The following is a 57,261-nucleotide window of genomic DNA, read 5'->3' as shown; positions in this document are numbered from 1 at the left end:
TCACTCGGCTGCGGGTGGCTTTCCCGGGTTCTCGGAAGGTGCGGTGTGACCAGGAAACTGGCGAGAGCGATCCCGCCGGTGGCGAGGATCGCCGCCTTCAGGCCGTCCAACTGCGCGGAGGCGTAGGCGTCCGCGACGGCATCGACCTCGGACGGCGGCAACCCGGCACGCTCGGCCGCGGAGCGCACCTGATCGGTGGGGACGAAGGTGACCCCCGCCTGGAGAGCGACACCTACCTGCTCACGGGTCTCTGCGGACAGCCGCGCGTTGTCCGCCACCTGCGTCGTGAAGGCGTGCGCCAGCGCACCGATGAGGATCGACCCGATGAGCGCGGTGCCCAGCGCTGAGCCCAGATTCTGTGCCGTGAACTGGAGTCCTCCGGCCTCGCTGCGTTCCTCCTCGCCGACGCCGGACTGGACGACGTTGCCCAACTGCGAGGCGAGCAGGCCCACGCCCACGCCCAGCAGGGCCATGGCTCCGGCGAATTGCGCGTCGTCGATGACCGGGTCGATGGTGGCCAGCAGCCACGCGATCGCCGCCGCCAGGGTCACCAGAGCCAGCCGGACCACCCGGCGCGGCCCCAGCACCCGCCCCAGCGAGGCGGCGGACAAGGAGGTCACGAACATGGTGACGGACACCGGAAGCAGGCGCAGCCCCGTCTGGAAGGCGTCGAAACCCTGAACCACCTGCAAGTACAGCGGGATGGCGAAGAACAGCCCCAGCAGGATGAGGTTCTGGCTCAGCAGCGTCATCAGGCCGGACCGAAGCACGGGCCTGCGCAGCAGGGACAAGTGCACGAGGGGGTCCGCGCCCTGCTGCTCCCGCCGCCGCTCCCAGTACCGGAAGAGGGCCAGGACGGCCGCCCCGGCACCGACGACGAACAGTGTCGGGGCGAAGCCGAGGACGGTGAAGGGAGGGTTGCGGGGCTGCACCCATCCCCAGGTGCTGCTCTGCAGCACCCCGAGCACGCCCAGCGCGAGTCCGGCCGCGGAGAGCACCGCACCGACCACATCCAGCCGGGGGCGAGGGCCGGTCGGGGCGGAGGCCGCGATCACTCGGTGGCACAGCAGGACGGCCACGACGACGACGACCTCACCTGCGAAGACCAGCCGCCAGGTCAGGTACGTCGTCACCCAGCCGCCCAGCAGCGGGCCGACCGCGATCCCGGCGCCGGCGAGCCCGCCGATGACGGCGTAGGCGACGGCCCGGTCCCGCCCGCGATACGACTCCGCGACGAGGGCGGCCATGGCCGGCAGCACCATGGCGGCGCCGATCCCCTCGATGACGGACCAACCCAGCAGGAGGACCCACAGCGTGGGTGCCGCGGCGGTCAGCGCCGATCCCACGCCGTACACGACCAGCCCCAGAAGGAACATGCGGCGACGCCCTACGATGTCACCGAACCTCCCACCAATGATCATGAACGCCGCCATGACAAGCGCGTACAGAGTGATGACGGCCTGGATCGCGGTGACATCCGTGTCGAAGTCCTCGACCAGCTTACTGATGGACACGTTCATGACGGACGTGTCCAGGACCATCAGAAACTGGGCCGTGCCGAGCACGATCAGAGCCCGCCAGTGCTTCACTGTCCACCTCGCCGAGTCGGCCGGAACGCCGACGTAGTCACCGGGTAGCGGCCGACTCATGTGCTGCCGCTCCTCCCATCGCATCCGAAAAACCCGCCCCACGCCTCACCCGTGACGGGGGAAGGGCGGAGTCCTGGAGAGCCCGTGCCGGTCGCACAACGGCGCGGTCATGGGCCTGCTGGTCGAGGGAGATAGCAGCCGGAACGCCGACAGCCAGCGCGGATCATTCGGCGCGATGAAGCCGCCGGTGGGCATGAGCAGCAGGGACGCGTCGAGAGTGGTGTCGTCGTGTGCTGGACGAAGGACCGGCGTCCGGTGCTCCAGCCGCGCTCCGTCACCTGGTCAGCTTGCGGCGGAACGTGCCCACTCCTCGGATCCTGGCACGGACCGACATGCGGTTCCTGCGAACGGGTGACGAGCCGATCGGCAAGCTCGACTGCCATCGCATCGCATCGCGTACCAGGACGCGGTCGACGGGCACGCAGAACCGGTAGAGCCATCACAACAGCCGTTGGTCGCGTGCGCGGCGCACTGCGTCGCCGCGCCTGTTCACCGCCAGCTTTCGGTACACGCTCTTGAGATGGGTCTTCACCGTGTTCGCCGACACGTACATGTCGGCGGCGATCTCCTCCGTCGACATCATCCGGGCCAGCCGCTCCAGGACATCGCGCTCGCGTCCGCTCAGCTCCACCGCGACGAGCGGCGGGGGCGGCGAAGCCTGCTGCGGCTGCTCACCCCGTCGAGGCGAGCCGGGTATGAGCCAGTCGGCAGCCAGTTCGTCCAGCGGAGGCGTGGCCAGGAGCGGCCGTATCCATGCTCCGGCGTCGAGGAACGGACGTCGCAGCCGCTCCCGCCGGGCGTCGAGAAGCGCCTGCCCGACGAGCCTGCGGGCAGTGGCGGCGTCCCCCGCCCTCTCAGCTGCCTGAGCCCTCACCAGCGCTGCCCACACGGTCACGGCCGGCCCGGACCGGCCCCCGGACCGGATGCCGTCGAGCAAATCGATGGCCGCCCCGGTGCAGCCTGCGCCAAGCTGGATCGCCGCGGCCTCCGCGACACACACCGGCTGGTCGCCGGACACGCCTTGGAGCTCCTCGGCCGCTTGGTCGGGCCGTCCTTCGGCCAGGTGGGCGGCGGAGACGATGAGCGCTGCGCGGCTTGCCGCCCAGGGTGAGGCCACAGCGGTGGTGACGGCCGGGTCCGTCGCCTCGGCAGCGGCTCCCGCCTTGCCCCTGACCAACAGGAGGCGAGCCGTGACGAGGGCTCGTCCCGCAGCCGACACCGGGTCACGTGTTCCTGGTGGGAGCGGCGCCTCATCGAGGAGGGCCCGTGCCCGACCCAGCTCATGGCGGTCGACGGCCACGGCTGCGAGGACCAACTGGCCGATGCCTGAGCCGGACGGCTGGGGAACGCCGTCCCGCTCCGCCTGGGACACCGCCGCCAAGGCCTTGCGCTCCGCCCGGCCGAGCCAGCCGTTCAGATAGTCGAGCAGGGCCAAGTGCTCCATCGAGTCCTGACGGGGAAGGACGGTAGAGGCTCCGCCGGGAGCGCCGACCGCCGTGGTCAGGGCAGCCCTCGCGTTCTCGAAGTGCCCGGCCCACAGGCGGGCCGAGCCCAGATGGGTCAGCAGCAGAGCGGTGAGTTCAGGATGCTTGTCCAGGAGGTGTGCCGGGACCTCATGGACCAGTCCGTCGGCCGCTTCAGCGGCCTTCTCGGCCAGTGAGGGACATCCGGTCAGCCGACCGGCCAGTGCCTCGAGCAGCGCACAGCTCAGCTGGGCGGCCGCCAAGTCGGGCGTGTCGTCGGCCAGGCGCTTCTCGGCGTGGCGCAGGCGGGTCATGCCGCGTTCCAAGTCGTGCCCGGACAGGTTGCGGGCCGCGCGCACGAGGTCGGAAGCCGGACTCCCGGCCTCGGGCCCCATGTGAGAGAACAACTGGGTCAGGTCACCCGAGCGCAGGCTGGTGAAGAGCTGCCCGATCGCCAGGTCGTCCACGAGCGCACCGGCGGCGAAATCCCAGTCGCCCGCAGCGGCACCGTGGGCGAGTGTCTCCGGCAAGAATCCGGAACGACGCAGCCACCGCGCGGCCCTCAGGTGGAGTTCCGGTTCCAGGCCGGGCAGGCGCTGGCGCAGATGTGCCCGGAGTATCTCCCCGAACAGGGGATGGAGCTGATACCACGAGTGCCCCAAGGGCTCGACGAACGCATTGTCGCGGTGCAGCGCGGCAAGAATGGGCTCGGCATCGGTCCGGAGTGTCAGCGCGTTGGCCAGATCGGGACAGAAACGCTCCAGGACGCTGACACGCAGCAAGAGATCCTGTGTTTCCTCCGTCTGCCCCTTCAGGACCTCGGCCAGGAGGAAGTCCGCGACTGTGCTGCGGTCCGCCTCGAATTCCTTCAGGTAGAGCTCCGGATCAGCGCTGTCCAGAGCGGCCAGGGCGGACAGGCGCAAGCCGGCCGCCCAGCCCCGGGTCCGGTCCACCAGGGCGCGCGCGGCGCGGAGTGGAAGGCTCAGACCGTGCAGCTCCAGCAGTGCGACGGTCTCCTCCGGTGTGAAGGCAAGCTCAGCGGCGCGGATCTCCGTCAGCTCACCGGCCGCCCGGTATCGATGCAACGGAAGCAACGGCTCCGTGCGGGTGATGAGGACGAGGTGCAGCCCCCGACCGGCATGGTGCAGGACGAACTCGAGCTGCTCAGCGACATCCGGAGCGGTCACACGGTCGTACTCGTCGAGTACGAGGACCAGGGGCCGATCGCGATCGTTGAGCTCGGCAGCGAGGGTTGCCAGCAGCCTACGGTCCACACGGTCGGCGTCCGCGGGAGCTACCACCGCATCGGACAGCGGCGCGTCGCAAGCGCGCATGGCCTGAAGAACGTACGCCCAGAACACCCCGGGCCGCAGCGCCCCGGCCTCAGCCGTGAGCCAGGCCACCGGCTGCCGCAGTCCGGCGGCCCAGTTCGCTGCCAGCACGGTCTTGCCGGCCCCTGCCGCGCCGTTGACCACTGTCAACGGTGTCCGGAGAGCCTGATCGAGATGGTCGATGAGCCGCTGCCGCCCCAGAAACGTGACCGGCCTCGCGGGAAGGGCGAACCGGGCCCGCAGGAACGGGTCTCCGACAGGGTCGGCGCACGGCACGGCCGGAATGGTCGGGCCCCTGGCACGGTCGGAGAACTCAGCCACAGCGCTCACCACCTGCCGGCAGCATCACTTTCATAGCGCCTCCCGTCCCAGCATCCCAGTGCTCGTGTCCCTGCGCACGGGACAACGGCCCCTGGCCCCCTCACCAGCAAGTACGTCGCCACGGCCCCCCGAATCACAGCCCTTGAGACGCTCCGCGCCGACGCGGTTCGGAAGCTGTGAGTGAAGCGGCACGGAATGCCGCCGCCAAGGGGCTGGGCGTCCTGATCATCGGCAATTCGATCCTGAAAGCCTCGGAATGGCCCTCCTCGTCCGCGCACCCCTGCAACCTCCCGCCGCGGACACGACCTCGCCCCTGATCCACGCCCGCTCGACACCGTCGGAGCAGCCCTCTCAGCCGTCGGGCCGGGCTTGGCCGGCGGAGCGGAAGGACCACAACAGCGTGAGGGCACCGGGGAACAGGCCGAGCGTCAGCCTCATTGAGGTCGGCGCGCTCAGGCCGGATGCGGACCGCCGGGGAGTTCGGGCCGGAAAGCGTGGCCCGCCGACTCGCCCGGCACGGCCCGCCGCAGCAACGGGTCCAGCAGCCCGCGCGACTCCAGCAGCTCGGCGGTACGGGGCTGTATCCCGCCGCCTTTCACTTGCTCCACGCGCTGATGCAGCTTCTCCAGCACCAGGGTCCTGACCCCGGCCAGAGCCAGTTCCTACGCCAGCATCAGTCCGGTCGGGCCGGCAGCCGCGACGACGACCTCGGTCTCGGTCTCGGTCAACACCTTCACTCCGTCCCGTTCTCTCACCCTGGATTAGCTCGCGGGCGGCGACGGCTCGGCCCGAGCCGGCGCTGACCGGCGTAAGGATCGCCTGGCCAAGGCGAACCGTCGATGACCATCGCCTGCTACGGTCACCTGCTCCTGCGTGGCCGAGGCAGGGCGAAGCCGTGTCCGAGAGGGCAGCGGCGGTACATCATGCCCAGCGCGTCGTCCTGGGAGGTCACTGGGATCATTCGTCAGGGTCGATGCCGCTGGCACGGGCGATGCCGTCCAGCTCGCTGTTGATCGCTCGCTGTTCGGTGGTCCACTGGTGGATCTGCTGGCGGATCTCTGCGAGTGCCACAGGATCATCGGCGACTTCCGGGGTGACGACCGCGTAGCCGGGACTGCCGTCCGGGCCGGGCATGTCGATGACATGGTGGTCCATCCGCCCGGTCGTCGCGATCGCCATCACGGCCAGAAATTCGCGCTGGACCTCGCCTGCGAAGTTCTCGCGGTCGCCGGCCTCCAGGACGCCTTCGTGTCCCTCGGAGATCAGACGGCTCATCTCGTCCACCGCTTGGTGCAGCGTCTCGAAGTCCTCCGGAGCCATCCGGGCCTTGACCGACTCCATGTAGAGCTCGACCTTCGCCATGCGCTCCTGCGGTGTCTCATCTGCATCGTCGTTCATCACCACACCCTGCTGCCCACAGACCCGTCCGTCCAGTCCAGCCCCGCGTCCCTCGAAGAGCGGACGCTTCGTGTCCGGGCGTGCGGCGCGCGATGCGGCCCCGATGAACCCCGTTCCTTGCGCCTCGGTGGCCGGGTTCCTCCTCGGCTCGAGCCGAGGCTCAGGGCGCCTACGCCGGCGTCCCGCCGCACGACAGCACACACAGTCCGCGTGGCCCTGCGCGGCCGTCCGGTCCTTTGTGCGCCAACGCTGTTCGGCGGGCGGGCGAGGGCCGCTCGGTTTCACCCAGCCGCTCAGACGGGGCGCGCATGTGACGAGGGCGGCGTGGGCGATCACGCCGAGGCCGAGCGAGAAGCCCGAGGTCACGCGGTGACCATCGCGGCGCCGGAGAGGGTGAACCCGACGACGGCGAGGCAGAGGCCCGTCCATCCGGCGCTACGGCCGGCGGCCCAGGCGGTGAGCATGCCGGGCGAAAGCCGCGGAGTCCGTCGAGGGCCGGAGCACCGTCTGCTGCCCAGGTGCCGTGAACGGGCCGTCCACGTCATGGCCTACTCGCCGGTCGAGCAGGGCCGTCTCCTAGCGCTTGTCACGTGCGTGCTTGCCGGGCTCGATGATCTCGTCGAGCACCACGCGCACCGCGTGGTACGTCCGACTCTGAAACGTGAATTCAAGCTGCTCGCTGAGCTCAACCTCTTTGGCTCGCTCATCGAGGGCCTGCTCTTCCTTCAGTGCCCAGTCCCGGGCCGCCCGGATACGTCGCAGGAGTTCATCCGCGTCCACTGCATCAGTCATGAGTGCACTCATACCCACCGTCGCCGCATGGCAGCCGCGAACCCGGAACGGGAAACCACCATCATCCTTTCAAGCACCCGCTCGCCACACACAGCGAACCCTGTCCAACCTCCGCTTGAGACGTTGAGGTGGAGGATGAGGACCGCCTGCACGAGGTGGGTGAGGTCGCAGTCGCAAATCTGCTGTCGGCAGACCGGCTGAACGGCACATCGCGGCCTGTCAGGATGGCCGCATGGGGAACAAGAACACGGCGGTGCGTCGACTCGACCTGGGATACTTCATCCGGCCGGCTTCAGAAACAGGCGGCCCCCAACCGCGAGTTGAACCCGTGCTCGCCTATTTGGTGCAACACGACCAGGGACTGATCCTCTTCGACACCGGCATCGGCAGCGCCGACCCCGGGACCGAAGCGCACTACCGACCCCGACGCCGTGCACTGCAAGAGGCATTGGCGGCGGCCGGAGTCACCCTCGGCGACATCTCTCTGGTCGTGAACTGCCACCTTCACTTCGACCACTGCGGCGGGAATCCTCTCCTGGGCGGCAAGCCGATCCTGGTCCAGGAAGTCGAGCTGGCCACCGCCCGCCGGGGCAACTACACCATCGACGAGCTCGTCGACTTCCCCGGCGCAGCCTATGAGGAACTCGCTGGTGAGACCGAGATCCGGCCGGGCGTCTGGATCGTCCCGACACCCGGGCACACCCCAGGGCATCAATCGCTGGTCCTTCGGCAAGGCGACGGCACCGTGATCCTCGCCGGCCAGGCACACGACTTCGCATCCCGGTTCGCGTCGGACCAGCTGGCCCGCCAGGCCGCACTTCACGGCGTCGAACAGCCTCTTCCTGCCTATGCACACTGGCTGGAACGGCTTGCCGACTTCGACCCACGACGTGTGCTCTTTGCCCACGACTGCTCGGTCTGGGAACCGTCACACGGCAGCTTCTGGAGCTGACCCGGCGATGCCCGTCCGCGTCGTCCGGACAAGCATGGGCACGGTCCGCTCCCTGGCCCTGAGCGCCAAGCGCGTTGGGCCCCACGTCCGCCGCGCTGTAGTTGACCGACTCATCGCACAGCACGGTGTCGTTGTCGATCCAGCTCACCGCTGCCCGTGACGAGGCATGTGCACCAACTGCCGATCGGGACGGCGTTGGCGCTCGCCGGGGGCGCGAACTTCGTGCAGGCCGTCGTCCCGCTGACGGAGGGCGGCCACCTACCTGCCGCACCAGGCGGTCGCCTGATCCGGCGCCCCGGACTCCTCAGAGCCGGCCCTCGTCCGCCGGGTGGAACCGGTCCTCGTTCACCGGCTCGGTGTCGCCCGCTCGGGCCGCCTCCAGCTGCGCGGCGAAGGCGAGGCCGAGGAACAGCGCGACACCGGTCAGGTTCGCCCACAGCAGCAGTGCCACGAACGCCGTGAGCGGCCCGTAGACGGCACCGAACGAGCCGCTGTATTCCACGTACAGAGCCAGGAGCCACGTAGCGGCGATCCACAGCGCCAGGTGCACGGCCGAGCCGAAGGCGAGCCAGGTGTATCCGGGCTGCACGCGGCGTGGTGACCAGCGGAAGAGGGTGGCCGACGCCACCCACGCCAGCGTGATGCCGAGCGGGACCTGGACCCAGTGCCACCACCCGGGCAGCGTCGCGCCGCCGCCGGTGGAGTCCATCACGGCACCGGCGATCGTGTCCCCGGCGACCAGGACGAGGAAGCCGACCGTCATGGGAACCCCGGCCGCGACCGTGAGCAGCAGACTCCTGCCGTACTTGGCGGCGAACGGCCGGTCCCGTTCGACGCCGTAGATACGGTTGGTGCCGCGTTCGATCTGGGCAATGGCCGACACCAGGCTGACCACGGCGAACCCGAGCCCCAGCCACATCGCGACCGCCCCGGCGGTGTCCGTGCCCGCGCTGCGGCGCCCCTCGGCCAGCGCGTCCCCGATCAGCCGGGCGCTGGCGCCCGGTGCGATCCGGGTGAGGGCCAGCTCCACCGCGCGGCCGACGCTCTCGGTGTGCAGCGTCGTCGCCAGGCCCACCAGGGCGATGGCGAACGGCACCACCGCGAGTGCCACCTGGAACGCCAGGGCGCGGGAGTGGCTGAAGCCGTCCGCGTAACGGAAGCGGAGGAACGCGTCGACGAACAGCTGTCGCCGGCCGTACCTGCGCAGCGCCGCCCACGCCTCGTCGCCGGAGAGCTCGTCCCCTGCCATGTCGCGCGTCTGGGGAACATGTTTGGCGCTGCCCATGCGTCTCCCTCCGTCCTCGTCTCCGCCGGTCGCCGGCCGGCTCCGGTCGGAGCCCGCCGTTCATCCTGCCCGGAACTTCGGCGGGCAGCTGCGGCGACGTCCGGCGACAGCCGCGGGAGGGTCCGGCAGGCATGCCGACCGCTCGAAAGCACAACCGTGTGCGAGGTGAACCGGCCCCGGCACACCCGATCCGACGGGGCCCTGCCATGTCTTCCGGACCGACCACGATCGTCCGTCGGCTGGGGTGGCGCGGGATCGTGTCGCGCCGTCGCCCCGACCCGCCGTCCCGGATCGGGAGCGGGCCGCACGGCGTCTCGACGGCGGCCGTCGTCCGCCGTCTCGTCGACGTCCTGCGCACCCGGGCGGGTTCCCGCCGGCGCTGACCTGCCGAGCGCCGACCGCCCGGGGGAGCGGACCGGTCCAGCGCACCACTCGGCACCACGTGCCTGGCAGTCACTGGTGGGTTCCGCGCCGTCCGCGACGGATGCAGGGCGGCGCGCCGTGGAACAGCGTGTTGCGGGCCGCTCTCGCGAACGTCGGCAATCCTTGTGCGGCCATGTGGATGCTGCTCTTGGCCGTCGTGGTGCTCGCCGCCGCGAACGCGCTCAACGACTTGCTCGCGCCCGGTTGGTACGTGCCGGTCTGTGTAGTTACGGCCGTGCTGCTTGTGCTGATCGCCCGCCGGTCCGGCCTCACTTGGGACGACCTGGGGCTCGGCAGGGCCGCGGCCCGCCGCGGTCTGCGTTGGGGCATGGTCCTGGTCGGAGCCGTTCTCGTGGTCTTGTCGGTGGGCCTGGCACTGCCGATCACCCAGGAGGCATTCCAGGACGAGCGGGCCGCCGGCCTGTCACCGGAAGAACTGGTGTACCGCGTACTGATCCGCGTACCGCTCGGCACGGTGCTGCTTGAGGAGATCGCATTCCGGGGCGTGCTGTGGGCCATGGTTCGGCGGCGGTGGGGGCCTGTTCGGGCCACCGTCGTGTCCTCGGTGCTCTTCGGGCTCTGGCACGTACAGCCGTCACGCGGGCTCACGCGCGCGAACGCGGCGGCGCAAGAGGTGTTCGGAGCCGGCCAGGTCGGCGTCGCCCTGTCCGTTACGGCGGCGGTCGTCGGCACCGCCCTCGCCGGTGTGCTTCTCTGCGAGCTCCGCCGCCGCTCCGGCAGCCTCGTCGCACCCATGGCGCTGCACTGCGCCCTCAACAGCGCGGGTTACGCACTCGCCTGGGCGGCCAGTCGCTGGTGGGGCTGATCGACGCCCGGCCTTGCTGTTCGTCGCTCCGATCGACGCCCTCGCTGTAAGTGTCGAACGTGGAGTCACGGACGCTGCTGGGCGGATTGTCCGGGCCGGCACGACCAACGACCCGGAGGTAGTTTCGAGCCTCGCGAAAGGGTTGGAGAAGCGCAACCGGCACCCCCGCTCACGCGTCGCACCACACATGGAACGTGAATGGCTCTTCTCGCTCATCCCGCTGACGATCGGCGTGGTCTTCCTCGGCTTCGGTGTGTACGGGCTCCGCCGCGCCGGCGCGCTCCGTCGCACCGGTGTCACCGCTGAAGGGCGGATCGTCCGCCACGACGTCAGGCGAGACCACGAAGGAGCCACCCTCCACTACCCGGTCGCAGCCTGGACGACCCGGGACGGCCGCGAGTGCGAGTACGCATCCAGGTTCGGACGCGGGTCCATCGTGGGTGGCTTCGGAGTGGGTACCTCTGCCATGGTCCGATACGACCCGGAAGACCCCCGCCGATTCGCGATCCAGGGCTGGGACGTAACGACTGTCGACCTGGTGTTCACCATCGTTGGATCGCTGTTCACGGCGGGCACGCTGACGGTGTTGCTCGTCCGACTGCTCACTCTCTGACCGCCGGGCGGCGGCAGCACCTCTGCGGCGACGACCCGCGGGCCCCACCACGTAGGCGGCGGAGCCGTTCAGCCACCCGTGCCGGTTCCGGTGCCGGTGTCCACTCCGCTCGGGCCGGTGGCTGCCCCGCGCGGCACGGTCCCTGGCGCCGGGTAGGCGAGGTGCATGAGCCGGGACTGTTCGCGGCGCATGTGCATGACTGAAGTGAGCACGTAGCCCAGGAGGAGGACGAGCGCCGCAATGGTCATGATCGTGGCCGCGAGGAGTGCCGTGGGGAGGCGTGGCACCGTGCCTGTGCGGGCGAACTCGACGACGACCGGGGTGCCAAGAATGATCGCGACGAGGGCGAGCAGGCCCGCGATGGTCGTGTGGACGAGCGAGGGCCGTTCGCGACGCGCGAGGTTGAGGATGAGGCCGAGGATTCGCCAACCGTCCCGGTAGGTGCGGAGTTTGCTCTCGCTTCCTGTCGGCCGGCCCCTGTAGTCGACCGGGATCTCCGCCGTGGGGAGCCGGAGGCTCAGCGCGTGAACCGTCATCTCGGTCTCGATCTCGAACTCACGGGAGAGGGCGGGGAAGGACTTGATGAAGCGCCGCGAAAAGACCCGGTAACCGCTCAGCATGTCGGTCACATCGCGCCCGAACAACATCCGCACCGCCGAAGTGAACAGCTTGTTCCCGGCCGAGTGCCCGGTACGGTAGGCGCCGTCGGCGGCCACGTTGCGGGTGCCGACGACTTGATCGTAGGGCCCCTCGAACAACAGGTCGACCATGTCGCGTGCCCGTGTGGCGTCGTACGTGTCGTCTCCGTCGATGATGAGCAGGGCGTCGGCTTCGATATCGGCGAAGGCTCGCCGCACGACATTGCCCTTGCCCTTGTGCGGCTCTCCTCGGATGATCGCACCCGCCTCGCGGGCGATCGCGACTGTGCGGTCGGTCGAATTGTTGTCGTAGACGTAGATGTCGGCCTCGGGGAGCGTTGATCTCAGATCCCGTACCACTTTGCCGACGGCAGCTTCCTCGTTGTGGCACGGCACGACGCAGGCGATCGTCGGGCGCACTTGGCTCTCCTCGGTCGGGCAGATGGGCTGCTTCGCTCATGGTGCGACACGGGGATTCCGGGCGGCCGCAGGCACACCGTGACCGTTATGATCCCTTTCGTGTCGGTTCTCGCGTCTCTGGCCCTTCGCGCGCGCGACGTCATCAGGGGCATCTGGCGTGAGGCTGCCAAGTTCGGGACCATCGGAGCCTTGGCCTTCGTACTGGACAACGGCGGCTACACCTTGCTGGTCTTCGGCCTTCCAGGGGCAGGCGGCGGTCCGATGCGTGCCGGGCCCGTGCAGGCATCGGTGATCGCCACGGGCGTCGCGACGGCCTTCAGTTGGCTCGGGAACCGCTACTGGACCTATCGGCTGCGGCACCGGGAGAACGCGGTCCGCGAGCTGGCCTTGTTCACCTTCGTGAACATCATTGGCATGGCCGTCACGGCGGGCACGGTCTTTCTGTCCCGGCAACTCCTTGGGCTCGACTCGGCTCTCAGTGACAACGTCGCCCGCACGTGCGGCTGGATTCTCGCCACCCTGTTCCGCTTCTTCACATACCGACGCTATGTCTTCATTGCGGCGTGACAAGGGTTTCGCCTCGCACGAGAGGGTGCGTCCGGCTCCATCGGCGCTGTTAGCATCACACCGTATGGGGCGAATTAGGCATATCGGTCACCGGTGGCGTGATACCTGGGGCCTGGCGGTCGCCGCTGCTGTCTGCTGCTTGGCGACCACTCTCACATTCGCCCCCGGGTACCTGAGCAACGACTCCATCTACCAACTCAAGCAGGCCATGGGCATGGAGCGCTTGAGCGACTGGCATCCGCCCGTGATGAGCCTGGTCTGGCGTGCCGTCATCTCTGTGACCGGCACGCCCGCATCCATGGCTGTCCTGCAGGCCGTCGCCTTTTGGTTGGCATTGTGGGCGATCGCCTGTTGCGTCCAAGAGGCCACGGGAAGCCGTCCGGGCGCCCTGGCAGTCCTCGGAGTCGGGCTGCTTCCCCACGTCGTCACCTTCGTCGGAGTGGTGTGGAAGGACGTCCACATGGCGTTCGCTCTTCTCCTCACCAGCGCGATCGCGCTCACCGGCCTGCGCCTGCGAGCCGACCGCCGGACCCTGCGTCGGGTCCTCTTTGTCCTCGGCGTGCTCCTCCTGGTCTACGCCGTTCTGGTCCGCAAGAACGCTGTCTTCGCCGCGATTCCGGTCTTCGTGATGCTTGTGCTCGCGCTGTGGCGCAAGCCCTCGCGCCGGGTCTGGGTCATCTCCACGGCGGCTCTCGTCCTCGGGCTGGTCACGTCCTCTGTCGCCATTTCAGCCTTCGCGCGGCCGGTGAAGACGAGCCAGGTCTCGCAGATCATGCTGGACGACTTGCTTCACGTCTTGAGCGTGCATGAACTGCGGTCGGCCGCCGTCTCACCGAACCTGCGGCAACAGCTGGTGGCCGCGGCTGAAGAGTGCGACCGCATCAACTCCTTGTCGGACAGCTACTGGACCTGTTACGGACGAGGGGAGCACGGACCGTTCACAGCCGTCGCTCACACGGACCAGATCACCTCCTTGTGGGTCAACGAGATGACCGGCCACGTACCGGGCTATCTCCAGTATCGACTGGAACTCTTCTCTAAATTCCTCTTCGAGCCGCGCTACCAGTACCACCCCGGGATCGCCGCCAACGACCTGCAACTCGAGCTCTCCCACCCCCGACTGGGGCGAGCGCTCCAGACGTATGTCGATGGTGCAGCCAGGGACCTGCCGATTCTCTTCGCGGGATGGTCATGGCTCACCGTCGCCGTCGTCCTGGCTGTCCGTCCGGGCAGTGGGACGTTCGCCATGCCGGTACGAGCTCTAGGGATCAGCGCAGCGGCCTATGTGCTCGGTTACTTACCCATTCTGCCGGTGGCGAATTACCGCTACATGTACTGGTCGGCGATTGCCGGCACGATCGGTCTGCTTCTCTGGTGGCTCGACCGCAGAGCTTCTCGTCGCGGGCGATGAGCTTGCCGGCGAGTCATTCGGGAACGCCTCCCGGCTGCTGGATGTGTCGATCCGCGACAGCGAGCAGCTCATTGGACGCCAGTACCGCACTAGTCGGAATTACGTCGATCTTTGCCGTCGTGGCGCAAGTTCTCTATGATTCCGCCGGAAATCCATAGCGCAATTACCAGAATGGCCAGCAAGGAGAAGGAAGGCCATCTCGCATCACTTCCCATCCGGACTGCCATGGAGTAAAGCGTCCACCTGGTTGGTGCGTCGAGCGCCCTTCTTTCAAGCTACCCTCCGCAGAACAGGCCGGCAGCGCGGTGTCCAGGTGTGAATTTCCGGCCGCTCATGGACCTGCTGCGCCGACGACGGAATCGCTGCTCTGGTCGGCGGCAGAATCCATCCCGTCGCCTACCCGCTGTCCGACCGCCTCGTCACCCGAGCGGCCGACGAGCCGTCGCCGGTGGCTGCCGGATGCAGAGCCTGGTGCAATGGTCGTCAGGGGCGGGGCGAATCGAGTGGAATGAGGAGCGCCTGTGCCGGATGTCACCGTCGTCGTCATCGTCTACAACGACGCCGATCGCCTGAGCCGCGCTGTGCTGTCGGTACTCCATCAGTCGCTGCGGAATCTCGAAGTGATCATTGCCGACGACTGTTCGACCGACAGCACGCCGGCCGTGGCCCGGTCTCTCCAGGATGCGGACCCGAGAGTCCGCTACCTCCGGTTGGACAGCAACAGTGGTGGATGCAGTGCGCCACGCAACGCGGGCATGGCGGCCGGGCGGGCGCCTTACGTCATGTTCCTCGACAGCGACGACGAACTGCCCAAGCACGCCTGCAAATCGATGCTGCTTGTCGCGGAGCGGACCGGGGTGGATTTCGTCACCGGCGAAGTCACCCGAATCTTCGAGGAGACCCGTGCCACCGGGCTGTGGTATCCGGCCCTCTTCGACGAGGTCCGGATCGTCGAAGGGGTCCGCGAGGCGCCGGAATACTTCCACGACCATCTCGCGACGAACAAGCTCTACCGAGCCGACTTCATCGCCGGCAACGACCTGCGCTTTCCGGAGGGCATTCACTACGAGGACCAGCTGTTCACCGCAATGGCCTACACCATGGCCCGTAGCTTCGCCGTCGTTCCGTGGCCCGTCTACACATGGCGGCTCTCGGCCGACCCGGCCAACCTGTCCATCTCCTCCAGCCGCCACAAGCTGAGGAACGTGGCCGACCGGATCGCCGTGGCCCGGCGCATCGACGAGTTCCTCGTCCAGAGCGGCAACGCCGACCTGCGTCCGTTCAAGGATGAGAAGTTCCTCCGCCACGACCTGCGCCTCTACCTCGGTGATCTCCCCTTCCGGGACAGGGAGTGGACCGAACGGTTCGCCGAGCTGGTGACGCCCTACCTCGACGAGCTCACCACCGAGGCGATGGGCTCGGTGGGCCGGGAACAGCGCATCTGTCACTACCTGCTCCGCTCCGGCCGCCTCGACGAGGCGAAGGAGGCTGCCCGAACTCTGGGCAGTCCGCGGATCGCCCCACGACGCGTGAGCAGAGAATCCGGGCGGACGTACTGGGGACGTCACACCCCGGAGCACGACTCCGACGGCAGCCGCGAGCTGGACATCAGCGAGTGGCACCTGGACGAGCAGCCCTTCTCGTCCGCCCCCCTGCGGCACGAGGTGCACGCTCTCACTCCGGCGGGTCGCATGCTGCGCCTCCAACTGCGCACATACGATCCGGCGCGGCTGATCTCCGACCCCGACCAGGTGACCGCGCAGCTGTGGCTCGGCGCGGGGGGCGCGCCGTTGAAAGTCCCGTTCCAGTATCTGCTGGGCGGAGGAGGCCCGGATGTGTACAGCGCCTGCATCGAGCTCGATCTCCGGCGCGTCCCGCTGAGCGCCAAAGGTTTCAAGGGCCGCCGTCACCCCGTGGTGGTCCTCGAACGGCTGGGGATGAAGCGCACCGATGTCGTGCTCGCGCCCACTGACCTGCTTCCGCTACGCGCTCACCTGACGCTGCACGGCACGCTCGCCGGCCAGGACGTTCGCGTGGCGTGTGAAGGCAAGGGAGCCGGGCGGCTGGAATTCACCTGGACACGATCCGGCGCACTCGCCCACGCGGAGACGCTGGTGCCGAAGGTACGGCCCCTGCGCCGGAAGGTCCGGCAGGTGCAGCGCAAGTTCACCGGGGCGCACGCCAAGGCCCTCGCCTATCGCGAGTTGCTGAAGCTCCCGGTGGACAACGCACTGGTGGTGTTCGAGGCACTGGAGGGCCGTGGCTACACCGACAGCCCGCGCTACATCTACGAGGAACTGGTCCGACGTGGACTGCCGCTACGCGCCGTCTGGTCCTATTCGGGTGATCCTGCCGCTTTCCCGAAGGGCTTGAACCTGGTCAGGCGCGGCAGCTGGGAGTACGTCCTGGCCCTCGCCCGCGCCCGCTACTGGGTGGACTCGCACGGCTTCCCCTCGGTCTACCCGAAACGCCCGGGCACCCGCTATCTCCAGACCTGGCACGGACAGGCCGTCAAGCACATGGGGTTCGACCTCGCCGCGCTGCGCTTCGGTAGTCCTGAGCGGCAGCAGAAGCATCGCGACATGATCTCGCGCTGGGACGTCCTCATCTCACCCAGCGAAGAGTTCGAACGCACCTTCGTCCGGGCGAACGAGTTCGCAGGTCGGCTGCTGACGTGCGGGCTCCCGCGAAACGACGTGCTGGTCCGCTGCGACGAGCCCGAACAGCTCGAACGGGCCCGGGCCGCCCGAGCCCGGCTGCAGATCCCGGACGGACGCAAAGTGCTGCTCTACGCACCGACTTTCCGGGACGGGAACAGCTCAGGCGGTTCGATCCGGGTGGACCTGGCCGAACTGGCGGAGAAGACCGCCCACGAATGGATCATCGTGGTGCGTCCCCATTACTACGACCGCTTCACCGTGCCACGCGAACTGGGACACGCCGTGCGCGACGGCCGCGCGTTCCCCGACATCAACGACCTGCTGCTCGCCTCGGACGCGCTGCTCACGGACTACTCATCGGTGATGTTCGACTACGCGAACCTCCGGCGTCCCATCCTGCTCTTCACCGACGACTACGACGAGTACAGCACCCGTGCTCGTGGCACCTACTACAACCTCCCGGACATCGCCCCCGGCCCCATGCTGACCACCACCGGGGAGCTCGTGGAGGCGATGCGGGACCTGGACCAGGTACGGATGAAGTGGGCCGACGCATATGCCGGCTTCAACGCCAGGTTCAACGCCCGGGAGAACGGACGGGCCAGTGAGACCGTCGTCGAAATGTTCTTCGGAGGTGGCACCGGATGAGCACTGGAACGCAGACCACCGGGCAACGCCGGAACCTCTTCCTGGTGGGCATCGATGTCGACTCGATGGGCGGATCACAACGGGTACTGCACACCCTCGCCCAGGGTTTCGGGCAACGCGGGCACCACGTCGAGCTGATCGGTATCAGACCGAGCGCAGAGCCGTACGAGTATTTTCGCGAACCGGCCTACCGGCACATCACTCTCTACAGCAGGCCGTCGGCCCCGCTCCGGCAGGCCCAGCGCCTCAGCGAGCGGCTCAGCCCCGTCCGAATGCGCGCGGCACGCGCTGCCCGGGCCGAGCGGGGGCGGGCCAAGAAGAAACTGGCGCAGCGGTTCGCCTCCGTGGACGACGGCTACGTCATCATCGGCTCCCCCTGGGCGGTCGACTGGCTCGCATCCGTGGAGTGGTCGCATCTCAAGGGCATCGGGCAGTACCACGAGTCGTTCGACCAGGCTCAGGGCACACACCACCTCCGCCTGATCCGGCGTCACTACCCGCTGCTGGAGAAGTCGGTCTTCCTCAGTGAGGGGGACGTCGCCGCATTCCAGCGCGACCGGCTGCCGAACACGACCGCCATGCCCAACCCGCTGCCTTTCGCCTCCGCGGCCCCGGCCCCGCTGGACACCCGGCGCGTCGGCGCGGTCGGCCGGCTGGACGCCGTCAAACGGCTGGACCGTCTCATCGACGCCTTCGCGCTCGCCTTTGCCGATCTCCCGGACTGGGAACTGCACCTCTTCGGCGACGGCCCTCAGGAACCGTACCTGCGTGAGCAGGCGGCACGCCTCGGGATCGATGACCGGGTGCGATTCCGTGGCAGCGTCTCGGACATGGCGGCGGCGTACCAGGAACTGGCCGTGGTTGCCCTCACGAGCGAATGCGAGGGACGTCCGATGGCACTGGCGGAAGCGGCCGGCTGCGGCGTCCCGTGCGTGAGCTTCGACCTGTCGGCAGGGGTGAGAGAACTCATCGACGACGGACGTACGGGCACTCTCGTGCGGCCGGGAGACATCGCTGCTCTGGCCGGCGCCCTGCGGCAGCTCGCCGACGACACGGAGCTGCGCCGCCGCTACGGCCTCGCTGCCCGGTCCCACGTCGCCCCGCTCGAGCTGTCCGTCGTACTGGACAGATGGGAGCGCCTGTTCGACGAGATAGACCGCTGACACGAGACAGTCGGAACGGGACCGTCCCCGGTCGGGCCGTCCCACCGCCGAGGCGGGCCGAGAGAAGAGAGCAGCGGCAAGAAGAGAGCAGCGTCGCTCACCGAAACGGATCTTGCGCACATGGCAGCAGAAACAGACCCCAATCGGCCCACGGGCAACGTCAGCATCATCGTGATCGGTTACAACGATGCGCGGCACATCAAACATGCCGTGCTGTCCGCGCTGCGCCAAGGCCCGGCCGTTGCCGAGGTCCTTGTGGTCGACGACGCCTCGACCGACGACACTGCCGTGGTGGTCGCGGATCTCGCCCGCAGGCATGCCCCTGTCCGAGTCGTGCGCCGGACGGTCAACAGTGGCGGTTGCGGTACCCCCCGCAACAACGGGCTACGCGAGGCCACGGCCCCCTATGTGATGTTCCTGGACAGCGACGACGAGCTCGCGCCCGGCGCGGTCGACGCCCTGCTCGCGGCCGCGGTACGTCATGGCGCACCCGTCGTCGCGGGTGCGTGCCTGCGCCGTGAGCTGCCCGAGATGCGCGACACCCCCTGGCAGGACGCGCTCTTCCAACGGGCAGGCGTCCACAATTCTCCCGCTGAGTTTCCCGCTCTGGTGCGCGATACGTTGTGTGTCAACAAGCTCTACTCTCGCGCCTTCCTGTCGGAGCACGGTGTCACGTTCCCTGAAGGAGCCTTCCGCTACGAGGACTTCGTCTTCACCGCGCGGCTGCTGGCCGCGTCACCCCGTATCGCCCTGATCCCCGACATCGTCTACCTCTGGCATGTTCGCCGCTCGGCCGTACAGCCGTCGATCTCACTGGCCCGCAACGGCGTCGACAACTGGCTCAGCAGACTGCGGGCACACCGCGGTGCGGTCGAGGTCTTCGAGCGGGCCGGCCAGAAACAGTTGGCCCATGCCGCCCGGGTGAAGTTCCTCGACCACGACCTGCGGATGTACGTCCACGAGCTCGGCACCCACGACAGCAGTCACCACGCCGAGTGGTGGCGGCTCACCCGCGAACACCTCGCCTCCTTCGACGAGTCGGACCTGCGCGCCGCCGATGCCCCCGCCCGTTGGCTCGCCAGGGTCGTCACCGGGGCCGACCGCCCACGCGACCTGGCGAGGCTCATCGAACTGGGCAGCAGCCCGGCCCGGCTGCTCCCGCCGTACGCGTGCGTGAACGGGCGTGCCGTCTGGGCGGCGAACCTGCCCGAGGTCGTGCTGGACAGTATCGAGAGCGAGCCGCTCAGCCGACTGCCGGTCAGCATCGACGCCGAGCTGCACATTTGGGGGTGGCCCAGGGCCCTGCAGATCACGGTGCACGAGCTCTACGGACGGCTTGCCGCAGCGGTCCCGAAGACCTTGGACATCGAGCTGCGACGCCGAAAGGACGGACGTGTGGGCCTGAGCCGCAGCAGCGTCCTGAAGCGGCACCAGGGACCGGACGGCCTGACGTGGAACGGCACGGTCCTCCTGAACGGTCTCGACAGTATGGCGGGCCAACACGCCAACCGGCTCGAGGCATGGGATGTATGGGCCCGGATGCACTGCGACGACGGCTCCTCGGTCTACACCTGCGTCCGCGCCACCGGGTCCGGACTGCGGCGAACGGTCATCCCGGGCCGACGCCGCGGAGTGACGCTGGTCCAGCCCTACGCGACGGCCGGCGGCTCGCTCGCCCTCCGGATCGCACCTGGCCCCGGGGCTGCGGCGATCGTGGTGACGCGCAGGCTTCGCCGGCTGATGAGCAAGGGCGTGGAATAGGGGGCTCGCGTCCGGCCGCCGGGCCGCCTCCGTGCCCCGACCCGTTCTGAAGGAGGTCCTGCCGTTCGAGCTGCTTGTTTCCTCTCCGGGACGGTTGCTCACCGCGGATCGACGAGCCTGAACTCCTCGTCGCCGGGGCGAGACCGGCGTAAGCGGCGAGGTGGGCGGCGGACGGGAGCTCGCTGCCGTCGCCGACGTCGATGAGGATCCTGGCTCCGGACCTGACGCCGATCCCCGGCATGGACGTCCGGACCTTGGAACGAGAGTGGTTCGCCAGCAGTTCCTGCTTCCCTCGTCGTCAGGCGGGGCGGCACGCAGCATGGGTTGCGTGCCGCCCCGCCCGTCCTAGGGGTCAGCTCGCCGAGGTGACCTTCACCGGCTCGGTGCCGGTTTCGCTGTGCCGGTCGGCCCAGTTCTCCAGCGCCGTGCGGCAGGCGTGGTCCAGGTGGTGCAGTCCAGTCAGGTGAAGCTCGACCGGTCGGTCCTGCGGTAGCGCCTCCAGCGTGTCGAGGATCTTCGGCAGCCGCAGGAAGGTGGCGTTGCCCGAGAGGTGCGCCTGGACGGGGCCGGCGCCCTTGTCGATGACCTCGAGTTTGATGTGCGAGGCCTCCCAGGCGGTCTTGGCCACCGACAGCGCCAGACCGATCAGTACGCCCTCGAACATGTTGACCGCGACGATCGCCACGGCCGTGACCACCAGGATCAGCGCCTCACCGCGGTGCTCCCGCCACAGCGGCACGATCTGCCGGAAGGGGATGAGCTTCCAGCCCGCGTGGACGAGGATGCCGGCGAGGGCGGGAAGCGGGATCAGCGCGAGGGCGGACGGCAGCAGTGCCGCGAACAGCAGTAGCCACACGCCGTGCAGCACGCGGGACGCCTTGGTCTTCGCGCCCGCCTGGACGTTGGCCGAGCTGCGCACGATCACGGCGGTCATCGGCAGCGCGCCGAGCAGCCCGCACACGGCATTGCCCGCGCCCTGCGACATGAGCTCCTTGTCGTACGCGGTGCGCGGCCCGTCGTGCAGCCGGTCCACGGCCGCCGCGCTGAACAGGCTCTCGGCGGAGGCGATCAGCGCGAACGCGAGGATGGTGCCGAAGATGGCCGGGTCGGCCAACTCGCCGAAGGCGTCGGCCCCGGGCGGCTGGATCGCGCCGAGGAGTCCCTGCACCTCGACCGTGGCGACCGGCAGGCCGAACGCCAGCGAGGCGAGCGTGGCCAGCGCGACCGCCGCGAGCGCGCCCGGCACCGCCCGGACCCGCTTCGGCATCCGCTTCCACAGCACCATCACGGCGATGGTGCCCGCGCCGACCCCGAGCGAGGCCAGGGCCTCGGCGGTGCCCAGGGCCCGGACGAGCGCCTCCGGCAACCCTACGATCTTGTCGATGCCGGACGCCGGGGCCCGCAGGCCTGCCGCCGCGTACAGCTGGCCCGCGATGATCACGAGTCCGATGCCGGCGAGCATGCCCTCGACCACCGAGACCGAGATGGCCCTGAACCAGCGGCCCAGCTTCCATGCGCCCATGGCGAGCTGGAGCAGCCCGGCGGCCAGCACGATGACGCCGAGCGCGGGTAGCCCGAACTCGCGGACGGCCTCGAAGACCAGGACGGTCAGACCCGCGGCCGGCCCGGACACCTGCAGGCTGCTGCCGGGCATCAGTCCCGTGACGATGCCGCCCACGATGCCGGTGACCAGGCCGAGCTCTGCCGGGACGCCGGAGGCGACGGCCACGCCGACGCACAGCGGCAGCGCGACCAGGAAGACGACGAGGGAGGCGGCGAAGTCCTGCCTGAGGTAAGGGAACTTGATCGTCGCAGTCATGGCGCCGCTCACAGGGACGCGAAGGTGTCGGTGTCCGCACGGTGTTCGCGTACGGCCCCGGTGTGCACCTCGTAGTACCAGCCGCGCACCCGCAGCCGTCCCTCGGCCAACCCCTTTTCCACACAGGGGTAGGAGCGCAGACGGAGCAGCTGGGCGAGCACGTGGTGCTGCACGGCCGCGGCGACCGTCGGGTCCCCCGGGTCGGCCGACGCCGGCTTGTCCGCGGCATGCCCGAGCCAGTCGCGGACGGCGGGCACGGCGTCGAGGTCGTCGCCGCGCACCAGCGCGCCGACGGCACCGCAGTGGGAGTGGCCGCATACGACGATGTCCGAGACGCCGAGCACCTGCACGGCGTACTCGATGGTGGCGGCCTCCGAGGTGGGGTGCTCGGAGGCGTACGGGGGGACGATGTTGCCTGCGGTGCGCAGCTCGAAGAGCTCGCCGGGGCGGGCGCCCGTGATCAGTGCCGGCACGACCCGGGAGTCCGAGCAGGTGATGAAGAGCACCTGCGGGGACTGGCCCTCGGCGAGCCTGGCGAACTCCTCAGGGCGCTGTCCGAACGTGCGGGCGTTGTCGATGAGGGGCTGCATATGTGGTGATTCCTCCTGGCGCGCCGTGGGGGCGCGTCGGACGGGCAGGACAGAGGTGGGGGGTGGGACTGCTCCGCTGTCAGCAGCGGAAGACGTGGAGTGCAGCCGGGCAGTGGGCTGTCGGACTCGAGAAGCTGGGGTGCCCGGCGCCGAGCGTGACCGGTTCCTCCGCGGCGGCCGGATCCTGCGCCACCAGCAGGTGGCGTTCGGACGGCTGCGGCGCGGAGTCGGCGGCGCGGTGCTGGTCGAGGGTGCTCAGGGGGCAGGCCGGGCCGCCGACGTAGCCGACGTCGGGACAGGTGACGGCCTCGTCGCGCGGCGTCTTCCCAGAGGGCTTGATTCCGGACTGGGCTTTGGCCTCAGCATGACGGGCCGCGTGCGCCGGTGCGAACGGTGTCGCGGGCGTCAAGAACGGGAGGGCGAGCAGGACGGCAGCGAGGACTGCAAGCACGGTCTGGGCCGTCTTACCTCGGAACATTCGCTCCCTCCAGACAGCTCACACTTCTTGCGAGCGCCAAAGTTTGGTCAACGACTGGTCAAGAAACACGTTATCCGGGCGGAGCTGTTTGCAGGGTTAACGCAACGTTTCGTGCCGGAGAGAGCCCGAAATTGGAGGCCGGGGTGGCCTGAACTGGCTCTTGACCTGGGAGCACTGGAGCGGTAATTGAGGCTCCGTTTCCTGTCCCCGCACCTGATGGGCTGTGCACCCGGCACACGTGGCGTCGGCCGTCGTGGGTGAAGCCAGTGCCGTATCAGAAGCAGTCCGCGGTGTGCGGGCTGCCCGCGCTCGCCCCGCAGCCGTCCGACCGGGCGGTGTCGGAGTCGGCGGGCTCCCCGACGTCGGTATGCCTCGGCGCCTACGGACACGTAAAAGGCGATCGTCGGCCAGGACATCGTGGACCGCGCGTGAGCGATGCGTGAGAGGGCCTTCCTCGGTGCGCGGACCCGCACCAGCTCCCGCGCGCCTTCAGGATCCTGCCGGAGTTCTGAAGGCGCGGGAGAATGAAGGCATCATCCTGGCGCGTGCCGAAGGCGGTGGGGTCGAAATGACGCTTCCCCTGGTCGTGGGCGTGGACGGATCAGAGGCCGGCCTCTGGGCGGCAGACTGGGCCACGGACGAGGCGGCCCTGCACGGCCTGGAGCTGCGCATCGTGCACGCCTCCCTGTGGGAACGCTACGAAGGCCCCGTCTTCACGCACTCCGACGAGGTTCCGGCCGAGCGCGCCCTCGCACAGGACATCGTGGGCCGCGCCGCCGAACGGGCCTGGCAGCGCAACCCCGGCGTGAAGATCACGGTCGACATCATCCCCGACGACGCCGAGGCGGCCCTGTTGCGGGAGGCACGCCGCGCCGCCGCCGTCGTGACCGGATGCCGGGGCAGAGGACCGATCACGGGCGCGCTACTGGGCTCGGTCAGCCGCTCCCTGGCGACACACGCCTCCAGCCCGGTGGTCGTGGTACGTGGCACCCCGCACAACCGGCAAGGAGCCAATGGCCGCATCGTGCTCGGCGTGGGCGATGCCGCGTCCAGCACGGCGGCGATACGGTTCGCGTTCCGCGAGGCCGAAGCACGGCGCTGCGCGCTGGACGCCGTACGCGCCTGGCGTCGCCCCGCCCACAAACCCCTGGCGCATCCGCTGCTCGCCGGCGACGCCGCCCACCACTACGAGGATCAGACACCGGCCCTGCTCGACGATGCCCTGCGCGCCGCGGAGCAGGAACACCCTCACGTCCTGACGCACCGCGTCACCGCCGAGGGCCCGGCCCACCACGTCCTGCTCACGCACTCGGCCACGGCCGACCTACTCGTCCTCGGCGCCCCTCGACGCCACCCGCCTTTCGCACTGCCCCTCGGTCGTGTGGCGCACGCCGCGCGCTCCAGCATGCCGACTGCCCTGTCGCTGTGGTGCCGCAACGCGCGGCGCCCTGAAGCAGCCCAATAGCCGGTCTTGCATGGGCCGTAGCGTTCGGGCAGGTCACGCCGAGTGATCCCGGTGCGGATCTTGTGGACCGTGCCGTTGACGACCAGCCGAGTCGCCGACGCGAGGCCGGCCGCCACTCGCCCGCCCAGGACCATGCCGACTTCGGCGAGGGGCGCGTCCCAGTCGACCACGGCGACTTTCGGCCCACGTGGCGTACGTATAGCTGTGCGGGTGGTCGCCGACGCCGGTCTCCCGTACCGCGATGACCGGCCCGGCCGGGGCGTTCTGCATCCCGCTGCAGGCAGGCGGCATTCCACCGTCCGCCGGTACGTCGGCTGATCGGACGGTGATCCGACACGCGTTCCGAGGACGGTGACGCCCCGGTCAGAACGGCGGATCCCCGCTCCCGTCGATGACCAGCAGCCCGTCATCGACGCTGCGGCGGCTCACGACGAAGTCACCGACACGGCCGTCCGGCATCCGCAGGTGGCGCTCGGCCGCATGCGTCACGACGTCGGCAACCTCTACGTCGCTGACCTCGAGCTCGCCATTCCAGTCGGCCGCACCCTCGACCCATGCCTCGGTCGGGCCGAACGCCGCCACGTGATGCTGCTCCACCCACGAACGCAATTCGGCTCTCGCCGGATACTCGGTGCCGTCCGCGATCACCGTGACGTCGCCTCGGTAGACGTCCATACACCCAGTGTGCTCCAGCGCCCGCCACCCACGCCTCACGCAGCCCGGGTACCCGGTGGCCGTACGGCCTCATTCGGGTCGGCGGGGGTTGCGCCCTGCCCACTCGAGGTGCCGGCCAGGGGTGACGGCCCGGGAGTTCTTGAGTCGGTTGATCGTCCGCTCGACCTCGTCGCGGCGTTTGTAGATCTCGGTGTCGAAGCCGATGGGTGGGCCGCCCTTGCTGCCGCGTCGTTTGCGGTTGGCCCGCTGGTCCTTCGGGCGGGGATGGTGTGCTTGATCTGGCGTCGTGGATCTCGGTGCCGTCGATGATTCCGGTCTTCTCGTTCTTGCCGAGGTGGTCGATCACCTCGGTGAGTGTGCGGAGCCGAAGGCCAGGAGCGATGGTGCAGCTCTGCTGGGCCAGCAGCGGCCGTACTTCATTGATCGCACGCGTGATGGTGGAACGGTCCACGTCGGACCAGCGGCGCCGTGTCGGAGGTGAACCAGCGTGGCCAGGAGCCGGTCGGCAAAGACGAGCTTGTGTTGGCACCAGCACCGACAGCTCGCCGACGTGGTCGCGAAGCGAGTGCCGCCTGGTGCCGTTCCTGCCACGACGGGCCGATCAACCCTACGAGTTCGGCGATCACCTCAGGGTCCGGTCCGGTGATCTGTCGACTTCGGATGATCGCTGCACGCGTCCGGTTCGCCACCACACAGACCATGATCGATGATCAAGGTCTCGACGTACCACCGCCCAGCTTCGCCCCAGTCAGGTGACTCGACCGTGGCATGCCCCGCTCGAAGGAGGACGCCATGCCTGAGTCGGACTCACACGAGACACCGCTGGAGCAGGTGACCGGGGAGAAGGACGTCCATCCGGAGGAGGAGCGCACTCGAGGTGCGGCTCCCGAGCCGGAAGACACATCCCTGGAGGCGAACGAGCAGGAACCCCCGGACAGCAGCCCTGGACCGAACGCCCCGTAACTGGAGCCCAAGACCGGCTACGGCGTGTCGCCCGGTCACCGGCCCGGCCGGTCGGGAGGTGGGAGATCGCGCCACGACGAGTTCATGGGTGTGGAGCAGCGCGGTGCCTAGTGCCGTGACCGGGAAGGTTCGCCGGGTTGCTGCTCGCGGGTCGCCCCGGCATCGGTCCTCCGTCTGGTGGAAGCCCGCGCGCGGGCCGAGGCCCGGACGTGGTCGGCTGAGGGCAGCATCACGTGGTGACGGCTTGGCCTCGCTCAACGACGGCCATCCAATGTGGGCGCGTCCTGGCACGGCGAAAGGAGCGGACATGACCAGCCACACAGTGCGGGATCGGCTGTTCATTGGCGGGGACATGGTCACGCCTGCCTCGGAAGACGTGATCGAGGTCATCTCTCCGGTCACGGAGGAGCAGGTCGGTACCGCTCCCTCATCGACGCCTGCCGATATCGACCGAGCAGTACGCGCGGCGCGCGCCGCCTTCGACGATGGCCCCTGGCCCCGTATGTCTCCACAGGAGCGCGCCGACGCGCTGGGTCCGTTCGCCGAGTACCTGCGCGCACGTGTCCCCGAGATCGCACAACTCATCACCACAGAGATGGGCTCACCGATCAGCTTCTCGAACCAACTCCAGGCACCGGTTCCCGTGATGGTCCTGGACTACTTCAGGGAACTTGCCGCGACGTTCCCCTTCGAGCAGGACCGAGCAGGTCTCAGCGGTCCCGCGCGCATCCTTCGGGAGCCGGTGGGCGTCGTAGGGCAGATCGTGCCGTGGAACGCGCCGCTCATCCTGACGATGGTGAATCTTGCTCCCGCCCTGATCGCCGGCTGCACCGTCGTGCTGAAGCCCGCCCCGGAGACCCCGCTGGACGCGTACCTGCTCGCCGACGCTGCCATGGAGGCGGGTCTGCCTCCAGGTGTCCTCAACATCGTGCCTGCCGACCGGGAGAACAGTGAGGCGCTCGTGCGGCACCCACTGGTTGACAAGATCAGCTTCACGGGGAGTTCCGCCGTAGGGCGGCGGATCGGTGCGCTGTGCGGCGAGCAGTTCAAGCGCGTCACCCTCGAGTGCGGCGGGAAGTCGCCCGCCATCATCCTCGAGGACGCCGACATCGACAGCGTCGTGCCCGCCCTCATGCCGTACGCGATCATGATGTCCGGCCAGCACTGCCTGGCGCAGACCCGGATCCTCGCTCATCGCAGCCGCTACCAGCAGGTTGTGGATGCGATCTCGCAATCAGCTGCTGCGCTGAGGGTCGGCGATCCGGATGACCCCTCGACCGAGGTCGGCCCCCTGGTGGCCGAGCGCCAGCGGCGGCGGGTCGAGGACTACATCGCCGGCGGGCGGAAGGACGGCGCGACGATCACGGTCGGCGGCGGCCGTCCCGCGCGCCAGCCGAAGGGTTGGTACGTCGAACCGACGATCTTCGCAGACGTCGACAGCTCCATGCGCATCGCGCAGGAGGAGATCTTTGGCCCTGTGCTCGTCGTGATCCCGTTCGACGACGACAACGACGCGGTCCGTATCGCGAACGACTCGAAGTACGGCCTGTCGGGAAGCGTCTGGACCAACGACCTGGAGCGGGCCATGCGCATCGCTCGCCAGGTGCGCACGGGGACCTTGACGCTGAACGGGTACCGGATCGAGTTCGCCGCCCCGTTCGGCGGATACAAGGAATCCGGGATCGGCCGCGAGTTCGGGCCCGAGGGCCTCAGCTCGTTCCTGGAGTACAAGACGATCAATTTGCCGGGCGCTCCAGTGCTGTGACCGGGAAAGGTCCGGCGGTCAGGTCGCGGCCGGGACCGCTCTGCCACCCCAGCGGATGGCTTTCTCGCTGCGGATGCGGGCTCGTTCGCGTCGTTGTGCGGCCAGGATGTCGGGGTGGCGGGCGTTGTTGTCGCGCCGGTGCAGGTAGGCGTGCAGGGCCCGGGTTTGGCTACCTCGCCGCACGACCTGCTGCAGTCCCCCCCACCCGACCAGAAGTGAGTTCACATCCAACCGGCTCAAGAGCCACCAACACCACCCCGGCGAACGTTCCCGGTCACAGCACTAGGCGACCAGAGCGAGGCCGCAGTGTTGGCAGTTCTCGCTCAGCGTCTTGCCCCTGCGAGGCCGATGCGTTGGCCTCTGAGCTGCCCGCCCGGCTGGCCGAGACGCTGCACGCAGCGCGCGATCAGCAGGCCGAGCCCTTCGGCAGCGAAGAGTTCTCCCGCCGGATCGTCCAGCGGACGGGTCGGAACCCGCACACGCCTCAAATCCATGCACGTGCCGTGCTGACCACCGTCGCCGAGGCAGTGTCCACGGACGAACTGCAGCACTTCTTCGATCAGATACCGCACGATTTCGCCGCGCTGTGCAGCCAGACGGCCGCAGATGGCTGAACGCGTCGAGTACGTGACGCTGCGTCTCCTTGCTGCCGCGTGCGCACGGCGGAAGCAACGCTGCATCATCGCTTGGGACGTCACTGACTCCGAGTTACTTTTTCCATGAGTCCGCTGTATGCGAGTTGGAGCGCATCAGCGCCGGCCACGGACGCCATGACGGCCGTGGCGGCCCGAGTCGCCCGGGGCCACAGGCAGCGCCCCGCAGTCAAGGTGGTGCTCACCCAAAGGCTCATGCAGAACGGGCAGGTCAGAAGCTCACCCACCGTGTGCCTCAGTCCATGGCGCGGTCGCTCGCTGACCTCGGCCGGCCCCTGCGGGCCCTCGTAGGTGGTGAAGGGCGTCCGCAGCGGGCTGGTCACAGCACCTTTCGTCAGGAGGCGGCTGATCCGGAAGGTGGCGATCGCGGCGAGGACGATGTCCAGTGCATCGTGCCGCTCCGGCGGCCGACCGTAGCGTTGGATCAGGGCCGTCCATCCCGCGGCGTAGGTGGCGTAACCCGCCATCGCCATCGCGTAACCGCCCATCGGCCGCTCGTCGGCTTCTCCGTCGGCCGTTCGTACATCCTGTTGCTCGCCCACCGGCACCCCTCTCGTCGTCCGGTGCGGGTGCCCCTCTGTGGCAACCGTCAACCCAGCACCACACTCCTATTGAATGTGTGGCAGTCGATTGGGGGCGGCTGGTGAACGGGTGCATCGTGCGGCTGGTACGGCGACGACTCGCTCCGACGGCCGGCGGGAGCCGCGCCTCGGCCACTTCCAGCGGCGAGTAGCGCCCCCAACTGGCGCGCGCCGCCGGCCTCGCTGAACGAAGGCGACGGGCAGTTCGACAGCGTGAGCACCCGGCTGAAGTCGTCGGTCACCGAACACGTCAGGGACGAAGAAGACCGCCTTTTCCGTTACTGGCCGAGGTGTGCCCGGCGGAGACGCTCGACGAGCTGGGTGAAAAGGTACGCCGGGCCAAGGAGACCGCGCCGACCCGTCCGCACCCCCTCCGCCACGACCTCCGGTCGCTCAACAAGATCCTCGCGCCGGGAACTGGGATGGTCGGCCGGGTCCGCGACGTGATGGCCGGGCGTGGCACGAGAGCTGACAACGCGCCCGGCCACGCTCTCGGGCCCAGGTCGGATGCCTGCGAGAACGGGCATCGCGCCCAGCGCACTCGGGGTCCTGCAGCGGGCGAGCTCCGACCCACTGGTTCCGCGCTCGAGCGAGCGATTTGCGGTTTGAACCGGTCGTGTGAGGAAACCCGGTCGGTGTGTCGCGGTGCCCGCCTCCGGTCGTGAGGAGCACGGGGAAGGCGCCACATCGGCGCGAGACGCCGACTGTGCCATGACACCGCGACACACGATCGGCACTGCGCTTTGCGTAACCGGTCTGCGTAGGGAGCCACCCCGATGCTTCGATGCGGGTGATCACGCAGCAGGCGAGCTTCAGCAACGCTTCGCAGATGTCGTCACGGATCCCAGCGGATCTGCAGCCGAGGGAAGCCGTAAATTCAGCATCCGTGCGCTCTAGACCCAGCGCATGGTGCCGAGCCCGGAACCGTGGCACACCGCGTCGGGCGATGACCGGTTTGATTCCGCGCTTCCACAGCAGACGGCGGTACTTGTCGTAGTCGTAGCCGTAGCCGCGGTCGGCGAACAGCTGCCGCGGCCGGTGGCGGGGCCGGCGGGGTACCGTGCGCCGCCGCGCTCATGGACCGTACGACGCCGTCCGTGGGGCCATGGGCAAAGGCTGAAAGCGAGTCGGCGGCCCGGGCCCCCAGGCTCGAGCGCACCACAAGAAGGGAACGTGCAGTGATTGACGAAGCTGTCGTGCAGGAACTGTTGGATGCTACCGAGGACGACGCCGCCCTGGTCCTGCTGGAAGGGAGGGCGCAGGTGGTCGACCGGACCGCGCTCGACAACGCCGCCTTTCACGGCGCAGCAGTGCTTCTGTCGCGAGCGGAGCTCATGGACCGGCTAGGCACCCCTTCACCCGCCCGGGAGGATGTGGCGCGGGTGACAGCGTCGTTGCGCGACGCCGTGGGCAAGCTCGGCGCATGAGCGCTGGATGCCGGCGGACAACCAGCCGGGCAAAGCGGACGTCGCGGTTTCGCTGTTACACGGCTGCGGGCGCGGCGCGACGGCGGCGGGCGTAGGCGCGGCCAGTGCCGGCGTACCACTGAACGGCGAGCACGGTGGCGAGTCCGATCTCGACAAGATCGCCGCCGTAGTACATCAGCATGGCGCCGGTGCGCAGGTCGGAGGGGGCGAAGTGGGTGCCTGGCGGGGGAGTTGCGTACAGGGACTTGGCCAGTACGGCGTGGGCCGCTCCCGCGATCAGAAGCGTGAAACCTCGCCCGGCGAGGCTCCAGGAACGGCGCATGGGGTCGAGCCGGCAGACCGCGAACGTGAACAGCAGACCGGCGACCACGACGTGCGTGTGCACCGCGGCGTGCAGCAGCAGGTGCTCGTGGCCGGCGGCCAGCAGCTCGGTGCGGTAGAGCACCCATAGACCGCCTATGTCCAGCACGGCGGCTGTGGGCGGAAGGAGCAGCCGGACCACTGGCCGGGAGTGCGCCACGGCCACCAGTGCACGCCGGGCGCTGCCGGGAGGCAGGACCCGTAGCGCGAGAGTGAGGGGTCGGGCGAGGGCAAGCAGCAGCGGCGCGACCATGGCGACGATCAGGTGCTGGGCCATGTGGGCCGTGAACGGGTCGCCGGCAAGGGGGACCATCAGCACGTACGCGATGGCCGTTCCGCCCAGGGTGAAAGCCGCGTCGCGGGCCCACGGCCACCTGTCACCGCGCCGGCGCAGCCGGGCGGCGGCCGTCAGGTACGCCGCTACGGCCACCAGAGTGACCGCGGCGGTCGCCGTCTCGACAGGCCCCGCGATGCCGGTGTGGTGAATGCCGGTGGGTGTCACCGTTCGGCCGGCCCCCTACGTCGGTGGCGGGCCGCGCGGACCGCCAGCGCCGCACCAATGGCGAGCAGCAGCAGAGCCGCTGCGTTCCATGCGATGTCGTAGGGGAGGATTTCGACGCCGTAGCGGATTTGGTGCAGACGCAGCAGCTTGTGGTCCACGATCCCGTCGAACAGCTGGAATCCCCCGAGCCCCAGGAAAAACCCCGCCCAGGCATGCTGCCGGACGAGCGAGCGGCGGCGGCACAGATCGGCGAAAAGGAAGAGCCCGGCCACGAGCCCCAGTAACTCGGCCGTGTGCAGCAGGCCGTCGGAGAGAAGACCCACGGACGAGGTGGAACGATCGTAGAAGTGGTGCCATCCCAGGATCTGATGGAAGACGATCTCGTCCACCGCGGCCATGACTGCAGCGCCGATCAGCGCACACACTGCCATCGACCGTCCCGGCTGTGGCTCGGACGCCGCTCGCGGCGATTCACTCATCACCCCATATCTCTTCCCAGGCCGCGCCTGGTCTGCAGCCCCCTACCCGGGGGATGGGAGGGCTCCTTCGTCACGTCTGTGTCGTCGCCGAGGTGAAATGGCAGGTATGACGGCTGAGCAGACGGCAGATCCCCGCGAACCTACGTTGGTGTTCGCTGACGTCGTTTCAAGGCCCTCAGGAACTTTCGGGCCGTCGCCACGAGGTTCGACAAGCGCGCCCATGTCTTCCATGGCACCGTCCCTGTTGCCTCGGTCCGACTCGGGCCCCGCACATGACCCGCCGGACGGCCCCCTAGAGCATGGTGAGTGCCTGCATGGCATCGCGTTCGATGCGCGAGAGCTCGTGGAGGATGGAGCCGGCCTGCATGAGGTTCTTGGCGTCGCCGGATTCGCCGGCTGCCGTGATGAGTGCGGCTACCTGTGTCCAGAGGGTGGCGGCCTCGGTGTACAGGCTGTGGCCGGTGCGCAGGTGGCTGTTGTCGACCAGTTGCGCGCACTCGGCGAGGAAGTCCCGGTAGAGATTGCGGAACAGGGCGCCGCCGGTGCCGGCCCTCTCCATGAGGACGGCGGCCCGTGGCAGGTCTTCCTGCGGATTGTCGCTGCGCTGCAGCCACGTCGGCACTTGCTTGGCGGTCTTCTCGATGCCCCGGTGGCCCAGGTTCGCGATGGGCGGGTTCAGGAAGGCCTCGGCGCAGGTCTTGATCGCGGGGATGATCCGGTCCTGCGGTGACGTCAGTTCGCCGGCCGCTGTGATGGTGAAGGAGCGGTGCTTGGCGGTCATGGGGCCGCGCTCGGCCCTGGCCCTGGCCAGGGCGGCGAGGCTGGTCGAGACGGCTCCGCCCTGCGGGGCGGTGTCCACCAGGTAGGCGTCCTGTTCGTCGTAGCCGTACATGGCCACGACGTGCCCGCCGAAGTGCACCTTGGTGCTGAAGTAGTCCAGGTGGTAGCTGTCGAGCTGAAGGCCGACCGGCCGACCGGCGTCGATGTGCGCCGCCACGTTCTGCCATGCCTTGCGGGGGGAGGTGGTCTCCCCGACCAGCAGCTCGAGCCCGAGTACGGCGGCCAGGTTCCTGGTGAGCTCGAACGGCTTCACCCGACCTCCCAGGAAGGGAAAGCCCATGCCTTTGCTGTCCCAGTAGATGAAGGACAGCCCGGAGCCGAGCCCGAACAGCATGGGCTCGGACAAGTCGAGTCCCTCGTGCCGCAGCAGCACGCCCAGCGCTGTCGTCTCGCAGTGCTGCATTCCGCGGACCTCGATGTCTTTCACCATGGTCATGCCGCTCATTCTCCCCCTTCACCAGACGACGACACCGCAGATGGCGTGCCAGACCACCGCCTCCCAGGCCTTATCCGGCCTGCACTACGTTGTTGTCCGGTTCGACCTGTGACGCAGGGCGAGCACCGACAGAAACAACGTCTCAGACCGAGGCAGGGCGCGGGCGGCCTGCCACCTGGGCTCGGCCTGACGCAGCTGTGTCAGTTGGCCGGGGCTTGGTAGAGGCCGCGGCCGGCGCGGTGGGCGCGGGAGGTGGCGACGAGGCGGTCGAGGGTGCTGCGTACGGTGTTGATGTTGCCCGTGGTGTCGTCACGGCCGAGGGCTTGAGCGACGTCGCGGGCACGCAGCGGGGTGTCGGGGCGGCCGGCCAGCACGGCGATGACCTGGTCGGTGAGCCCGCCGGCGTCCTGGGTCGCGGCTTCGACCGGCGCCGTCTCCTGGGCCGTCTTGGCCGGGGTTGCCTTGCCGCCGGTGGCCTTCTTCGTCCGGCGGCGCTTGGGCGCCGGCTCGTCGGCCGCCTTGGGAGCGGCCTTCCTGCGCGGAGCCGCCGCAGCCTTGCTCGGCGAGCGGCGCGGGCTCCTTGTCTTCTTCTGTGCAGGCACGGCGGTGTCGTTCGGCGGCAGAGCCTCGTCGACCGGTGCCGGTGCCGGTGCCGGTTCGGGTGTCGGGTCGTTGGCCGGTTCGGTCGGTGCTTCCACGGCTGTGTCGGTGGGCGCCGGGACTTCGGTTCGCGGCTGGGGGAGCGTGGTGCCGGCCAAGGCGTTGAGCGCGGTCAGGGCACCGCGCACGGACTCCAGCCGCTCGGTCACCTGCTCCAGTTCCTTCTGCAGCCCCTGTTGGTGCTCTTCCAGTTGGGGAAGTTCGGCCTGGAGCATGGCGGTTGTGGTGGCGATGCTGTGGTCACTGGTCATGATTCGCTCCCTGCGGGGTGGGGCTGTCACTGACAGACGTTGTGGTTGTTGTGATGCAGGGTACGTCCGATGCGGTGATTCATGGCACCGGGCTGTTGGGCGGCCACAGTCGCGCGCAGCCTCGAGGACCTGACCGTGTTGCCGTATCCGGTTGAACGATCGCGTCGCTCGAGTGTGCCGACCACCGGCGTGACCTCGGCCTGGCTGCCATCGGGTTGATACTCCCGCCCCACCGCCGGCGGCGGAAGCCAACAGTCCGCACCGCCGGGGCTCGGTGGCGCCGGCCGCGGAACAGGACCGGTACACGTACCTTGCGCGTGTCGGTGCCGCCGAATCGAACCGGCCCGGCCGGTGTCCCTTCCCACCGCGACCGGTTCGATTCGGAGAAGCCGACGAGCCGACGAACCACATCGCCCCGGCGCTCCACGACGAGTTCCAGGAGGCGCTGCCCCAGTATCGCGGCGTGATCGTCCTCGTAACCCACGACCGGCTGTTGGGGGAGGCCCGGGCGATCGGATCAACCTCGCGAGCCGCCCGGCCTGACAGGCTGCGGCCGGGCGGCCCAAGCTCTGGACTTGCTCAAGTCCGGTTGGGCCGCCGGTCGCCGGGGGCATCGTTGCCGCACACGCGACGCGACACGCACGCGTGCCGGAGACACACGGGGGACGACATGACCGACTTCCTGACCATCGCGGGCTTCGCCGTGATCGTGATCCTGCTCGTCGGGACGGCTGGGAAGAAGAAGACGAAGGGCCGGGGCGGCCGTCGGGGCGGAGGGGACGGCGGCGGCTACGGCTGCGGCGGCGGCTTCTCCTGCGGCGGCGGTTCCTCCTGCGGCGGTGGGGGCGGCGGCGATTAGGCCGCCCCGGTCGGGACCGGGCCTGGCCTGGGCAGGCCGGAGCGCAGGGCCTGTGAGGCCCGCTCCGTCTGCCGCCTCGACCGGGACGAGCACACGGCACAGCCACGTTCCTCGAACACCGCCCCGCCGCCCACGTCCTGTGCCACAGTGCGTCGGGGAGTCGTCACGACCGATGTACAGACGCTGGGGGAGCGGTGGGGGCACGCAGACTGCTGTCGTTTGCGGACGCGCTGGTGCTGTTGGGCGGCGACCCGCCCGCCGTTGCCGCGCTGGACCGGGCGCTCGGCGGAGCGCTGAACGTCGCGACCGGCGGCGTCGGCGACGGCTTGCTGCGGATCGCCGACGCCCGCGGCAGCGTCCTGGGACTCGGCCGTGACGCCGTACGCGGCGTGGGACAGCGCCTGGGCCGGGTCGACGGCCGCGCCCGGCGGACCGAGTTGCTGCACGCCGCCCACACGGTGATCGTGGTCCTCGCCTGGTTCCAGGCCCTGGAGGGACTGCGGCTCCCCGTCCGCATCGATGAGCTGGAGCTGACCCGCCGCGAACAGCTCGCCCTCGCCGGAGCACCGCAACCGGCAGGCAGCGGCGCCGCGTTCGTCCGCTCGCTGGCCGCGACAGACTTACCGCACCCCGCGCCCCACCGCCCCTTCGAAGCGGTGACCGACGAACTGGCGGTCTGGTACGAGGGTCTGTCGGCGCGCTTCCTCGACTTCGCCGAAGGCCTTCACGTCTGGAGTGCCCAACCGGAATCCGCACGCGCCGAGGCCCGGCGGGCCCTGCACGCCGAGCTGCCCCGTGAAGCGGTCCGGCAGTACGAGAGCCTGTATGCCCAGCTGGCCCAGCAGGCACCGGAGTTCGGCTTCTGGACGGCCCAGGTGGAACACCAGGCCACCCGGGCGGAGGTGCGCCGGTCCCTGGCCGGCGTGGCCGACCTGCTGGCGGACCTGGCGCGGACCGCCCATCCGCCCACGGACGTCGCCGCCGCACTCGCCCGCTCCTACGAGGCCGTCCTGACCCGCCCCGTTCTCGACGCGTCGACCGGGCCCGAAGGCATCCGTGTCCCGACCTTGCGGGAAATGTACCTCGACCCGGACTTCCGGGTCCGCGAGGTCGCCGGTCACAGCGGACCGGCCACCGAGTCCTGGTGGGAGGAGGCCACGGTGCGCCACGACCTGACCTCCTACCTCGCCGGAGCCCTCACCTCCGCCGGGCTGGCCGAGACGCCCCTCCTGGTGCTCGGGCAGCCGGGCGCGGGCAAGTCCGTCCTCACCCGCGTCCTGGCCGCCCGGCTCCCTTCCGCCGGCTTCCTGCCCGTCCGCGTACCGCTGCGGGACGTCCACGCCGAGGACGACCTCCAGGACCAGATCGAGCAGGCCGTACGCAGCGCAACCGGGGAGAGGGCGTCCTGGCCCGAGCTGGTCCGGTCGGCCGGGACCGCCGTGCCCGTCCTGCTGCTCGACGGATTCGACGAACTGCTGCAGACCACCGGAGTCCACCACAGCGACTTCCTCTCCCGCGTCGCCCGCTTCCAGCAGCGTGAGGCGGAACAGGGCCGCCCCGTCCGGGCCCTCGTCACCAGCCGCATCGCCGTGGCCGACCGCGCCCGCTACCCGGAGGGCCTCGTCGCCCTGCGCCTGGAGCCCTTCCGCCCCGAGCAGATCCGCCGCTGGCTCGCCCTGTGGAACGAGGCGAACGCAGGCAGCTTCGCCGCCCGCGGCCTGCGACCGCTGTCCTGGGCAGCCGTCGCCCGCCACCAGGCACTCGCCGAGCAGCCTTTGCTGCTGACCATGCTGGCGCTGTACGACGCCGCCGACAACGCCCTGCGCCGCGACAGCGACGGCCCTCTCGACGAGGCCGAGCTGTACGAGGAACTGCTCACCTCCTTCGCCCGCCGCGAGACCGACAAGACCGGCCCCGCGCCCGCCGCCGCACCGGACGAGGAAGCGCGTGCCCGCGCCGAGCGGGAACTGCAACGCCTGTCCCTGGTCGCCTTCGCCCTGCACAACCGCCGCCGCCAGTGGGTCTCCGCCACCGAACTCGACGAAGACCTCACAGCGCTCCTTGGCCGGCCCACCGCCGACGCATCCGGGCTCCGCACCCCGCTCGGCGCCGCCGAAATCGCCCTCGGCCGCTTCTTCTTCGTCCAGCGCGCCCAGTCCGTGCGCGACGGCCGCGTGCTGGCCACGTACGAGTTCCTGCACGCCACCTTCGGCGAGTACCTGGTCGTCCGCCTCGCCCTGCACGTCCTCACCGGCATGCTCGCGCAGCGGCCCGCCCTGTCCCTGGCCGAGAGCAGCATCGACGACGACCTCGCGTACACGCTGCTGTCGTACGCCCCGCTGTCCTCGCGGCAAATGCTGCGGTTCGCCGGATCGATGGTGCGCCGGATCCCCGGTGACGAGCGCGACCGGCTGGCGCGTCTCCTCATCCGCGTACTCGAACAGCACGCCGAGCGCACGGTCGAACCCCGGCCCGCCTACCACCCCGGCCGACTGCGTACCTCGGCCCGGCACGGCATCTACGGCGCCAACCTGGTGCTGGTCATCCTGATCCTGAAGGGCCGCACCGCCGCGAGGGAGTTGTTCCCGTACTGGGCGGACCACGCAAGCGCCTGGCACCGGCACGTGCTGCTGTGGCGTTCGTCGTTCGACGAGGAGCAGTGGACGGACTTCGCCCTGTCCGTGTCGACCCGGCGCACCTGGACCGGGACCGGCAGGGAACTGGAGATCGCTCTCAGGGCGGGCGAGCCGTCCCCGCCGGACCCGCTGAACATGAACTGGCTGTACCGCTACCCCCGGGACAACGACGGCCCCGGCTGGTCACGCACCTACTGGGACGAGCTGTGGCACAAGCTCGACGTGTCCGGGGGCACGAACGACTCCGTCGTACGGCACGCCATGGACCCGGTGTTCGCGTGGCTCGGACCGGCCGTCACCACGTTCGTCACCTCACCGGGCGGATCGGCCACCTCCCTGGCGCACGATGTGCTGCGGCTGCTGATCGGCGGCAGCGACGAGCTCCCGCCCGGCGAACCGCACGCGCTGCGCGACCGGGTCCTGCGCGGCCTCGACCGCGTGCCGCCCGAGGTACGCGCACGAGTGCGGCGGCTGCTCGCCGAGCACCTGCAACCGCCCGGCGAGGCCTGAACAGCCCGATGCCCCGGATGCCTCGACGACGGAACAGAGCATGGTGCGGACGGGGGAGCCGCAGCCGGCTGCCCGCCCGCAGCGAACACGGAGCCGACACCCCGCTCTTCGTCGCCTCGTGCACGTTCACCAAGCAGGCCAGAGCCATCGCCGCCCGCCACGACCTGGTCGTCGTCGACTTCGACCTTTTCACCGTCGCCCCCCGACCCACGGAAGGTGAGCTCCTTGTCCGCTGCGCACACCACCAGCACGGCCGGCACAGCCGTGATGATCCTCAACAGCCGCGGTCAGTACCTCCTGCATCTGCGCGATGCGCACAAACCGATCTGCGATGCCGGCACATGGTCTCTGGTCGGCGGGGGCCTCGAGGAGGGCGAGAGCCTCGACGAGGCGATCGCCCGCGAGATCCTCGAAGAGACCGGCCTCGTCCTGCCTGAGGTGACCCCGTACACCACCACCACGGCCCACGGCCCGTACGTCACCGAGGAGAACATCCACCTCTACACGGCCCATTGGGACGGCGACGCCCACGCCCTGCCGGTGTCCGAGGGCATCATGTTCGCCTGGTTCGACCTCTCCACCATGGAGCAGCTCTCCATGTGCCCGTGGGCCCACGAGGCGATCAAGACCCATCACGCCGAGCATCCCACCCCGCCCCTGCCCGGACCACGCCCGGCCGTCGGCCTCGGTGGCGCGGGCGCGGTGAAGAACGTGATCGGCGCGCACCTGTTCCTCGAACGCGACGGGACCACCCTGCTGGGCCTGCGGCACCCGAGTGTGGCGTTCGCCGGCGGCGCCTGGCACGCTCTCGCGGGCCACGTCGAACGGGAAAGCGTGAGCGCGTGTCTGGTCCGCGAGGCGTACGAAGAGGCCGGGCTCGTCATCGACCCGGCCGACCTCACCCTGGTGCACACCGTGCACGTGCTCGACCACGAGCGCGCCGATCCCCGCATCCAGCTGTTCTTCACGGCGTCCCGGTGGGCCGGCGAGCCGGCGGTCCGTGAACCCGACAAGTGCACGGCCTGGACCTGGTGGCCCCTCGACGCCCTGCCGGAGCGAACGGTCGCCTACACCCGTGCCGCGATCGACGGCATCCGCGCCGGCACCGCGTACACCGAACTCGGATGGGGCACCCCCGCCGCCCGGAGGGCATGCTGACATGACCCCTCCCGACGCCCTCAGCACACCCTGCACGTCTCCGTTCGCGCCCACCTGGATCACCGGGATGGTGCGCCGACAGCACGACCGGTAAAGGCCGTCTGGTGACCGGAGCCGGTCGGAGCCTCGGTGCGTCGGCACCGACGGTGCCGGCGGGTCTGCTGTGCGATCCAGCGGCACTCGTCTTCTTGGTGCATCAGGTGTCAAGTGCCGAAGTGCCACGAGTTGTTGTGGCGAGAGCGGGCCGCGGTCGGCGCGGGGAGCGGGGGATCCATCCAGGTCTTGTCCCGAAGGCCTGCATGACCGCAGGATTCAGCAGTGATCCATTCTGGGGAGGGCAAATGATCAAGGGAGGCAACGGCTTCGTTCCGACGGTGCCGCTGCGGCTCGCGGTGCGGAACGGGCTGGATGTCGCGGTCCTGCTTCTGACGGACAAGGGCCGGGTCCGGGGGGACGGGGACATCGTGTTCCACGGTGCGCCGATCCACCCCTCGGGTGCTGTAAGGCTGTTGGGGGAGGAGAGCGGCACGGTGTGGCTGGAGGCCGGCCTCACCGCGATCGAGGATGAGATCGTCCGCGTCCTGGTGGTCGGGTCGGCGGAGGCCGGCGCGCTGCGGGACGTGGACGAACTGTCCGTGGAGGCCTTCGCGCCGGATGGCACGTCGGTCGCGCGGTACGACGTGACGGATGCGGGCGGCGAGACGGCGATGGTGCTCGCGGAGCTGTATCGCCGGGCGGGGGGCTGGAAGTTCCGAGCGGTGGGCCAGGGCTATGTGAACGGCCTCGCCGGCCTGGCGAGGGACCACGGCGTGGACGTGGCGGAAGACGCCCAGGCCCAGGCCCAGGCCCAGGCTCCTGTTCAGTTCCAGCCACCGGCCCCGGCTGCGGCTTCGGGCCCGGTCCCGTTCCATGCCCCAGCCCCGGTCCCGTTCCATGCCCCAGCCCCGGTCCCGGCCCCAGCCCCGGCCCCGGTCCCGGTTCAGCCCCCGGCTCCGGCGCCGGTCTTCGGGGCGCCTTCCGCTCCGACGCCCGCGGCGGTGACTCCACCGTTCCATCCGCAGCCGAGCGGGCCGGACTGGACGTTCGGCGCCGTCTTCGAGCCGTACATGAAGACAGGCCGGGACAATGACGTGATCACGGTGAACGGGCTCCCGCCGGGACCGGTCGTGGTCGACCTCAGCATCCGGGGAGACGGATACACGGGCATGTGGCCCCTCACCCGTTTCAACAAGGAGGGGGACACCCTCGTCAACAGCACGGAGGAGAACTTCCGGGGCAGACTGCTCGCCCAGGTCCCGGGGAACGGGCGTCTGCGTCTGCAGCTGAAGGCGGAAGGCCCCTGGCAGCTCCAGGTACTGCCGCTTGCCGCAGCGACGCGCCTGACGGAGGACGAGCTGGAGTGCCGGGGCCCCGACGTCCTGCTGCACACCGGGGGAACGGCCGATCTCGCCCTTCATTACCGAGGAGACGACAACCTCATCATCAACCTCTACGAACTGGAGGGGCACGACGACCCCACCACCCTGCCCACGGACGAGAACGTCGTCAACGAGATCGGCAAACGGCGGGAGACGGTTCCGCTGCCCGAGGGCCCGGTCATCGTGCACGTGGAGAGGGCGGACGGCCCGTGGCGGGCGCGGCTGAAGCACCTGGAGCCGCACAGCCGGCAGTCGAACGGCGGCCTGTGGAAAGTGACCGATATCGGCAAGGCCAAGGGCCGGCTGCGGCGGGGCACGCACTGACCGTCCCGCCGCTGCCGGACGCTCCGGACGCTCCCATACGCGTAAAGAGCCACCGGTGCCGCGCTCGCTTGCAGGGGGCACACGGGGCAGCGGCGCTTGGCCGCGACCGCCGCCCGAGGTCCGACAGCGCGGCCCGGTCAGCAGCTGACCGCCTGGTGCGGCGAGCTCGCGGGGCCCAGCCTCGCCGCCCGCCTCGAAGGACGGTCCGTATGTGTGCCGCCACGGTTGGCGGGTCGTCAGCAGCAGCCGCCTTCCGCCGCGTCCGCGACCGTTTCGAGACGGCAGAAGCAGGACGCGTTGATCGGTACGTCCGCCATGGCGGACGCCAGCTTCAGTTGCTGGGCAACGATCTGCGCCTCCGCCGTCTTGCCCAGGCGCAGGAGACACTCGTGGAATCCGTGCAGCGCCCATACGTTGCCGGGGTGTTGTGAAGGACGCGGCAGCGTGTCGTCGAGGCCCAGGTCGGCCCGGTAGACGGCCTCCGCCTCTTCCACACGTCCCTGTTCGAGAAGCAGGGCGCCGTACGCGTGCCGGGTGGGCTGCATCCACCCCCACGGCTCGTCGTAGGGAAGGTTGTCGTCGAGTGCGATCGACCGCTCCAGCGCGGCGAACGCGGCGTCGTGGTTACCCTTGCGGTACTCCAGTTCGCCGTCGAGCATCTCCGACGCGATCGCGAGGATGTCGACGCACGTGTTGTTGAACAGCGTGCGTGACCCGGGCACCCGGGAGACGGCCTCACGGAACAGTTCGCGTTCGCTCTCCGCCTCAGGAATCCGGCCGGTCGCCGAGAAGGCGACGCCGCGGGCGTAGTGGAGCATCGCCGTCGTCGCGCAGTACAGCTCCGGGTCGGCGGGCAGTGGCAGTTCCAGGATGTCGGACCAGCGGCCGAAGCGGATGAGTACGTGCACCCGCATGGCGAGGAAGCTTTCCAGCCAGTCGGCCATGGGCGGACTCTGCACCCTCAGCAGCTCTTCCGGGACGGAGGCCTCGAGCTGTGCGGCGGTCTCCAGGGCGGTCGCCGACTGGCCGAGGAACATCGCACCGTAGATCTTGAAGTGGTAGTTGTGCGAGCGGTACAGCGTGTAGAAGTTCATCGCGCCGGCCTGCGCGTAATACTTCTCGTCGGCGGCGATCGCGATGGTGTTGTCCGACACCACACGCCGGTAGTCCCCGCAGAGCACCTCCAGGTGGGTGGGCATGTGCTGCAGATGCCCGGCGTCGGGTACGAGGCCACGGAGCCTGTCCGCGACGGGCAGGGCGGCCTCGGGGGTCGGGGACATCTCCATGAGGTGGACGTACATGTGCAGAAGCCCGGGGTGTGCCTTTCCCGGCCCGGTGTCGATCGCCTGCTCGAGGACCGCCTTCGCCTCCAGCGTGCGGGAGCCTGCCGCCGGCAGCCCGGTCCGCAGGTCCCACAGCTGCCAGGGCGTGAGATTCATCTGTGCGTCGGCATGGAGTGCGGCGACATCGAGGTCGTCGGGAGCGAGTTCGTACACGGCGCGCATGCTGTCGGCGTAGGGCTCGTTCCACACCGAACAATCCTCGACCACCTCCGCCTGCGGATACCGGAACCGCAACGCTCGGATCAGGGCCTGCTCGACGGGAGTGGCGCCGGCTGCCTTCTCGTGCGCGCGTTCGACGGCCGCGTGGGTGCGTTCAACGGTTCGGGCCAGGTCCTCGCCGTCGAAGAACTCCCAGGGCTTGTTGTAGTTCGGACCGAGGGCGTAGGCGATACCCCAGTAGGCCATCGCGCAGTCCGGATCCGCCGCGGCGGCGGCTTCGAAACAGGAGACGGCCTCCTCGTGGTGGAAGCCGTACGACCAGAGCAGCCCGCGGTCGAACCACACCTGGGCGGACGGGGAGGACGTCGTCACGGGGCGGGTGTGGGTGCCGAGATCGTAGTAATTCATCCGTCTCCCTGAAGGTACGGCCCGGTCGGGCAGGCGTCGCGTACGAGCCGTACGGCCCGGGCCGGACATGTGGGCGCGCCGCGACCGGCACGCACTGTCCCAACGCGGTGAAGGCCTCCGGGGACACCTGTGGCCGAGGGTAGAACCGATCTCGCCCGGCCGGGAAACGCACGCGCCGGGCCCGGGCCGGCCACTGAGGCGGTCGAGGCCGTCGTCGAGCGACGCGCCGGGGATCTACTTCAAGGACCACGGCCGCCGCGCCCAGGACCTCCAGGTCGAGTTCACCGACGTCGACTGCATCGACATCGAGCTCTGACAGAGTTGCCGGTCAGCATGCGCCAGCTGGGTGTTCCCCGCGCGGACCATGCCCTTCGGTGCTCCGCCAGAACTCACGCAGGGCAATGACGAGTGCCTCGGGCGCCTCTTCGGCGATGTGGTGTCCAGAGGCGATCGGGCCACCGTCCAGCCGATCGCCCGCCCAGTCGCGCCAGACGCTCAGCACGTCGCCATAGAGGTCGACCATGTCGTCGCGGGTGGCCCACAGCACCTGCAGCGGACAGCCGATGCGCCGGCCGGCCCTCCTGTCGGCTTCATCGTGCTCCCGATCGACTCCGAGGCCGGCTCGGTAGTCCTCGCACATGGCATGCACGGTGGCCGGATCGTGGATCGCGCGCCGGTAGTCCTCATAGGCGTCGGCGCCCATCTGTTCGGGGGTGCCCCTGTACCAGGCCTCGGGGTCGGCGTTGATGATGCGTTCGGCAGGCTTGTCGGTCTGTCCGAGGAAGAACCAGTGCCACCAGCTTGCGGCGAACCTCGCGTTGCAGCGTCGCAGCGCCTCCGCAATGGGGACGGCATCCAGCACGCTCATGGCGGACACGGCCTCCGGGTGGTCCAGGGCGAGGCGAGTGGCCACGTACGCGCCTCGGTCGTGCCCCACGACGGCGAACCGCTCGTGCCCGAGCCGGCGCATGACCGCCAGGCAGTCGTCGGCCATGGCGCGCTTGGAGTACGGACGGTGCTGCTCGTCGGTCGCCGGCTTGTCGGACCGGCCGTAGCCGCGCAGGTCAGGGCAGACGACCGTGCGACCGGCCGCGGCGAGCAGCGGGGCGACGCGATGCCAGGTCGCGTGCGTGCGTGGATGGCCGTGCAGGAGCAGCACCGCGGGACCGCTGCCACCGTGACGCACCCGCAGCTGCGCCCCGTCTCCCTCGCATCGTGTCAGCTCGAAACCGTCGAACATGCAGCCTCCTCGCCTCGGACGTCCAGGTCCTCTGCCCGGGAGCGCGCTGTCCATGCGATGGACGGCCGGGTGACTCGCGGGGTGACCTTCGTGCTCAAGTGGCTTCCCGATGGAGAAGTCGAGCCTCGGAGCCTGTGTCGGACCCGGCACCGCGTCCCGACGGGACTGTCGTTGATCAGCGGGTCGGGAAGGAAGCCAGGGCAAGATCCCACTGGTCGGCTGCGTGGAGCAGTGCAGCTGCCGCCGCGCGCATCCAAGCGGTGACCTGGCGGGCTTCGTGGGTCAGCAAAGCGGGATCGGTGCAGGACCAGCTGCCGCAGGGAGTCGTCACCGTGCCACCGATGACCAGCCGGCTGTCGTCGTAACAGTTGCCCTGGGCTGCGGCGAACTGATAGCTCAGTGGGCGGAGCTCGACGCTGTTTGCGTGATCACTCAACCGGCCCAGATCCGGTTCATCGTGCTCCAGACATGCACGCATACAGGTCTGCCGCAGGCAACCGCGCCGGCGTGGCCTTACGGCGCCCCCGGGCGGCCCAACCATGCGAAGGGCTCGGCCATCCCGTCCCAGGAACGTAAGGCCAACTGAAGCGCTCTTTCTCAACTCTTGACGGCCTCTGCGATCTGCAGGGCGGCCTGTTCGGGCGTGAGGTGCGTGGTGTCGACGACCTCGGCCTCGGCGTGCAGCCACGTGCGGGCCGCCTCGGCGTAGGGCTCAAGGTGCTGGAGACGGAATGGGGAGGGGCCCAGAAGAATGTCCCCCTCGATGCGCCCGCGGAGGGTGTCCTGGTCAGCGTGGAGGACGAAGTGCCGTACCGGGATGGCGTGTTCGGCGAGGCCCGTGCTGATCTCCCGCCAGTACTGCTCGACCAGGACAGTCATGGGCATCACCAGAGTGCCACCGGTGTAGTCGAGTACGCGGCGGGCGGTTTCGACTACGAGAGGCCGCCACGGCGGCCAGTGCTGGAAGTTGCCCGTCCAGGGCAGCCCCGGCGTGATGTCCATGAGTGTCTCGCCGACCTTCTCGGCGTCGAACACCCGTGAATCCGGGATCAGCTGCTGCACGAGCGCACTGGTCGTCGTCTTGCCTGCGCCATGGGTGCCGTTGAGCCATACGATCATCATGAGACCCGACGCTAGCGCCGTGCGGGCCGCCGTTCACGGAGCTGCGCTGGATAGACACAGTGATTTCCGTGGAGGTGCTGGCCGTGGTCGCCCACGGAGCCCACGGGGTCCGGTCGTATGTCGGGTGGCGCGATGGAGTGGCGGACCCAACTTGCTCTTTAACCTCGGAGCCCGAACGAGCCCGGGTACTTGAGCGCTCGGACTGGTAACTGCTCTACACGCAGGCGGCCTTCGGCTGAACATGTGATCCGACCAAGGAACAACAACGCTCAGCACGAAGGCCGTGGGGACGCGATGTTGTGCGCGGATGGTCCGGTCCGGTCGCTGGTGGAACTGTCACTGGTGGGCGAACACCGGCGCGGGCGCGACGGCTTCTATGGCGCCCTGTCCGCGGGGCGGGTCGATGTCGCCCGGCTGCGAAGGGCCCTGGCCACGGTGCCGCTGCCGAGGGCCCCGCGGACGGCCGGCTCGTCCTTGCCGCAGACCTCACCTGTTGGCTGCGGCCCAGTGCCCGCACCTCACCGCAGCGGATTCTGTGCCATACCTACGGGCGCGGCAAGGACCAGCACATTCCCGTTCCCGGCCGGCCCTACTCTGTGATCTGTGCACCGGAGGCGGGCCGCGGTTTACTCGTGCTCTGTCTGCCCCGGCCTGGCTACGGACCCGGCGGGCCGGACGGCCAGGGACGGAACCGCACGACGGCATCGACTGGCCCGTGGGAGGTCCTCTGCTGCTTGCCGGTGTCCGCCCCCTGCAAGAGGAGCTTCCGCAGCCGTCCTCCGGTGTTGCGCGGATGCTGGAAGCCGATCTGTCACTGCTCTCCGGTCTGCTCGATGTTCTTGGCCTGGATCAGGCAGCCGAAGCACTCGTGTCTGACTTGTAGCATTCGGCGGGGCACATCGCCGCCCTATGGCACAAGAGATCAGAGGCACGGTTCTGTGAAGGCACGTAACAAGTGGCTGACCACCCCGCTCGCGGCGGGGCTGGCGGCAGGCCTGTTGAGCGGCTGCGGCGACCAGGAGGGCGGTGCCGGTTTCGACGGCAGCGACTCGCTGGTCATAGGAATGTCGGACGAGGTCCTCGCCACTGATCCGGCGGCAGGCTACGACCCCGGTTCCTGGCTGCTGTTCAACAACGTCTTCCAGTCGCTGCTCAGCTTCCCCAAGGGCAGCGCCACCCCGCAGCCGGAGGCGGCCGAGCGCTGCACCTTCGACGAGGGTGGCAGCACGGTCTACCGCTGCACACTGCGCGATGGTCTGACCTTCAGCAACGGCAACACCCTGACGTCGAAGGATGTGAAGTTCTCCTTCGAGCGTGTGCGGAAGATCGCCAGCGACGCGGGACCCATGCCTCTGCTCTCCACCATCGACAAGATCGAGACGCCGGACGAGAAGACGGTCGTCTTCCGGCTCAACGTCCCCGACGCCACCTTCCCGAGCAAGATCGCCTCGGGCGCCGGCTCCATCGTCGACCACCGTGAGTACGATGCCGACGCGCTGCGCACCGACGGCAAGGCAGTAGGCTCGGGGCCGTACAAGCTCGACTCGTACGGCAAGGACGAGGCGGTCTTCTCGCTCAACTCCAGCTACCGGGGCACCGCCAAGGCGCAGAACTCGGGCATCATCCTCAAGCTCTTCCGCAGCGACCAGAAGGCGCTGGCATCGGCGCTCGGCGAGGGGCGGGTCGACATCGCCTACCGAGGACTGGCCGCGGACGACATATCCGCGCTCCAGGGCTCGGCGTCGGCCGACGCCCAGGGGATCGAGGTCATCGAGGGCACCAGCGCAGAGGTGCAGCACCTGGTCTTCAACCTCAACGACCCGGTCGTCGGCAAGCGCGGTGTACGCAAGGCCATCGCGTATCTCATCGACCGCGACGCCCTGGTCCGGGACGTCTACCAGTCCACGGCAACCCCGCTGTACTCGATCGTCCCGGCCGGCATCACCGGCCACAACACCGCCTACTTCGACATGTACGGCGGCACTCCGCAGCCGCAGCGGGCGAAGCAGGCACTGCGCTCCGCCGGCATCAACGACAAGGTGAAGCTCACCCTCTGGTCCACGCCGAGCCGTTACGGCCCCGCCACCGACCAGGAGTTCAAGGCGATCGCCCAGCAGCTCAACGACAGCGGCCTGTTCGATGTGACGGTCCGGTCGGTCGGGTTCGAGCAGTACGAGAAGGACATCGCGGCCGGGAAGTACGGCGTCTACGTGAAGGGCTGGATCCCCGACTACCCGGATCCCGAAAACTTCACACAGCCCTTCTTCGGCCAGGACAACGTCCTCGGCAACCACTACCAGAACAAGAGGATCACCGGCTCGATCCTCCCCCGGACCGCCGCCGTCGCCGACCGGGCCGCCACCGAACAGCAGTACGGGGAACTCCAGGACCTCGTCGCGGCAGAACTGCCCATCCTGCCGCTCTGGCAGGGCAAGCAGTACGCGGTGGCCTACCGCAACATCGCAGGCCTGGAGTGGACCCTGGACGCGTCGACCGTCTTTCGCTTCTGGGAGATCAAGAAGATCTGACGGGCCGTCCCGGCCCACCGCTCGGTGGCCCGTAATGGGGCGCCCGGCCTCCGGGGCCAGGCATAAAGAGGTCCTTACAAAGGCGTTGGACGTGTCGGTGGTGATGAGGCAGGTGGCGAGTCCGAGGAGGGCTTCGTGGACGTCGTCGCGTCGTTCCCAGCGGATGCGCAGAGGTCGGAGCCGTGCAGCCGGGCGATGGTGCGCTCGACGGCCCACAGGTGGACCCGGAGTCCGGATCCGTGGGGACGCCGCGGCGGGCGATCACCGGTGCGTCGAGCGTCCGGGCGAGGTCGGCGTGGTCCGGCTGCCGGCGCTGGCCGCCGAGGGCAACGAGGACGGCGCCGAGCTGCCGGCTTCGCTCAAGCGCGAGCCCGGCGCGGTCCGCGGCCACCGCGAGCGTCAGCCGGTCACCCGGCAGAACGGGGGCGGCACCGCAGCGGGACCCAGCGTGGTCGCGCCCGGCGCCGCCCGGTGACCGAGTCCCGTACGGTACGCGTCCAGCGCCGCTTCCATCCGCCCTGTGCGCCGCAGCAGGTCGCCCAGCAGGCGGCACAGGTCCGCGAGGTCTCCCGCCGCTCCGCTGCGTTCCAGGAGTGCCAGCGCCCGCACGTAGTGCTCCTCGGCGCGCTCGTCGGCGCCCTCGTCCTCGGCGATCAGGCCGAGCATGCGGTGCGCGCCCGCCGCGTGCACCGCGCCGCGCCGGTCACCCAATGATGTCGTCAGTCCCCGCTCCAACAGCCGGGAGAGCAACGTGGCCGCCTGCGCGCGTTGGCCGCGGCGACGCAGCACATCGGCCAACTCCACCTCGACCTGGGCCGTGTAGAGCGCGGCGCGCTGCGCGGTCAGCATCTCCCGGGCCGTGCGCAGCTCCGCCTCGGCGCTCGCCAGGTCCCCGTCCTGCGCGTGGACGTAGCCCCGCATCCAGTGGCAGTGCGCCAGTTCCGTGCGGTTGTGTGCCTGCTGGTACAGCTCCTGGGCCTTGGCGAGCGAGGCGTCGGCCTCGGCGATCCGGCCCTCGGCGAGCAGTGTGCGCGCCACACTGCGGTGCATGCCGGCGACCAAGGCGGGTTCCGAGACGCGGGGCGCCAGTGACAGGGCCCGTTCGGCCGCCTGGGCGGCGCGTGCGTGCGCGCCCATGTCCATGTACGGGGCGATGGAGGCGGAGTGGAGCAGCACCAGGGCGTCGGGGTCGCACAGGCCTCGCTCGGCCAGTTCGGCCAGGGCGGTCTCGAGGACGTAGCAGGCGTACCGGAGTTCACCGGCGAGCAGGTACGCGACGGCGCGACCGCGCACGGCGCGAGCACGGCGGGGCGGTGGTTCGGCGGCCAGCAGGCGCTCGGCCGCCTCGAACCGCTCCCGGGCCTCGTCGAGTTCACCGCCCTCCAAGGCGCACTCGCCCAGTCCGGTGAGGGCCTCGGCCCGCTCGTGCTCCAGGCCGAGGCGTTCGGCCTCGTCGAGCAGGTCCTGGTAGCGGGCGGCGGCCTCGCCGGGCTCACCGGTGGCGAGCAGACGGCGGGCGTCGGTCAGCGCCAGCCGGAGTTCCGTGGCCAGCCGGGCGGGTCGTCCCGTCGCCAGCTCCTCGTACGTGGTGCCCAGGCGGTCGGCGAGGAAGCGCAACGCCGCCTCGGACGGCCGCACCTTGCCGGCTTCGAGGGTGGAGACGTAGGCGGCTGTGTACGCCGGTTCGGCGACCCGGCGCTGCGTCAGGCCGCGCTCCCGGCGTAGGCGTTGTACGCGCTCTCCGATGACGGCTGGTTCGTCCATGGCGGCTTCCCTTCGTGCGGCCTGGTCCGGGCGTGGTGCCGGGCTTCGGTGCCCCGGCGCCACGTCCGGTCGGGCGCCTGACGCGGAACGTGGGGGAACCCGGGCCCCGCCAGGTCGTTACGGCGTCCGTTCCGGAACAACCGCGGCAAGGGCATTGTGCGCCACCCGTCGGCGCCCCTAGCTTAAGCATCTTGTTAAGCGTATTTACGCGCTTGCTTAAGTCGCCTTCCGTCAGGAGGACTTGGATGCCCCCCACGCTGCGTTTACGGTGTGCCGCGGCTACGGCCGTCACCGTCACCGTCACCGTCGCCGCCGCACTCGCGCTGGCTCCGCGATCGGCCTCGGCCGGCCCCGTCGACGACACCGCACAGACCCGGGTCGAGATACCCGGTCCTGAGGGAAAGGGCGCCGTCGAGGCCGGATCGGGCCACACCTGGGTGCCCGTCACCTCGGGCACCGCCTCCCGCACCGGCCGGCCGTCCCCGGCTGAGTCACGCGCCGACGGTGACGTCTCGTCCCTCGTCGACAACGGCCCGAGCGGCGACCGGTTGGACGTCGTCATCGTCGGCGACGGCTACACCCTCGAGGAACTCGGCCGGTTCCGCGCCGACGCCGCAACGAGATGGGCCGAGTTCACCGGCGTGGAGCCGTACACCACGTACCGCAACCTCTTCAACGTCTGGATGGTCGACGCCGTCTCCCAGGACTCGGGCGTGAGCGGCGACCCCGGCAAGGACGTCGTCAGGAACACCGCGCTCGGTTCCTACTTCTGGTGCGACGGCGTCGAGCGGCTCCTCTGCGTCGACGAGAAGAAGGTCGACTCGTACGTCGCCAAGGCTCCCGAGGCCGACCTCGTGCTGGTGCTCTCCAACAGCTCCAAGTACGGTGGCGCCGGCTACAACACCCCGAGCAAGACGCTCGGGTACGAGGGTATCTCCACCGCCTCCGCCGGCAACGAGAAGTCGGGACAGGTCGCCATTCACGAGACCGGCCACTCGCTCGGCAAGCTCGCCGACGAGTACTTCTACGCCGACTACCCCGGCTACGAGAAATACGAGGGCAAGGAGCCCGGGGAGTCCAACATCTCCACCCTCACCGCGGACGGCATGCGCACCAACCGGACCAAGTGGTACCGCTGGCTCGGTGAGACCTCGCCCGACGGCGGCCTCGTCGGCGCCTACGAGGGCGGCGGCTACTACGTGACCGGCCTCAACCGGCCGACCGATGCCTCGCTCATGCGCATCCTCGACAAACCGTTCAGCCTGCCCGGCCGCGAGGCGATGATCGGCGGCTTCTACCGCCACGCCAACCCGGTCACCCCCCGCGTTCCCACCGACCGCACCCTGCGCCGCCGGGACATCGCCAGGGTCGACGTGCCCAGGCTTTCCGGTGAGCGGCAGCTCGACATCCAGTGGTACCTCGACGGGAAGCGTCTCGCCGCGCACCAGGGCCGCACCGCGGTACCCGTCTCCGCCCTGCCCCTGGACTCCCACTCGTTCCGTCGGCACCACCTGACCGTCGTCGTCACCGATCGAACCGACGCGGTCCGCGACCCGGCCGTCGCTGTGACCCTGCAGTCCACGGCGACCTGGGCCGTCCGCTACTAGCGCGTGTCTGTCTGGCCGACCGCGCGTACTCCTCACGCGCCATCCGGGCCCATCTGCGGCACCGGGGAATCCGCGCGGTCATCCCGCAGCCGTCCGACCAGATCGGCCACCGCTGCTCGGGCAGGTGGAGCGCGGTCGCGAGGTGCCCGGCGGGGGGTGGCGAGCAGAGGTCCGGCGATGCCGCCGGCGGTGGTGGCGACGATGACGGTGGAGGTGCCGTAGAGGAACAGGGAGACGAACAGCAACGCGGGGCTGCCGAGCGCGGCCGCGACGACGACGCCGGCACCGCCGAGGGCGCCGGTGAGGTATCCGGCGGCCAGTCCGGGGCGGCGGCCGAGGCGCTGGGAGACGCGTCCGATGACGACGGCGGCGCCGGCGGAACCCGCGGTGAGCAGGGCGATGGGCAGCCCGGACAGCGAGGTGTTGTGGAGCATCTGCCCGGCCAGCAGCCCGGCGACGGTGACACCGGCGGCGAGGCCGACACCGCTGAGGACCTGGGAGACGAGCAGCACGGTCAGGGTGCGCTTCTGCACCGCGGATATGGAGGGGGAGAGCGCGGCGGTGGGTGGCGTGCGTGTGGAGGCGAGGAACGGGTGGCCCATGTGATCCGTACTTTCGGGGGGAAGCCGGGGTGGCGGGTTGCCGGGAACAGGTGAGGTCGCTACTGGCCTCCCGCGTCGCCGGGCAGCCCGCCCTGCCCGCCGCCGTCACGGCGATCAACGACGCGATGACCCGCGTCCCCACCGCATCCCTCCTGCTGTGGGACGAGAAGACCGGCCCCTACCGCGCCACACCCCACCCCGATCGTCGAGCACGCCCTGGCCGTCATCGCCGCCGACGCCGCCGACCTGCTCACCGCCCCCGACGCCGCCCGCCTGACCGCTGTGCCTCCCCGCCCTGCAATCGCTTCCTGCTCAAGCACGGCCGCCGCCAGTGGTGCTCCACCCGCTGCGGCGACCGCGCCCGCGCCGCCCGCGCCTACGCCCGCCGCGCCGCGCCGGCCTGACGACGCCATATCGCCGACCCAGCAGGTCACCGCGCATCAACCGGCTCCCAACGCCTGACGCGGCACCTGCGCCGTCGACACGAGGAGCGGCGCAATTGGCCATACGGGTGGCCCTGTTCACGAGAACCGGGATCAGACGCACATTCCGTGAGGGCGAGGGTCAGTGAGTTGAGGGCTCCGAGTCGTCCCAGTTCCACCCGTGCTCGGGGAACTGTTCAAGCAAGGCAGTCAGCGAGGTTGCCTGGTGGATGGCGGCCGACCAGTCCTGGGCGGAGTTGTCGAGCAGCACAAGAGCCGGAGGCTCCTGCCGGAAGTCGTAGGTGAGCATCTCGCGGCCACCGTCCCCACCGATGACGACGCCGCCGGGGAAGCGCTCTTGGATGTCGCCTGTCTCGTTGACATCGACGAGTTCCTCTATGGCGTTGATCATCAGGAAGTCGTCCGCCGGAAGAACGAATCGGCTCATGCTCCCCTCCGTGGCCAGGAAGGTCCGGTAGTCGGCGGGGAACCGAACTCCGAGTCGGCTCTCGGCCTGCGCTATCTGGTCGTCGTTCGAACTCATGACGTCGTTCTATCAAGCACAGCTCGCACTCGTGACGCCCGGCTGTCTCGCGGTGAGCAGGACACGCTTGCGTAGCAGCGGGAGCTTGGCCCGTCCGAACATCTGGCGTTTGATCATCTTGATGTGGTTGACGCGGCCTTCGACGGGCCCGGAGTTCCAGCGGCTGCTGAGGCCCTGGATGACGGCGTCCCAGTCCTTCTCCAGGCCGGTGGCGAAGCTGTGCAGGCCGGGCAGGTCTTCGGCGCGGACGGCGCCGATCCAGTCTTTGAGGTGCTGGCCGGAGCGGGTGGTGAGAATCTCGGCGAACCCTCGGACGAGTCGGCTCGTGGCATCGAGTTCGGGGCTGCGAGCGATGACTTCAGCGAGCTGTTGGCGGTCTTCGTCACGGAGTCGGTCGGGGTGACGCATCATCCAGCCGGTGATCTGGCGGACGCCTGGTGGTGCCGGGCCGACAACACGGATGCGCTGCCGGCGGCGGGGCCGCAGGTAGTCGCTGATCGTCTGGTAGTGACCTCGGTAGCCGAGTCCCTGGAGTTCAGCGTGCAGGTCGATGGCGTTCGTGCAGCCCTCGGACCAGCGTTTATCCAGGTGTGCCTTGTAGGGGTCCAGCTGGCTGGGCCGTGGTTGACGTCGTCCGGCCAGCAGCTGCTCGGGGGTTTCGGCGCGGGCGGTGCGACGGACTGTGTTCCCGCCGATGTGCAGTTCCCTGGCGATCTCGCGGATGCCGTGCCCCTGCTCGAGGAGGGCGTGGACGATGGCGTGGCGTTCGCGGATGCGAGCTTCGATCGGTGACATCGCCTTGTCTGTGCTTGGTGAGTCGGGAGTGCAGGTACCCGCGGTGCTGTCCGGTCCGGGGGACGGCCTGAGAGCGGCGTTGTGCCGGCGGACGCTGACCTCGACCGCGGTGCCGAGGTTCTGCCAGATGTGAAAGCGGTCTGCGACCTGCACTGTTTGTGGAGCACCAGTACGAGCACCGTCGGCATAGGAGCCGCCTCGGTCACGGCAGATGATCTCCACGCCCGGGTGCTCGCGCAGCCAGTTCGCCAGCGTCTTCGCATCCCTGCCCGGCAAAAGGTCAAGTGGCTGGCCGGTCGCGCAGTCGATGATCACCGTGCCGTAATGCTGTCCGCGGCGGGTCGCGAAGTCATCCACGCCCAGCATTCTCGGCTCCGGCCAATGCGGGTCAGGCAGAGCCATCACCAGCCGTAACAGTGTCGTCCGACTGACCGAGCTGCCCAGCACCACGGCGAATCGGCTGCCCGCGCGGCCCGCGAGAGCGACGGCCACCGCTTCCAGCAGCCGGCGCGACGCCGGTGTCCGTCTGCCATACCGGACGGTCAGCCCCTCGACCTGTTCGACGAACGTACGCCGCGGGCAGTCAGTGTTCTCGCAGTACAGCCGGCGCACGGTCAGCTCGACCAGCACCGGCTGACCGCCGACCGGGGTATCGGCCAGCCGCCGCTCGTAAGTGCTGTGCACCCGGCCCGACCGAACCGCGCAATCCGGGCACGGCACCCTACGGCTCCGCGTCCTGGCCAAGACCCGGATCGTGCTGCACTCAAGGAACACCCGCTCCACCAGCACCGCGCTGAAGTGCGGAAACAGCACCGCTATGAGGTCATCACACCGCACTACGGTCCCAGATGACAGGACGTCACCGCGGCAGAACGTCGTTGATCGCCCTCACGGAATGTGTGCCTGATCCGAGAACCGACAGCAGTTGTTCACCATTTGGGAAGTCACCTGGGTGAGCCACGGAATCGAACTGCTCGAGCCTCGTGACATCGTTGTGACGCCTTCGCGACAGGCATCACAACACGTCAGGTGCACTCTCCTGGGCGGGATCCTTGGATGCCGGGTGATCCGGACCGCCGGCCGGGTCGGCGGCACGCAGCGCCGCTTCGACCTGGCGGTTGCTGGTCATGGATGCCGTGACAGCCGTCATCGCCAGGAGGAGGACGGCGGCGGCGTAGAGCGGGGTGCGGATGTCGTACGTGGTGGCCAGCCAGCCGCCGAGGAAGGCGCCGAATGGGGCGGCGCACATGGCGAGCATGCGGGAGGTGGAGGCGACCCGGCCCATGAGGTGGGCCGGGACGATCGCCTGCCGGAGGGAGGGCCCGAGTACCATGGTGGCGCCCATGCCGGCCCCGCAGACGGCGAGCGCCAGCCCGGCCACGTACGGGTTCGGGGCAGCGGCAAGGCCCAGGATGGCAAGCCCTTCGACTGCGGCCGTGCAGGTCAGTGCGGTGCCGGTGCCGAGTCGTCGGCCAAGGTAGGAGGCGATGCCTGCACCGAGCAGGCCGCCGGTGGCCTCCGCCGTGAGGAGAAGGCCGAAGCCGTAGGTATCGATGCCGAGGCGGTCGTGCGCGAAGAGGGCGAGGACGGTCTCCACAGCGAGGAAGGCGACGTTCCCGACCGCGGGGCGGAGCGCGAGCCCGAGCAGCAGCCGGTCCCGGAAGACGTACGAGGCCCCGGTCCGCGCCTGCCGAAGCAGCGAGTCGCGGACCTCCGGCACGGGCCGGGGTATGGCGGGCAGCGTACGTACGAGCAGTGCGGAGAGCATGAACGACACCGCGTCGGCGAGCAGCGGAACCGCCCGCCCGAGCGCGAGCAGTGCACTGCCCGCCGGCGGCCCCGCGAAGCCGGACATGGCGGTCTGGGCTCCGCGCAAGCGGGAGTTGGCGCGCTCCAAGAGTGCGGGGTCGCGGCCGAGTAGGTCCGGCAGATAGGCCGTGGCGGCCGTATCGAAGAAGAGTCCGCCGAGGCCGAGCAGGAAGGCGACGGCCGCGAGCAGCGGAATGCTCAGCACATCGAGCGCGGCCGCTGCCGCCGGTATCGCGAGCAGCACCGCACGTGCCGCGTCCATGACCCACATCGTGCGCAGGCGGTCCCAGCGGTCCACGAGCGCACCGCCGAGCACCCCGAAGAGCAGCCACGGCAGCGTCCCTGCGGCCGTGACGACGGCGAGCGCCATCGGATCCCGCGTCAACGTCAACGCGAGCAGCGGCAGCGCGGCATGTGACACCCCGTCACCTAGGGAGGACACCGTCTGCGCGGTCCACAGGCGTCCGAACCCGGTCGGTAATTTCTTAATGTTTGAGGTCACTTGGCGCCCCCCTCGGCCTGATCGCGCGGTGCCGGGTGGAACAGTGCGAAGACCAGTGACGCGTCCGGCAGCGCCGGATCGGACAGCTCCCGGTACTCGTCCGCCAGTGCCTGCAACCGCGCCCCCAGCTCCGCGAACTGCTCCTCGGTGAGCCGCAGATGCGCCATCCGAACGTGCCGCTCACCATCCACCGGCGACGCCTCCAGGTCCGCCACCGCATGCCGCATCAGCACATCCGGCCCTCCCTCGCCCGGATCCGGCAGCACGATCGCCCGCGCGGCCATCGCGTAGTACCTCTCGGTGACACCCCGCACCTTCCGCGTCCGTACCACCTTCACCAGGCCGGCCCGCTCCAGCAGCCGCACGTGATAGCTGGAACTCCCCTTCGCAAGGCCCACCCGCTCGGCGATCTGCGTAATCGTCGCCGGCTCGAAGCGGAGCACGGCCATGATCCGGTGGCGCGTGAGGTTGGAGACGGCTCGTAGCTGCTCGTCCGTGGTGACGTGAAACGTCTCGGGGAGATCATCGGTAGGCATGCGAGCAATGGTCAACGATCCTTGACCATTGAGCAAGGGGATTCCGCGCGAACCTCCAGAAGCTGCTGTCCGGCGCGCGAGACCTTCTGCCAAAGCCCCTCACCCGCTGCCGATCCGGGCAGCTGTGGCAGACCAGACCAAGATCAATCGCAGGGCACTTTCTAACTGATCGTTTCAGAATGAAGTTCGTTGTGGGGATTGGCAGTTGGGTGTTGTGTCGGCAGGATCTGTTGGGTGTCTGCTGATCTTGTGCCTGATGACCTGTGGGGAACGTGTGGCTCCGCTGTTGCCTGCTCGTCCGCCGCGGCGGCATCGGTATCCCGGGCGGTTGCCGGCGGATGACCGTGCTGCGTTGCGGGGCATCGTTTACGTGCTGTGCAAGGGCGTGAGCTGGTGGGATGTTCCGGCTGAACAGGTTGGCTGCAGCGGTGTGACGGCCTGGCGGCGGCTGCGGGACTGGACCGAGGCCGGTGTCTGGCCGCAGCTGCACGAGGTGCTGCTGGCCGAGCTGCGGTCCGAGGGCCTGCTGGACATGGACGACGCGGCCATCGACGGCTCCCATGTCCGGGCCCTCAAAGGGGGGCTCACACCGGACCTTCGCCGGTCGACCGCGGGCGTCCGGGCAGCAAGCACCTCCTAATGCTGTTGTCAAGCCGCCGCGGTGACGGAGAGTTGATGTTGGAAGCGCTGTCCGTCACGGATGAGAGCCC

The 57,261-nt window shown here is 69.4% G+C and carries 44 protein-coding genes and 11 pseudogenes (1 of these 55 only partly in view); 25 read left to right on the top strand and 30 right to left on the bottom strand.

All coding sequences use genetic code 11. The annotated features are described in order from the left end of the window. From ACIPJI_RS22435 to ACIPJI_RS22420, 4 genes and pseudogenes are all read right to left on the bottom strand, one after another. On the bottom strand, positions 1–1,589 hold the 5' portion of the coding sequence (locus ACIPJI_RS22435) for an MFS transporter (protein WP_402248741.1). The gene continues 37 nt to the left of window position 1, outside the view; 1,589 of the gene's 1,626 nt are visible here — the first part of the coding sequence; it begins with the start codon at positions 1,587–1,589; its stop codon lies off the left edge, out of view. A 499-nt stretch (positions 1,590–2,088) separates the two neighbouring features. Then, positions 2,089–4,764 (bottom strand): LuxR C-terminal-related transcriptional regulator, encoded by a 2,676-nt coding sequence (locus tag ACIPJI_RS22430; RefSeq protein ID WP_402248308.1) that lies wholly within the window; start codon positions 4,762–4,764, stop codon positions 2,089–2,091. A 488-nt stretch (positions 4,765–5,252) separates the two neighbouring features. After that, positions 5,253–5,423: pseudogene (locus ACIPJI_RS22425) on the bottom strand (FAD-dependent monooxygenase); the annotation flags it as partial. Between the two features lie 298 nt (positions 5,424–5,721). Beyond that, positions 5,722–6,162 (bottom strand): hypothetical protein, encoded by a 441-nt coding sequence (locus tag ACIPJI_RS22420; RefSeq protein WP_402248306.1) that lies wholly within the window; start codon positions 6,160–6,162, stop codon positions 5,722–5,724. A gap of 486 nt (positions 6,163–6,648) precedes the next feature. On the opposite strand from ACIPJI_RS22420, the pseudogene ACIPJI_RS22415 reads away from it, so the two are divergent. After that, positions 6,649–6,741, top strand: a pseudogene (locus ACIPJI_RS22415) (aldo/keto reductase); the annotation flags it as partial. Here the strand turns inward: ACIPJI_RS22415 and ACIPJI_RS22410 are convergent. Beyond that, positions 6,739–6,954: a hypothetical protein gene (locus ACIPJI_RS22410; RefSeq protein WP_402248776.1), complete on the bottom strand. Its 216-nt coding sequence runs from the start codon at positions 6,952–6,954 to the stop codon at positions 6,739–6,741. The pseudogene ACIPJI_RS22415 and the gene ACIPJI_RS22410 overlap by 3 nt on opposite strands. A gap of 232 nt (positions 6,955–7,186) precedes the next feature. On the opposite strand from ACIPJI_RS22410, the gene ACIPJI_RS22405 reads away from it, so the two are divergent. Then, positions 7,187–7,906, top strand: a complete 720-nt coding sequence (locus tag ACIPJI_RS22405; RefSeq protein ID WP_356625165.1) for an N-acyl homoserine lactonase family protein — start codon at positions 7,187–7,189, stop codon at positions 7,904–7,906. A gap of 304 nt (positions 7,907–8,210) precedes the next feature. Here the strand turns inward: ACIPJI_RS22405 and ACIPJI_RS22400 are convergent, their stop codons facing one another. Beyond that, positions 8,211–9,191, bottom strand: a complete 981-nt coding sequence (locus tag ACIPJI_RS22400; RefSeq protein WP_402248304.1) for a YihY/virulence factor BrkB family protein — start codon at positions 9,189–9,191, stop codon at positions 8,211–8,213. A gap of 206 nt (positions 9,192–9,397) precedes the next feature. Here ACIPJI_RS22400 and ACIPJI_RS22395 point away from each other — a divergent pair, with 206 nt between their 5' ends. The 3 genes from ACIPJI_RS22395 to ACIPJI_RS22385 all read left to right on the top strand — a co-directional run bounded on the left by ACIPJI_RS22395 (position 9,398) and on the right by ACIPJI_RS22385 (position 11,053). Then, complete coding sequence (locus ACIPJI_RS22395; protein ID WP_402248302.1) at positions 9,398–9,574, top strand: hypothetical protein; 177 nt, start codon at positions 9,398–9,400, stop codon at positions 9,572–9,574. Positions 9,575–9,747: 173 nt separating this feature from the next. Continuing rightward, the gene (locus ACIPJI_RS22390) at positions 9,748–10,440 is read left to right on the top strand and encodes a lysostaphin resistance A-like protein (protein ID WP_402248300.1); all 693 of its coding nucleotides are present in this window, start codon (positions 9,748–9,750) and stop codon (positions 10,438–10,440) included. Between the two features lie 13 nt (positions 10,441–10,453). After that, positions 10,454–11,053: a DUF3592 domain-containing protein gene (locus ACIPJI_RS22385; protein ID WP_402248298.1), complete on the top strand. Its 600-nt coding sequence runs from the start codon at positions 10,454–10,456 to the stop codon at positions 11,051–11,053. Positions 11,054–11,121: 68 nt separating this feature from the next. Here the strand turns inward: ACIPJI_RS22385 and ACIPJI_RS22380 are convergent, their stop codons facing one another. After that, positions 11,122–12,111 carry a glycosyltransferase family 2 protein gene (locus tag ACIPJI_RS22380; protein WP_356625158.1) on the bottom strand — a complete coding sequence of 330 codons (990 nt, stop codon included), beginning with the start codon at positions 12,109–12,111 and terminating at the stop codon, positions 11,122–11,124. Positions 12,112–12,210: 99 nt separating this feature from the next. On the opposite strand from ACIPJI_RS22380, the gene ACIPJI_RS22375 reads away from it, so the two are divergent. From ACIPJI_RS22375 to ACIPJI_RS22355, 5 genes are all read left to right on the top strand, one after another. Beyond that, positions 12,211–12,678 carry a GtrA family protein gene (locus ACIPJI_RS22375; protein ID WP_402248296.1) on the top strand — a complete coding sequence of 156 codons (468 nt, stop codon included), beginning with the start codon at positions 12,211–12,213 and terminating at the stop codon, positions 12,676–12,678. Positions 12,679–12,817: 139 nt separating this feature from the next. Beyond that, a complete protein-coding gene (locus ACIPJI_RS22370; RefSeq protein ID WP_402248294.1) occupies positions 12,818–14,089 on the top strand; it encodes a hypothetical protein in 1,272 nt (423 codons plus the stop codon). Between the two features lie 521 nt (positions 14,090–14,610). Continuing rightward, positions 14,611–17,397 carry a CDP-glycerol glycerophosphotransferase family protein gene (locus ACIPJI_RS22365; RefSeq protein ID WP_402248292.1) on the top strand — a complete coding sequence of 929 codons (2,787 nt, stop codon included), beginning with the start codon at positions 14,611–14,613 and terminating at the stop codon, positions 17,395–17,397. Then, complete coding sequence (locus ACIPJI_RS22360; RefSeq protein ID WP_307710182.1) at positions 17,394–18,560, top strand: glycosyltransferase; 1,167 nt, start codon at positions 17,394–17,396, stop codon at positions 18,558–18,560. The genes ACIPJI_RS22365 and ACIPJI_RS22360 overlap by 4 nt, the downstream gene beginning before the upstream one ends. Positions 18,561–18,680: 120 nt before the next feature. Continuing rightward, positions 18,681–20,321: a glycosyltransferase family 2 protein gene (locus tag ACIPJI_RS22355; protein WP_402248290.1), complete on the top strand. Its 1,641-nt coding sequence runs from the start codon at positions 18,681–18,683 to the stop codon at positions 20,319–20,321. 61 nt (positions 20,322–20,382) lie between these two features. On the opposite strand, the pseudogene ACIPJI_RS22350 reads toward ACIPJI_RS22355, so the two are convergent. The 4 genes and pseudogenes from ACIPJI_RS22350 to ACIPJI_RS22335 all read right to left on the bottom strand — a co-directional run. Further along, positions 20,383–20,607 (bottom strand): annotated as a pseudogene (locus ACIPJI_RS22350) (IS110 family transposase); the annotation flags it as partial. 66 nt (positions 20,608–20,673) lie between these two features. Next, positions 20,674–22,140 (bottom strand): SulP family inorganic anion transporter, encoded by a 1,467-nt coding sequence (locus ACIPJI_RS22345; protein ID WP_402248287.1) that lies wholly within the window; start codon positions 22,138–22,140, stop codon positions 20,674–20,676. Positions 22,141–22,148: 8 nt separating this feature from the next. Next, complete coding sequence (locus ACIPJI_RS22340; protein ID WP_307710185.1) at positions 22,149–22,730, bottom strand: carbonic anhydrase; 582 nt, start codon at positions 22,728–22,730, stop codon at positions 22,149–22,151. A gap of 79 nt (positions 22,731–22,809) precedes the next feature. Next, positions 22,810–23,208 carry a hypothetical protein gene (locus tag ACIPJI_RS22335; protein WP_402248285.1) on the bottom strand — a complete coding sequence of 133 codons (399 nt, stop codon included), beginning with the start codon at positions 23,206–23,208 and terminating at the stop codon, positions 22,810–22,812. Between the two features lie 568 nt (positions 23,209–23,776). Between ACIPJI_RS22335 and ACIPJI_RS22330 the strand changes: the two genes are divergently transcribed. Beyond that, positions 23,777–24,673: a universal stress protein gene (locus ACIPJI_RS22330; RefSeq protein WP_402248283.1), complete on the top strand. Its 897-nt coding sequence runs from the start codon at positions 23,777–23,779 to the stop codon at positions 24,671–24,673. A gap of 363 nt (positions 24,674–25,036) precedes the next feature. Here the strand turns inward: ACIPJI_RS22330 and ACIPJI_RS22325 are convergent, their stop codons facing one another. Together ACIPJI_RS22325 and ACIPJI_RS22320 are read right to left on the bottom strand one after the other, a co-directional pair. Beyond that, positions 25,037–25,348, bottom strand: a complete 312-nt coding sequence (locus ACIPJI_RS22325) for a hypothetical protein (RefSeq protein WP_356625144.1) — start codon at positions 25,346–25,348, stop codon at positions 25,037–25,039. A gap of 123 nt (positions 25,349–25,471) precedes the next feature. Beyond that, positions 25,472–25,635 (bottom strand): annotated as a pseudogene (locus ACIPJI_RS22320) (IS5/IS1182 family transposase); the annotation flags it as partial. A 505-nt stretch (positions 25,636–26,140) separates the two neighbouring features. Between ACIPJI_RS22320 and ACIPJI_RS22315 the strand changes: the two are divergent. After that, positions 26,141–26,311, top strand: coding sequence for a hypothetical protein (locus ACIPJI_RS22315; RefSeq protein ID WP_356625143.1), 171 nt, complete (start codon positions 26,141–26,143; stop codon positions 26,309–26,311). Positions 26,312–26,618: 307 nt separating this feature from the next. Then, positions 26,619–28,076, top strand: a complete 1,458-nt coding sequence (locus ACIPJI_RS22310) for an aldehyde dehydrogenase (RefSeq protein WP_402248280.1) — start codon at positions 26,619–26,621, stop codon at positions 28,074–28,076. Positions 28,077–28,094: 18 nt separating this feature from the next. Here the strand turns inward: ACIPJI_RS22310 and ACIPJI_RS22305 are convergent. Continuing rightward, positions 28,095–28,244, bottom strand: a pseudogene (locus tag ACIPJI_RS22305) (IS630 family transposase); the annotation flags it as partial. Between the two features lie 185 nt (positions 28,245–28,429). Here ACIPJI_RS22305 and ACIPJI_RS22300 point away from each other — a divergent pair. Then, on the top strand, positions 28,430–28,690 hold the full coding sequence (locus ACIPJI_RS22300) for a DUF2267 domain-containing protein (RefSeq protein WP_356625142.1): 261 nt from the start codon (positions 28,430–28,432) through the stop codon (positions 28,688–28,690). A gap of 80 nt (positions 28,691–28,770) precedes the next feature. Here ACIPJI_RS22300 and ACIPJI_RS22295 read toward each other — a convergent pair whose 3' ends face one another. After that, a complete protein-coding gene (locus ACIPJI_RS22295) occupies positions 28,771–29,271 on the bottom strand; it encodes a DUF1360 domain-containing protein (protein WP_356625140.1) in 501 nt (166 codons plus the stop codon). Between the two features lie 831 nt (positions 29,272–30,102). After that, positions 30,103–30,360 (bottom strand): annotated as a pseudogene (locus ACIPJI_RS22290) (IS5/IS1182 family transposase); the annotation flags it as partial. A gap of 128 nt (positions 30,361–30,488) precedes the next feature. Here ACIPJI_RS22290 and ACIPJI_RS22285 point away from each other — a divergent pair. Further along, entirely contained in the window at positions 30,489–30,737 is a 249-nt protein-coding gene (locus ACIPJI_RS22285; protein ID WP_307710192.1) for a hypothetical protein, read from the top strand. Positions 30,738–30,792: 55 nt separating this feature from the next. On the opposite strand, the gene ACIPJI_RS22280 is transcribed toward ACIPJI_RS22285, so the two are convergent. The 4 genes from ACIPJI_RS22280 to ACIPJI_RS22265 all read right to left on the bottom strand — a co-directional run bounded on the left by ACIPJI_RS22280 (position 30,793) and on the right by ACIPJI_RS22265 (position 34,265). Next, positions 30,793–31,599, bottom strand: a complete 807-nt coding sequence (locus tag ACIPJI_RS22280) for a cytochrome c oxidase assembly protein (RefSeq protein WP_402248277.1) — start codon at positions 31,597–31,599, stop codon at positions 30,793–30,795. Further along, the gene (locus tag ACIPJI_RS22275; protein ID WP_373465385.1) at positions 31,596–32,030 is read right to left on the bottom strand and encodes a DUF2243 domain-containing protein; all 435 of its coding nucleotides are present in this window, start codon (positions 32,028–32,030) and stop codon (positions 31,596–31,598) included. Before ACIPJI_RS22275 ends, ACIPJI_RS22280 begins: the two co-directional genes overlap by 4 nt. A gap of 340 nt (positions 32,031–32,370) precedes the next feature. Continuing rightward, on the bottom strand, positions 32,371–33,354 hold the full coding sequence (locus tag ACIPJI_RS22270) for a BtrH N-terminal domain-containing protein (RefSeq protein ID WP_402248275.1): 984 nt from the start codon (positions 33,352–33,354) through the stop codon (positions 32,371–32,373). Between the two features lie 200 nt (positions 33,355–33,554). After that, positions 33,555–34,265 carry a hypothetical protein gene (locus ACIPJI_RS22265; protein ID WP_402248272.1) on the bottom strand — a complete coding sequence of 237 codons (711 nt, stop codon included), beginning with the start codon at positions 34,263–34,265 and terminating at the stop codon, positions 33,555–33,557. 670 nt (positions 34,266–34,935) lie between these two features. Here ACIPJI_RS22265 and ACIPJI_RS22260 point away from each other — a divergent pair. The 4 genes from ACIPJI_RS22260 (at position 34,936) to ACIPJI_RS22245 (ending at position 41,170) form a co-directional block, all read left to right on the top strand. Continuing rightward, entirely contained in the window at positions 34,936–35,124 is a 189-nt protein-coding gene (locus ACIPJI_RS22260) for a hypothetical protein (RefSeq protein ID WP_356625364.1), read from the top strand. 194 nt (positions 35,125–35,318) lie between these two features. Further along, a complete protein-coding gene (locus ACIPJI_RS22255) occupies positions 35,319–38,270 on the top strand; it encodes an NACHT domain-containing protein (protein ID WP_402248270.1) in 2,952 nt (983 codons plus the stop codon). 216 nt (positions 38,271–38,486) lie between these two features. Further along, positions 38,487–39,428, top strand: coding sequence for an NUDIX domain-containing protein (locus ACIPJI_RS22250; protein ID WP_373465386.1), 942 nt, complete (start codon positions 38,487–38,489; stop codon positions 39,426–39,428). A gap of 341 nt (positions 39,429–39,769) precedes the next feature. Continuing rightward, positions 39,770–41,170, top strand: coding sequence for a TerD family protein (locus tag ACIPJI_RS22245; protein WP_402248267.1), 1,401 nt, complete (start codon positions 39,770–39,772; stop codon positions 41,168–41,170). A 236-nt stretch (positions 41,171–41,406) separates the two neighbouring features. Here the strand turns inward: ACIPJI_RS22245 and ACIPJI_RS22240 are convergent, their stop codons facing one another. The 4 genes from ACIPJI_RS22240 to ACIPJI_RS22225 form a co-directional block, all read right to left on the bottom strand. Beyond that, positions 41,407–43,080 (bottom strand): hypothetical protein, encoded by a 1,674-nt coding sequence (locus tag ACIPJI_RS22240; protein ID WP_402248264.1) that lies wholly within the window; start codon positions 43,078–43,080, stop codon positions 41,407–41,409. 328 nt (positions 43,081–43,408) lie between these two features. Then, positions 43,409–44,320: an alpha/beta fold hydrolase gene (locus ACIPJI_RS22235; protein ID WP_402248262.1), complete on the bottom strand. Its 912-nt coding sequence runs from the start codon at positions 44,318–44,320 to the stop codon at positions 43,409–43,411. A gap of 175 nt (positions 44,321–44,495) precedes the next feature. Next, positions 44,496–44,756 carry a hypothetical protein gene (locus ACIPJI_RS22230; protein WP_402248260.1) on the bottom strand — a complete coding sequence of 87 codons (261 nt, stop codon included), beginning with the start codon at positions 44,754–44,756 and terminating at the stop codon, positions 44,496–44,498. Positions 44,757–44,917: 161 nt separating this feature from the next. Next, positions 44,918–45,439, bottom strand: a complete 522-nt coding sequence (locus tag ACIPJI_RS22225) for an ATP-binding protein (protein ID WP_402248739.1) — start codon at positions 45,437–45,439, stop codon at positions 44,918–44,920. A gap of 291 nt (positions 45,440–45,730) precedes the next feature. On the opposite strand from ACIPJI_RS22225, the pseudogene ACIPJI_RS22220 reads away from it, so the two are divergent. Continuing rightward, positions 45,731–46,110 (top strand): annotated as a pseudogene (locus tag ACIPJI_RS22220) (transposase); the annotation flags it as partial. Positions 46,111–46,380: 270 nt separating this feature from the next. Then, the gene (locus ACIPJI_RS22215; RefSeq protein ID WP_402248738.1) at positions 46,381–47,970 is read left to right on the top strand and encodes an ABC transporter substrate-binding protein; all 1,590 of its coding nucleotides are present in this window, start codon (positions 46,381–46,383) and stop codon (positions 47,968–47,970) included. Between the two features lie 399 nt (positions 47,971–48,369). Here ACIPJI_RS22215 and ACIPJI_RS22210 read toward each other — a convergent pair whose 3' ends face one another. Then, positions 48,370–49,734, bottom strand: coding sequence for a tetratricopeptide repeat protein (locus ACIPJI_RS22210; protein WP_402248258.1), 1,365 nt, complete (start codon positions 49,732–49,734; stop codon positions 48,370–48,372). A 245-nt stretch (positions 49,735–49,979) separates the two neighbouring features. Here ACIPJI_RS22210 and ACIPJI_RS22205 point away from each other — a divergent pair, with 245 nt between their 5' ends. Both ACIPJI_RS22205 and ACIPJI_RS22200 read left to right on the top strand, forming a co-directional pair. Then, complete coding sequence (locus ACIPJI_RS22205; RefSeq protein ID WP_402248255.1) at positions 49,980–51,341, top strand: M64 family metallopeptidase; 1,362 nt, start codon at positions 49,980–49,982, stop codon at positions 51,339–51,341. A gap of 14 nt (positions 51,342–51,355) precedes the next feature. Then, positions 51,356–51,451: pseudogene (locus ACIPJI_RS22200) on the top strand (IS5/IS1182 family transposase); the annotation flags it as partial. 132 nt (positions 51,452–51,583) lie between these two features. Here the strand turns inward: ACIPJI_RS22200 and ACIPJI_RS22195 are convergent. After that, a pseudogene (locus tag ACIPJI_RS22195) lies at positions 51,584–51,943 on the bottom strand (MFS transporter); the annotation flags it as partial. A gap of 38 nt (positions 51,944–51,981) precedes the next feature. On the opposite strand from ACIPJI_RS22195, the pseudogene ACIPJI_RS22190 reads away from it, so the two are divergent. Next, a pseudogene (locus tag ACIPJI_RS22190) lies at positions 51,982–52,347 on the top strand (ABATE domain-containing protein); the annotation flags it as partial. Positions 52,348–52,507: 160 nt separating this feature from the next. On the opposite strand, the gene ACIPJI_RS22185 reads toward ACIPJI_RS22190, so the two are convergent. From ACIPJI_RS22185 to ACIPJI_RS22170, 4 genes are all read right to left on the bottom strand, one after another. Continuing rightward, positions 52,508–52,909, bottom strand: a complete 402-nt coding sequence (locus tag ACIPJI_RS22185) for an SMI1/KNR4 family protein (protein ID WP_402248253.1) — start codon at positions 52,907–52,909, stop codon at positions 52,508–52,510. A 12-nt stretch (positions 52,910–52,921) separates the two neighbouring features. Then, the gene (locus ACIPJI_RS22180) at positions 52,922–54,517 is read right to left on the bottom strand and encodes an ISL3 family transposase (RefSeq protein ID WP_402248251.1); all 1,596 of its coding nucleotides are present in this window, start codon (positions 54,515–54,517) and stop codon (positions 52,922–52,924) included. A gap of 202 nt (positions 54,518–54,719) precedes the next feature. Next, entirely contained in the window at positions 54,720–56,015 is a 1,296-nt protein-coding gene (locus ACIPJI_RS22175; protein ID WP_402248249.1) for an MFS transporter, read from the bottom strand. Further along, the gene (locus ACIPJI_RS22170) at positions 56,012–56,551 is read right to left on the bottom strand and encodes a winged helix-turn-helix domain-containing protein (RefSeq protein ID WP_356625351.1); all 540 of its coding nucleotides are present in this window, start codon (positions 56,549–56,551) and stop codon (positions 56,012–56,014) included. Before ACIPJI_RS22170 ends, ACIPJI_RS22175 begins: the two co-directional genes overlap by 4 nt. 234 nt (positions 56,552–56,785) lie before the next feature. On the opposite strand from ACIPJI_RS22170, the pseudogene ACIPJI_RS22165 reads away from it, so the two are divergent. Further along, positions 56,786–57,261: pseudogene (locus ACIPJI_RS22165) on the top strand (transposase); the annotation flags it as partial.

It is taken from the genome of Streptomyces sp. NPDC086835, assembly GCF_044745705.1.
Lineage (GTDB): Bacteria > Actinomycetota > Actinomycetes > Streptomycetales > Streptomycetaceae > Streptomyces.
This window is presented reverse-complemented; position numbering and strand designations above follow the sequence as displayed.

Bases quoted from the DNA above. Each gene is read 5' to 3' on its own strand.
- ACIPJI_RS22420 (WP_402248306.1), bottom strand. From the start codon at position 6,162: ATGAACGACGATGCAGATGAGACACCGCAGGAGCGCATGGCGAAGGTC.
- ACIPJI_RS22410 (WP_402248776.1), bottom strand. From the start codon at position 6,954: ATGACTGATGCAGTGGACGCGGATGAACTCCTGCGACGTATCCGGGCG.
- ACIPJI_RS22405 (WP_356625165.1), top strand. From the start codon at position 7,187: ATGGGGAACAAGAACACGGCGGTGCGTCGACTCGACCTGGGATACTTC.
- ACIPJI_RS22400 (WP_402248304.1), bottom strand. From the start codon at position 9,191: ATGGGCAGCGCCAAACATGTTCCCCAGACGCGCGACATGGCAGGGGAC.
- ACIPJI_RS22395 (WP_402248302.1), top strand. From the start codon at position 9,398: ATGTCTTCCGGACCGACCACGATCGTCCGTCGGCTGGGGTGGCGCGGG.
- ACIPJI_RS22390 (WP_402248300.1), top strand. From the start codon at position 9,748: ATGTGGATGCTGCTCTTGGCCGTCGTGGTGCTCGCCGCCGCGAACGCG.
- ACIPJI_RS22360 (WP_307710182.1), top strand. From the start codon at position 17,394: ATGAGCACTGGAACGCAGACCACCGGGCAACGCCGGAACCTCTTCCTG.
- ACIPJI_RS22355 (WP_402248290.1), top strand. From the start codon at position 18,681: ATGGCAGCAGAAACAGACCCCAATCGGCCCACGGGCAACGTCAGCATC.
- ACIPJI_RS22345 (WP_402248287.1), bottom strand. From the start codon at position 22,140: ATGACTGCGACGATCAAGTTCCCTTACCTCAGGCAGGACTTCGCCGCC.
- ACIPJI_RS22340 (WP_307710185.1), bottom strand. From the start codon at position 22,730: ATGCAGCCCCTCATCGACAACGCCCGCACGTTCGGACAGCGCCCTGAG.
- ACIPJI_RS22335 (WP_402248285.1), bottom strand. From the start codon at position 23,208: ATGTTCCGAGGTAAGACGGCCCAGACCGTGCTTGCAGTCCTCGCTGCC.
- ACIPJI_RS22330 (WP_402248283.1), top strand. From the start codon at position 23,777: ATGACGCTTCCCCTGGTCGTGGGCGTGGACGGATCAGAGGCCGGCCTC.
- ACIPJI_RS22325 (WP_356625144.1), bottom strand. From the start codon at position 25,348: ATGGACGTCTACCGAGGCGACGTCACGGTGATCGCGGACGGCACCGAG.
- ACIPJI_RS22315 (WP_356625143.1), top strand. From the start codon at position 26,141: ATGCCTGAGTCGGACTCACACGAGACACCGCTGGAGCAGGTGACCGGG.
- ACIPJI_RS22310 (WP_402248280.1), top strand. From the start codon at position 26,619: ATGACCAGCCACACAGTGCGGGATCGGCTGTTCATTGGCGGGGACATG.
- ACIPJI_RS22275 (WP_373465385.1), bottom strand. From the start codon at position 32,030: ATGGCAGTGTGTGCGCTGATCGGCGCTGCAGTCATGGCCGCGGTGGAC.
- ACIPJI_RS22270 (WP_402248275.1), bottom strand. From the start codon at position 33,354: ATGACCATGGTGAAAGACATCGAGGTCCGCGGAATGCAGCACTGCGAG.
- ACIPJI_RS22265 (WP_402248272.1), bottom strand. From the start codon at position 34,265: ATGACCAGTGACCACAGCATCGCCACCACAACCGCCATGCTCCAGGCC.
- ACIPJI_RS22260 (WP_356625364.1), top strand. From the start codon at position 34,936: ATGACCGACTTCCTGACCATCGCGGGCTTCGCCGTGATCGTGATCCTG.
- ACIPJI_RS22245 (WP_402248267.1), top strand. From the start codon at position 39,770: ATGATCAAGGGAGGCAACGGCTTCGTTCCGACGGTGCCGCTGCGGCTC.
- ACIPJI_RS22240 (WP_402248264.1), bottom strand. From the start codon at position 43,080: ATGAATTACTACGATCTCGGCACCCACACCCGCCCCGTGACGACGTCC.
- ACIPJI_RS22235 (WP_402248262.1), bottom strand. From the start codon at position 44,320: ATGTTCGACGGTTTCGAGCTGACACGATGCGAGGGAGACGGGGCGCAG.
- ACIPJI_RS22225 (WP_402248739.1), bottom strand. From the start codon at position 45,439: ATGATCGTATGGCTCAACGGCACCCATGGCGCAGGCAAGACGACGACC.
- ACIPJI_RS22210 (WP_402248258.1), bottom strand. From the start codon at position 49,734: ATGGACGAACCAGCCGTCATCGGAGAGCGCGTACAACGCCTACGCCGG.
- ACIPJI_RS22205 (WP_402248255.1), top strand. From the start codon at position 49,980: ATGCCCCCCACGCTGCGTTTACGGTGTGCCGCGGCTACGGCCGTCACC.
- ACIPJI_RS22185 (WP_402248253.1), bottom strand. From the start codon at position 52,909: ATGAGTTCGAACGACGACCAGATAGCGCAGGCCGAGAGCCGACTCGGA.
- ACIPJI_RS22170 (WP_356625351.1), bottom strand. From the start codon at position 56,551: ATGCCTACCGATGATCTCCCCGAGACGTTTCACGTCACCACGGACGAG.